At 72.7% G+C, this 52,485-nt stretch carries 64 protein-coding genes, 1 tRNA gene and 1 riboswitch (2 of these 66 cut by a window edge); of the genes, 46 read left to right on the top strand and 19 right to left on the bottom strand.

The window, feature by feature from the left end; all coding sequences use genetic code 11:
• A protein-coding gene (locus ACQSSQ_RS22310) for an MFS transporter (protein WP_431329346.1) crosses the window boundary here: on the bottom strand, positions 1-884 show its 5' portion. It extends 547 nt beyond the left edge of the window; 884 of the gene's 1,431 nt are visible here — the first part of the coding sequence; it begins with the start codon at positions 882-884; its stop codon lies beyond the left edge, outside the window.
• Between the two features lie 117 nt (positions 885-1,001).
• Here ACQSSQ_RS22310 and ACQSSQ_RS22305 point away from each other — a divergent pair, with 117 nt between their 5' ends.
• Positions 1,002-1,262, top strand: a complete 261-nt coding sequence (locus ACQSSQ_RS22305; RefSeq protein ID WP_431329345.1) for a DoxX-related protein — start codon at positions 1,002-1,004, stop codon at positions 1,260-1,262.
• A gap of 1 nt (position 1,263) precedes the next feature.
• On the opposite strand, the gene ACQSSQ_RS22300 is transcribed toward ACQSSQ_RS22305, so the two are convergent.
• A complete protein-coding gene (locus ACQSSQ_RS22300) occupies positions 1,264-1,590 on the bottom strand; it encodes a TraR/DksA family transcriptional regulator (protein ID WP_431329344.1) in 327 nt (108 codons plus the stop codon).
• A 103-nt stretch (positions 1,591-1,693) separates the two neighbouring features.
• Between ACQSSQ_RS22300 and poxB the strand changes: the two genes are divergently transcribed.
• Positions 1,694-3,427: a ubiquinone-dependent pyruvate dehydrogenase gene (gene poxB, locus ACQSSQ_RS22295; RefSeq protein ID WP_431329343.1), complete on the top strand. Its 1,734-nt coding sequence runs from the start codon at positions 1,694-1,696 to the stop codon at positions 3,425-3,427.
• Between the two features lie 21 nt (positions 3,428-3,448).
• Here the strand turns inward: poxB and ACQSSQ_RS22290 are convergent, their stop codons facing one another.
• Positions 3,449-4,690 (bottom strand): glycoside hydrolase family 3 N-terminal domain-containing protein, encoded by a 1,242-nt coding sequence (locus tag ACQSSQ_RS22290; protein WP_431329342.1) that lies wholly within the window; start codon positions 4,688-4,690, stop codon positions 3,449-3,451.
• A 150-nt stretch (positions 4,691-4,840) separates the two neighbouring features.
• Here ACQSSQ_RS22290 and ACQSSQ_RS22285 point away from each other — a divergent pair, with 150 nt between their 5' ends.
• The 8 genes from ACQSSQ_RS22285 (at position 4,841) to ACQSSQ_RS22250 (ending at position 14,395) form a co-directional block, all read left to right on the top strand.
• Positions 4,841-6,406: a GGDEF domain-containing protein gene (locus ACQSSQ_RS22285; RefSeq protein WP_431329341.1), complete on the top strand. Its 1,566-nt coding sequence runs from the start codon at positions 4,841-4,843 to the stop codon at positions 6,404-6,406.
• Between the two features lie 199 nt (positions 6,407-6,605).
• Positions 6,606-7,295, top strand: coding sequence for an NUDIX hydrolase (locus ACQSSQ_RS22280; protein ID WP_431329340.1), 690 nt, complete (start codon positions 6,606-6,608; stop codon positions 7,293-7,295).
• 68 nt (positions 7,296-7,363) lie between these two features.
• The gene (nadA, locus tag ACQSSQ_RS22275) at positions 7,364-8,632 is read left to right on the top strand and encodes a quinolinate synthase NadA (protein WP_431329339.1); all 1,269 of its coding nucleotides are present in this window, start codon (positions 7,364-7,366) and stop codon (positions 8,630-8,632) included.
• A complete protein-coding gene (gene nadB / locus ACQSSQ_RS22270; RefSeq protein ID WP_431329338.1) occupies positions 8,629-10,212 on the top strand; it encodes an L-aspartate oxidase in 1,584 nt (527 codons plus the stop codon). The genes nadA and nadB overlap by 4 nt, the downstream gene beginning before the upstream one ends.
• Positions 10,206-11,060 carry a carboxylating nicotinate-nucleotide diphosphorylase gene (nadC, locus tag ACQSSQ_RS22265; RefSeq protein WP_431329337.1) on the top strand — a complete coding sequence of 285 codons (855 nt, stop codon included), beginning with the start codon at positions 10,206-10,208 and terminating at the stop codon, positions 11,058-11,060. Before nadB ends, nadC begins: the two co-directional genes overlap by 7 nt.
• Positions 11,061-12,215, top strand: a complete 1,155-nt coding sequence (locus ACQSSQ_RS22260; RefSeq protein WP_431329336.1) for a cysteine desulfurase family protein — start codon at positions 11,061-11,063, stop codon at positions 12,213-12,215.
• A gap of 344 nt (positions 12,216-12,559) precedes the next feature.
• Positions 12,560-12,723, top strand: a riboswitch (cyclic di-AMP (ydaO/yuaA leader).
• Between the two features lie 6 nt (positions 12,724-12,729).
• On the top strand, positions 12,730-13,287 hold the full coding sequence (locus ACQSSQ_RS22255; RefSeq protein ID WP_431329335.1) for a C40 family peptidase: 558 nt from the start codon (positions 12,730-12,732) through the stop codon (positions 13,285-13,287).
• A 73-nt stretch (positions 13,288-13,360) separates the two neighbouring features.
• Entirely contained in the window at positions 13,361-14,395 is a 1,035-nt protein-coding gene (locus tag ACQSSQ_RS22250; RefSeq protein ID WP_431329334.1) for a DUF3048 domain-containing protein, read from the top strand.
• A 122-nt stretch (positions 14,396-14,517) separates the two neighbouring features.
• On the opposite strand, the gene ACQSSQ_RS22245 is transcribed toward ACQSSQ_RS22250, so the two are convergent.
• Entirely contained in the window at positions 14,518-15,279 is a 762-nt protein-coding gene (locus ACQSSQ_RS22245; RefSeq protein WP_431329333.1) for a MerR family transcriptional regulator, read from the bottom strand.
• A 113-nt stretch (positions 15,280-15,392) separates the two neighbouring features.
• On the opposite strand from ACQSSQ_RS22245, the gene ACQSSQ_RS22240 reads away from it, so the two are divergent.
• The 6 genes from ACQSSQ_RS22240 (at position 15,393) to ACQSSQ_RS22215 (ending at position 21,596) form a co-directional block, all read left to right on the top strand.
• On the top strand, positions 15,393-15,995 hold the full coding sequence (locus ACQSSQ_RS22240) for a YqgE/AlgH family protein (RefSeq protein WP_431329332.1): 603 nt from the start codon (positions 15,393-15,395) through the stop codon (positions 15,993-15,995).
• 40 nt (positions 15,996-16,035) lie between these two features.
• Positions 16,036-16,299 carry a DUF3039 domain-containing protein gene (locus tag ACQSSQ_RS22235; RefSeq protein ID WP_431329331.1) on the top strand — a complete coding sequence of 88 codons (264 nt, stop codon included), beginning with the start codon at positions 16,036-16,038 and terminating at the stop codon, positions 16,297-16,299.
• On the top strand, positions 16,292-17,311 hold the full coding sequence (locus ACQSSQ_RS22230; protein ID WP_431329330.1) for a zinc metalloprotease: 1,020 nt from the start codon (positions 16,292-16,294) through the stop codon (positions 17,309-17,311). Before ACQSSQ_RS22235 ends, ACQSSQ_RS22230 begins: the two co-directional genes overlap by 8 nt.
• Positions 17,311-19,128 (top strand): DEAD/DEAH box helicase, encoded by a 1,818-nt coding sequence (locus ACQSSQ_RS22225; protein WP_431329329.1) that lies wholly within the window; start codon positions 17,311-17,313, stop codon positions 19,126-19,128. The genes ACQSSQ_RS22230 and ACQSSQ_RS22225 overlap by 1 nt, the downstream gene beginning before the upstream one ends.
• A gap of 17 nt (positions 19,129-19,145) precedes the next feature.
• Positions 19,146-20,561 (top strand): M1 family metallopeptidase, encoded by a 1,416-nt coding sequence (locus tag ACQSSQ_RS22220; RefSeq protein ID WP_431329328.1) that lies wholly within the window; start codon positions 19,146-19,148, stop codon positions 20,559-20,561.
• An 87-nt stretch (positions 20,562-20,648) separates the two neighbouring features.
• Positions 20,649-21,596, top strand: a complete 948-nt coding sequence (locus ACQSSQ_RS22215; RefSeq protein ID WP_431329327.1) for an aldo/keto reductase — start codon at positions 20,649-20,651, stop codon at positions 21,594-21,596.
• Here ACQSSQ_RS22215 and ACQSSQ_RS22210 read toward each other — a convergent pair whose 3' ends face one another.
• Positions 21,597-22,070 carry an Lrp/AsnC family transcriptional regulator gene (locus ACQSSQ_RS22210; RefSeq protein WP_431329326.1) on the bottom strand — a complete coding sequence of 158 codons (474 nt, stop codon included), beginning with the start codon at positions 22,068-22,070 and terminating at the stop codon, positions 21,597-21,599.
• Between the two features lie 23 nt (positions 22,071-22,093).
• Between ACQSSQ_RS22210 and ACQSSQ_RS22205 the strand changes: the two genes are divergently transcribed.
• The 3 genes from ACQSSQ_RS22205 (at position 22,094) to ACQSSQ_RS22195 (ending at position 25,059) form a co-directional block, all read left to right on the top strand.
• The gene (locus tag ACQSSQ_RS22205; RefSeq protein WP_431329325.1) at positions 22,094-23,470 is read left to right on the top strand and encodes an FAD-binding oxidoreductase; all 1,377 of its coding nucleotides are present in this window, start codon (positions 22,094-22,096) and stop codon (positions 23,468-23,470) included.
• 10 nt (positions 23,471-23,480) lie between these two features.
• On the top strand, positions 23,481-24,482 hold the full coding sequence (locus tag ACQSSQ_RS22200) for an alpha/beta hydrolase (RefSeq protein ID WP_431329324.1): 1,002 nt from the start codon (positions 23,481-23,483) through the stop codon (positions 24,480-24,482).
• 157 nt (positions 24,483-24,639) lie between these two features.
• Entirely contained in the window at positions 24,640-25,059 is a 420-nt protein-coding gene (locus tag ACQSSQ_RS22195; RefSeq protein ID WP_431329323.1) for a hypothetical protein, read from the top strand.
• Here ACQSSQ_RS22195 and ACQSSQ_RS22190 read toward each other — a convergent pair.
• The gene (locus ACQSSQ_RS22190; RefSeq protein WP_431329322.1) at positions 25,056-25,940 is read right to left on the bottom strand and encodes a hypothetical protein; all 885 of its coding nucleotides are present in this window, start codon (positions 25,938-25,940) and stop codon (positions 25,056-25,058) included. The two genes, ACQSSQ_RS22195 and ACQSSQ_RS22190, sit on opposite strands and share 4 nt — an antisense overlap.
• Positions 25,941-25,992: 52 nt before the next feature.
• Between ACQSSQ_RS22190 and ACQSSQ_RS22185 the strand changes: the two genes are divergently transcribed.
• Genes ACQSSQ_RS22185 through ACQSSQ_RS22175 form a run of 3 tightly spaced genes read left to right on the top strand, consistent with a single transcriptional unit; the run spans position 25,993 to position 28,044 of the window.
• Entirely contained in the window at positions 25,993-26,880 is an 888-nt protein-coding gene (locus tag ACQSSQ_RS22185; protein WP_431329321.1) for an oxygenase MpaB family protein, read from the top strand.
• Positions 26,873-27,463: an acyltransferase gene (locus ACQSSQ_RS22180; protein ID WP_431329320.1), complete on the top strand. Its 591-nt coding sequence runs from the start codon at positions 26,873-26,875 to the stop codon at positions 27,461-27,463. The genes ACQSSQ_RS22185 and ACQSSQ_RS22180 overlap by 8 nt, the downstream gene beginning before the upstream one ends.
• Positions 27,460-28,044, top strand: a complete 585-nt coding sequence (locus ACQSSQ_RS22175) for a 2'-5' RNA ligase family protein (protein ID WP_431329319.1) — start codon at positions 27,460-27,462, stop codon at positions 28,042-28,044. Before ACQSSQ_RS22180 ends, ACQSSQ_RS22175 begins: the two co-directional genes overlap by 4 nt.
• Positions 28,045-28,047: 3 nt before the next feature.
• Here the strand turns inward: ACQSSQ_RS22175 and ACQSSQ_RS22170 are convergent, their stop codons facing one another.
• Positions 28,048-28,599: an isochorismatase family protein gene (locus ACQSSQ_RS22170; RefSeq protein ID WP_431329318.1), complete on the bottom strand. Its 552-nt coding sequence runs from the start codon at positions 28,597-28,599 to the stop codon at positions 28,048-28,050.
• A complete protein-coding gene (locus ACQSSQ_RS22165; RefSeq protein ID WP_431329317.1) occupies positions 28,596-29,936 on the bottom strand; it encodes a nicotinate phosphoribosyltransferase in 1,341 nt (446 codons plus the stop codon). The genes ACQSSQ_RS22170 and ACQSSQ_RS22165 overlap by 4 nt, the downstream gene beginning before the upstream one ends.
• 53 nt (positions 29,937-29,989) lie before the next feature.
• Between ACQSSQ_RS22165 and clpS the strand changes: the two genes are divergently transcribed.
• The 6 genes from clpS (at position 29,990) to ACQSSQ_RS22135 (ending at position 33,197) form a co-directional block, all read left to right on the top strand.
• Entirely contained in the window at positions 29,990-30,295 is a 306-nt protein-coding gene (gene clpS / locus ACQSSQ_RS22160) for an ATP-dependent Clp protease adapter ClpS (protein ID WP_431329316.1), read from the top strand.
• Positions 30,296-30,314: 19 nt separating this feature from the next.
• Positions 30,315-30,896: a DUF2017 domain-containing protein gene (locus ACQSSQ_RS22155; protein ID WP_431329315.1), complete on the top strand. Its 582-nt coding sequence runs from the start codon at positions 30,315-30,317 to the stop codon at positions 30,894-30,896.
• A 9-nt stretch (positions 30,897-30,905) separates the two neighbouring features.
• Complete coding sequence (locus ACQSSQ_RS22150) at positions 30,906-31,364, top strand: 2'-5' RNA ligase family protein (protein WP_431329314.1); 459 nt, start codon at positions 30,906-30,908, stop codon at positions 31,362-31,364.
• A 96-nt stretch (positions 31,365-31,460) separates the two neighbouring features.
• Positions 31,461-31,892, top strand: a complete 432-nt coding sequence (locus tag ACQSSQ_RS22145) for a M67 family metallopeptidase (protein WP_431329313.1) — start codon at positions 31,461-31,463, stop codon at positions 31,890-31,892.
• A 50-nt stretch (positions 31,893-31,942) separates the two neighbouring features.
• Positions 31,943-32,221 carry a MoaD family protein gene (locus tag ACQSSQ_RS22140; RefSeq protein ID WP_431329312.1) on the top strand — a complete coding sequence of 93 codons (279 nt, stop codon included), beginning with the start codon at positions 31,943-31,945 and terminating at the stop codon, positions 32,219-32,221.
• 28 nt (positions 32,222-32,249) lie between these two features.
• The gene (locus ACQSSQ_RS22135; RefSeq protein WP_431329311.1) at positions 32,250-33,197 is read left to right on the top strand and encodes a PLP-dependent cysteine synthase family protein; all 948 of its coding nucleotides are present in this window, start codon (positions 32,250-32,252) and stop codon (positions 33,195-33,197) included.
• 13 nt (positions 33,198-33,210) lie between these two features.
• On the opposite strand, the gene ACQSSQ_RS22130 is transcribed toward ACQSSQ_RS22135, so the two are convergent.
• The 3 genes from ACQSSQ_RS22130 to ACQSSQ_RS22120 are packed head-to-tail and all read right to left on the bottom strand — an operon-like array spanning position 33,211 to position 35,573.
• Positions 33,211-34,449 (bottom strand): glycosyltransferase, encoded by a 1,239-nt coding sequence (locus ACQSSQ_RS22130; RefSeq protein ID WP_431329310.1) that lies wholly within the window; start codon positions 34,447-34,449, stop codon positions 33,211-33,213.
• A complete protein-coding gene (locus ACQSSQ_RS22125) occupies positions 34,449-35,048 on the bottom strand; it encodes a TetR/AcrR family transcriptional regulator (protein WP_431329309.1) in 600 nt (199 codons plus the stop codon). The genes ACQSSQ_RS22130 and ACQSSQ_RS22125 overlap by 1 nt, the downstream gene beginning before the upstream one ends.
• A 21-nt stretch (positions 35,049-35,069) precedes the next feature.
• Entirely contained in the window at positions 35,070-35,573 is a 504-nt protein-coding gene (locus tag ACQSSQ_RS22120; RefSeq protein ID WP_431329308.1) for a DinB family protein, read from the bottom strand.
• Between the two features lie 107 nt (positions 35,574-35,680).
• Between ACQSSQ_RS22120 and murI the strand changes: the two genes are divergently transcribed.
• Genes murI through ACQSSQ_RS22095 form a run of 5 tightly spaced genes read left to right on the top strand, consistent with a single transcriptional unit; the run spans position 35,681 to position 38,999 of the window.
• Positions 35,681-36,484, top strand: a complete 804-nt coding sequence (gene murI, locus ACQSSQ_RS22115) for a glutamate racemase (protein ID WP_431329307.1) — start codon at positions 35,681-35,683, stop codon at positions 36,482-36,484.
• The gene (locus ACQSSQ_RS22110) at positions 36,481-37,242 is read left to right on the top strand and encodes an MBL fold metallo-hydrolase (RefSeq protein ID WP_431329306.1); all 762 of its coding nucleotides are present in this window, start codon (positions 36,481-36,483) and stop codon (positions 37,240-37,242) included. Before murI ends, ACQSSQ_RS22110 begins: the two co-directional genes overlap by 4 nt.
• Before the next feature lie 19 nt (positions 37,243-37,261).
• Positions 37,262-37,999: a ribonuclease PH gene (rph, locus tag ACQSSQ_RS22105; protein WP_431329305.1), complete on the top strand. Its 738-nt coding sequence runs from the start codon at positions 37,262-37,264 to the stop codon at positions 37,997-37,999.
• Entirely contained in the window at positions 37,996-38,604 is a 609-nt protein-coding gene (gene rdgB, locus ACQSSQ_RS22100; protein ID WP_431329304.1) for an RdgB/HAM1 family non-canonical purine NTP pyrophosphatase, read from the top strand. Before rph ends, rdgB begins: the two co-directional genes overlap by 4 nt.
• A gap of 5 nt (positions 38,605-38,609) precedes the next feature.
• Positions 38,610-38,999, top strand: coding sequence for a hypothetical protein (locus tag ACQSSQ_RS22095; RefSeq protein ID WP_431329303.1), 390 nt, complete (start codon positions 38,610-38,612; stop codon positions 38,997-38,999).
• Here the strand turns inward: ACQSSQ_RS22095 and ACQSSQ_RS22090 are convergent.
• Positions 38,981-39,445, bottom strand: coding sequence for a tRNA (cytidine(34)-2'-O)-methyltransferase (locus ACQSSQ_RS22090; RefSeq protein ID WP_431329302.1), 465 nt, complete (start codon positions 39,443-39,445; stop codon positions 38,981-38,983). The two genes, ACQSSQ_RS22095 and ACQSSQ_RS22090, sit on opposite strands and share 19 nt — an antisense overlap.
• Positions 39,446-39,498: 53 nt before the next feature.
• Between ACQSSQ_RS22090 and ACQSSQ_RS22085 the strand changes: the two genes are divergently transcribed.
• Entirely contained in the window at positions 39,499-40,374 is an 876-nt protein-coding gene (locus ACQSSQ_RS22085; protein ID WP_431329301.1) for a helix-turn-helix domain-containing protein, read from the top strand.
• Positions 40,375-40,379: 5 nt separating this feature from the next.
• On the top strand, positions 40,380-40,835 hold the full coding sequence (locus ACQSSQ_RS22080) for a VOC family protein (protein WP_431329300.1): 456 nt from the start codon (positions 40,380-40,382) through the stop codon (positions 40,833-40,835).
• Between the two features lie 85 nt (positions 40,836-40,920).
• Here the strand turns inward: ACQSSQ_RS22080 and ACQSSQ_RS22075 are convergent.
• Together ACQSSQ_RS22075 and bcp are read right to left on the bottom strand one after the other, a co-directional pair.
• Positions 40,921-41,002 (bottom strand) — tRNA-Leu (locus ACQSSQ_RS22075).
• Positions 41,003-41,068: 66 nt separating this feature from the next.
• The gene (gene bcp, locus ACQSSQ_RS22070) at positions 41,069-41,539 is read right to left on the bottom strand and encodes a thioredoxin-dependent thiol peroxidase (protein ID WP_431329299.1); all 471 of its coding nucleotides are present in this window, start codon (positions 41,537-41,539) and stop codon (positions 41,069-41,071) included.
• A gap of 65 nt (positions 41,540-41,604) precedes the next feature.
• On the opposite strand from bcp, the gene ACQSSQ_RS22065 reads away from it, so the two are divergent.
• From ACQSSQ_RS22065 to ACQSSQ_RS22055, 3 genes are read left to right on the top strand one after another with little or no spacing between them, the layout of a single operon-like run.
• Complete coding sequence (locus tag ACQSSQ_RS22065) at positions 41,605-41,889, top strand: DUF3618 domain-containing protein (protein WP_431329298.1); 285 nt, start codon at positions 41,605-41,607, stop codon at positions 41,887-41,889.
• Positions 41,890-42,210, top strand: a complete 321-nt coding sequence (locus tag ACQSSQ_RS22060; protein WP_431329297.1) for a GroES family chaperonin — start codon at positions 41,890-41,892, stop codon at positions 42,208-42,210.
• Between the two features lie 50 nt (positions 42,211-42,260).
• Positions 42,261-43,394, top strand: a complete 1,134-nt coding sequence (locus ACQSSQ_RS22055; RefSeq protein ID WP_431329296.1) for an FUSC family protein — start codon at positions 42,261-42,263, stop codon at positions 43,392-43,394.
• A 21-nt stretch (positions 43,395-43,415) separates the two neighbouring features.
• Here the strand turns inward: ACQSSQ_RS22055 and ACQSSQ_RS22050 are convergent, their stop codons facing one another.
• A complete protein-coding gene (locus ACQSSQ_RS22050; RefSeq protein ID WP_431329295.1) occupies positions 43,416-44,384 on the bottom strand; it encodes an L-lactate dehydrogenase in 969 nt (322 codons plus the stop codon).
• A gap of 71 nt (positions 44,385-44,455) precedes the next feature.
• Here ACQSSQ_RS22050 and ACQSSQ_RS22045 point away from each other — a divergent pair, with 71 nt between their 5' ends.
• A complete protein-coding gene (locus ACQSSQ_RS22045) occupies positions 44,456-44,674 on the top strand; it encodes a hypothetical protein (RefSeq protein WP_431329294.1) in 219 nt (72 codons plus the stop codon).
• On the opposite strand, the gene ACQSSQ_RS22040 is transcribed toward ACQSSQ_RS22045, so the two are convergent.
• Together ACQSSQ_RS22040 and ACQSSQ_RS22035 are read right to left on the bottom strand one after the other, a co-directional pair.
• Positions 44,671-44,958 (bottom strand): hypothetical protein, encoded by a 288-nt coding sequence (locus ACQSSQ_RS22040; protein ID WP_431329293.1) that lies wholly within the window; start codon positions 44,956-44,958, stop codon positions 44,671-44,673. The two genes, ACQSSQ_RS22045 and ACQSSQ_RS22040, sit on opposite strands and share 4 nt — an antisense overlap.
• A 27-nt stretch (positions 44,959-44,985) precedes the next feature.
• Positions 44,986-45,684: a CatB-related O-acetyltransferase gene (locus ACQSSQ_RS22035; protein WP_431329292.1), complete on the bottom strand. Its 699-nt coding sequence runs from the start codon at positions 45,682-45,684 to the stop codon at positions 44,986-44,988.
• A gap of 145 nt (positions 45,685-45,829) precedes the next feature.
• Between ACQSSQ_RS22035 and ACQSSQ_RS22030 the strand changes: the two genes are divergently transcribed.
• The 6 genes from ACQSSQ_RS22030 (at position 45,830) to ACQSSQ_RS22005 (ending at position 50,258) form a co-directional block, all read left to right on the top strand.
• Complete coding sequence (locus ACQSSQ_RS22030) at positions 45,830-46,354, top strand: winged helix-turn-helix transcriptional regulator (protein WP_431329291.1); 525 nt, start codon at positions 45,830-45,832, stop codon at positions 46,352-46,354.
• A complete protein-coding gene (locus ACQSSQ_RS22025; RefSeq protein ID WP_431329290.1) occupies positions 46,351-46,878 on the top strand; it encodes a PaaI family thioesterase in 528 nt (175 codons plus the stop codon). The genes ACQSSQ_RS22030 and ACQSSQ_RS22025 overlap by 4 nt, the downstream gene beginning before the upstream one ends.
• Before the next feature lie 2 nt (positions 46,879-46,880).
• Positions 46,881-48,149, top strand: coding sequence for an MFS transporter (locus tag ACQSSQ_RS22020; protein WP_431329289.1), 1,269 nt, complete (start codon positions 46,881-46,883; stop codon positions 48,147-48,149).
• A gap of 72 nt (positions 48,150-48,221) precedes the next feature.
• Entirely contained in the window at positions 48,222-48,581 is a 360-nt protein-coding gene (locus ACQSSQ_RS22015; RefSeq protein ID WP_431329288.1) for a hypothetical protein, read from the top strand.
• Positions 48,578-49,702, top strand: coding sequence for a YihY/virulence factor BrkB family protein (locus ACQSSQ_RS22010; protein WP_431329287.1), 1,125 nt, complete (start codon positions 48,578-48,580; stop codon positions 49,700-49,702). The genes ACQSSQ_RS22015 and ACQSSQ_RS22010 overlap by 4 nt, the downstream gene beginning before the upstream one ends.
• A gap of 13 nt (positions 49,703-49,715) precedes the next feature.
• Positions 49,716-50,258 carry a nucleosidase gene (locus ACQSSQ_RS22005; protein ID WP_431329286.1) on the top strand — a complete coding sequence of 181 codons (543 nt, stop codon included), beginning with the start codon at positions 49,716-49,718 and terminating at the stop codon, positions 50,256-50,258.
• Between the two features lie 25 nt (positions 50,259-50,283).
• Here the strand turns inward: ACQSSQ_RS22005 and ACQSSQ_RS22000 are convergent, their stop codons facing one another.
• Positions 50,284-50,961, bottom strand: coding sequence for a winged helix-turn-helix transcriptional regulator (locus ACQSSQ_RS22000; protein WP_431329285.1), 678 nt, complete (start codon positions 50,959-50,961; stop codon positions 50,284-50,286).
• Between the two features lie 109 nt (positions 50,962-51,070).
• Between ACQSSQ_RS22000 and ACQSSQ_RS21995 the strand changes: the two genes are divergently transcribed.
• Complete coding sequence (locus ACQSSQ_RS21995) at positions 51,071-51,910, top strand: class I SAM-dependent methyltransferase (RefSeq protein ID WP_431329284.1); 840 nt, start codon at positions 51,071-51,073, stop codon at positions 51,908-51,910.
• Positions 51,911-51,917: 7 nt separating this feature from the next.
• Here the strand turns inward: ACQSSQ_RS21995 and ACQSSQ_RS21990 are convergent, their stop codons facing one another.
• Positions 51,918-52,485 carry the 3' portion of an endonuclease/exonuclease/phosphatase family protein gene (locus tag ACQSSQ_RS21990; RefSeq protein WP_431329283.1) on the bottom strand. It continues 557 nt past the right edge of the window, so only the last 568 of its 1,125 coding nucleotides appear in the window; the start codon falls outside the window, past its right edge; it ends in the stop codon at positions 51,918-51,920.

The following is a 52,485-nucleotide window of genomic DNA, read 5'->3' as shown; positions in this document are numbered from 1 at the left end:
CCTGCGCCGGCGAACGCGGCGGCCTGGAGCCCTCGGCTGGCGACCACGGCAGGGACGCCGGCGGCGAACCGGACCGTCCCGCGCGGCAGCACCCGCCGAGCGCCGATCCCGACGAGCACGAGGCCCGCCGCGACCGCGAGAGCCCCGGTCACCGCCGCCGGCCCGCCGCCCGCGAGGCTCGGACCACCGAGGGCCAGAGCGGCGAGGCCCACGGCCACCAGCGACGCCGCGACGACGACCGACCGCGCGCGATCCGGCGTACCGTCCGCCTCTTCTCCGGCGCCCTGCGCGCGGAGGGCGCGTAGGGACGGACGCAGCGCGAGGGCGGCCGGGACCATGAGGACGACGGCGACGAGGAACACCGAGCGCCACCCGACGGTCTCGGCGATCGCGCCGGCGATCGGCGGGCCGACGAGCGAGGGGACGACCCAGGCTGTCGCGAACGCGGCGAACATCTTGGGCCGCAGCGCGACGGGGAGGACACGGGCGACCAGCACCGTCAGGGCGACGTCGAGGAGACCCTCCGCGACGCCGGCGCCGATCCGTCCCACGATCAGCACCGCCATCGCAGGCGCGAGCCCCATCGCGAGCTGCGAGACGGCGAAGACCGCCATCCCGACCGTGAGCGCCGGGACGGGACCCCGTCGATCGCACCACAGCCCGGCGACGACCGTCGCGACCACCGAGGAGATGAGGGGTGCCGCGGCCGCCGCGCCGAAGAGGGCGATCCCGTCGAGCTCGCCGGCGACGGTCGGCAGGATCGCGAGGGTGGCGCGGTTCTCGAACGCGCCGAGCGTGACGAGCGCGAGGGCGCCGACGACGAAGGGGAGATGGCGCGGGTCGCGGAGCGTCGCGGCGGGTGCGGAGCCGAGGGAGGTGGGCACGCCGGAGATCCTCACACCTCAAGTTCGCTCGAGGTCAAGGCGCTGCGCCGGAGGGTGCCCTTGTCAGCGCAATGTGCCATCGGTACTGTCACGTCGTCCCCTACCTGAGGAGAGAGCATGTCGAAGCTCGCCCCGATCGCCGGAACCGTCGTCGCTGCCACGGGCGCGGCCCACTTCGTCGCCCCGCAGGCGTTCGCCTCGATCAACCAGGCCGCCTTCCCGCAGAACACCGGCGAGTGGATCAAGCGCAACGGCGCCACCGAGCTCGCGCTGGGGCTGGGCCTGCTGTCGCGCCGTACCCGCAAGCTCGCGGCCGTCGGCCTCGTCGCCTACTCCGCGTTCCTCGGCAGCCGCGTCGCCGCCAACCGCAAGGGCTGACTCAGCCGCACCCGACGCACGTGCGCGCGGCCGGTCGTACGGCGAGCCGTTCGGCCGGGATCGGCCGCCCGCAGCGTTCGCACACCCCGTAGCTCCCGTCCTCGGCGCGCGTCAGCGCCGCGGTGAGCTGCTCCCGCTCCGCCTCGTGGCGGGCGATCAGCGACGCGACCTGCTCGCGCTCCCAGGCGATCGTCGCTCCCTCGGGATCGTGCTCGTCGTCGGCGTTGGACGACTCCGACGCCGCCACGATCGCCGCGTGGTCGCGGCGCAAGGCGGCGAGCAGCTCCTCTACGCGCTCGAGGCGCGCAGTGATCGGTGCGGTGTCCACGTCGGCGTCAACGCGCACGGCGGGGCCGCTGATTCCTGCCCGGCCGTGCGAGGGGTGTGACGATGGCGGGAGACCGAGCAGTCCGCCGACCCGGGGAGCGACGATGCCGAGCACAGCCGAGGTGATGATCGAGACGATCAAGGCGGCGGGCGCCAGACGGGTGTACGGACTGCCCGGTGACTCGCTCAACGCGTTCACCGAAGCGCTGCGCAAGGACGGCACGCTCGACTGGGTGCACGTGCGGCACGAGGAGGTCGCCGCCTTCGCCGCCGCCGCCGATGCGCACCTCACCGGGGAGGTCGCGGTCGTGGCGGCGAGCTGCGGACCGGGCAACCTCCACCTCATCAACGGGCTCTTCGACGCCCAGCGCAGCCGGGTGCCGGTCGTCGCGATCGCCTCGCACATCCCCAGCAGCGAGATCGGCACGGGCTACTTCCAGGAGACCCACCCGCAGGACCTGTTCCGGGAGTGCTCGGTCTACTGCGAGATGGCCGGCCTCCCCGAGCAGCTGCCGAGGATCCTCGAGATCGCGTTCCGTACGGCGGTGGCCGAGCGAGGCGTCGCGGTGGTCGTCGTGCCCGGCGACGTCATGCAGGCGGAGGCAGCGGGACGCCGTCCGCCGAAGGCGATCGAGCGGAGCCGCCCCCTCGTCGTACCGGCGAACACCGACCTCCTGCGTGCCGCGGCGATCCTCGACGGCGCCGAGCGCGTCACGATCCTCGCCGGTGCGGGGTGCGCCGGAGCGCACGACGAGCTGGTCACGGTGGCCGAGACGCTGAAGGCTCCGATCGTGCACGCGATGCGGGGGAAGGAGTACGTCGAGTACGACAACCCGTACGACGTGGGGATGACGGGGCTCCTCGGCTTCTCCTCGGGCTACCGCGCGATGGAGGCGTGCGACGTCCTGCTCATGCTCGGCACGGACTTCCCGTACCCGCAGTTCTTCCCCGAGGACGCGACGGTGATCCAGGTCGACCTGCGCGGCGAGCAGCTCGGACGGCGTACGCCGATCGACCTCGGGCTCGTCGGTGACGTCCGGGAGACGCTGCGCGCGCTGACGCCGCTGCTCGACCCCCGCAGCGACGACGCGCACCTGCGGAAGATGCTCGACCACTACGCCAAGACGCGGGCGGAGCTCGACGACCTCGCCGGACCGGGCAAGGACGGCCCGCTCCACCCGCAGTACGTCGCCCGCACCGTCTCGGACGCCGCGACCGCCGACGCGGTGTTCACGTGCGACGTGGGCACGCCGGTGATCTGGACCGCGCGCTACGTCGCGATGAACGGACGTCGCTCGATCGTCGGGTCCTTCACCCACGGGACCATGGCCAACGCGCTCGGCCACGCGATCGGGGCGCAGGCCGCCTACCCGGACCGGCAGGTGGTCGCGCTCTGCGGCGACGGCGGGCTGTCGATGCTGCTCGGGGACATGATCACGCTGGTCCAGCAGCAGCTCCCGGTGAAGATCGTGGTGTTCAACAACTCCGCCCTCGCCTTCGTCGAGCTCGAGATGAAGGCGGCGGGGATCGTGAACTTCGGCACCGGGCTCACCAACCCGAGCTTCGCGGCGATCGCTCGTGCGATGGGCATGCACGGGGAGCGGGTGGACCGTCCCGACCGGCTCCCGCACGCGATCTCGGAGGCCTTCGCCGCACCGGGGCCCGCCGTCGTCGAGGTGGTGGTCGCACGGCAGGAGCTGTCCATCCCGCCGACGGTGACGGCGGCGCAGGCCAAGGGCTTCACGCTGTACGCCCTCAAGACGGTGCTGTCAGGGCGCGGCGACGAGGTTCTCGACCTCGCCCGGACGAACGTGTTCCGGCGGTTGCGGGACCGCTGACGGCTCGGCGGGCTCGGCGGCTCAGCCGGCGGCGTGGTCGCGCTTGAGGGCGACCACGCGCGCGGCGGCCTCCTGCACCCGCGCCGCGAACGCCGGGTCCTTGCGCGCCTCGGCGACGACCGCCGCCGTCATCTCCGGCATCTGCGCCGGGTCGATCGCGAGGACGAGGTCGCCCCCGGCGCGCAGGAAGTCGACCGCGCGCTCCGCCGGCGAGCGGTCCTTGACCTGCTGGGCGGCAGACAGGTCGTCGGACATCACGACACCGTCGAACCCCATCCGGTCGCGGAGCAGGCCGGTGACGATCGGGCGGGAGAACGCCGCCGGCTCGCGCGGGTCGATGCGGTCGTACGTCGCCGTCGCCATCATCACCACGCGTGCTCCGGCGGCGATCGCGTCCGCGAACGGCTGGAGGTACGGGTCGGTGGACGTCGTCCGCGTGTCGTGCACGTCGTCGCTGGTGTCGGTGTTGGCGGTGACGCGGCCCAGCCCGGGGAAGTGCTTCACGGTGGCGACGACGCCCGCGTCCTCCATCCCGCCGAAGAACGCGAGCCCCTTGCTCGACACGACCTGCGGCGTGAAGCCGTACTGACGGTCGTACGCGCCGATCGGGGCGTTGCGCGGGGCGAACGCGGGGCTCGGGACCGTGTCGAGCACCGGTGCGAGGTTGAGGTCGACCCCGGCGGCGCGCAGCCGGCGCCCCCAGGTCGCCGCGCGGCTGCGCACGGTCGCGACGGACCACCTGCCCTGGGTGAGGGCGCTCGGGATGTCGCTGAACCCGCGGCCGCGCAGCACCTGCACCGCCCCGCCCTCCTGGTCCGTCGCGACGAGGAGCGGGATCGACCCGGTCGCGTCGTCGCTCACCGCGCCGCGGAGCGTGCGGACCACCCGGGCCGTCGTCGCGACGCCGTCGTCGCTGCGCCCGCGGAGCATGACGTTGCCCACGTGCTGCTCGCGGATCGACGCGAGCGTGGCGTCCTCCGCCGACGACGGGGAGGTCCCGGTCATGAACACCTGGCCGACGACCTGGGGGAGGGTGAGTCCGGCGAGTGCCGTGGGGGTGGCTGCGGACGGCGTCGCGGGGGGCGCGCTCGGGGTCCCGGTCGAGGCGCTCGGCGTGCTCGCGGAGCCGGTCGACGGCGACGCGCTCGACGTCTGCTCGCTCGTCCCCGCGCCGGGACGGGGCGAGGTGTCGGAGCAGCCGGTGATGACGAACGCGGCCGAGAGACCGAGCGCGAGACGGCGCGCCACTCGTGTGCTGCTCATCCGGCTCAGGCTAGTTGCTGCCGCTCGGGAGGTCGGTGGCGGCTTCGTGCAACCGGACCCCGCTGTGACCCTGGCATGCCGTTCTCTGAAAGCGGCCCTTGAAACGGACGATTGCGGCCATACTGACGGTGTGCTCGGGGAAGGAGTGCGATGACCTCAACCATCACGTCGTCGCATGCCGCACGTCTGACCACCGCGATGGCGGCGATCCGCGCGGGAGACGGTGACTCCGCCGTCGCCGCGATGAAGAACGTCCTCCGCGACGTCGGCCGTGATCCGTCGGAGCTGCGCGCCGCCGCCGAGTACGTCCTCGCCGTCGCCGCTGTCCAGGCCGGCACCATCGGGCAGGCGTCGCGCGCCGCGGCCGCCTGCCAGGCCGTGGGTCTCGCGCTGGACGAGCCCGGATGGGTCGCGATCGGGTGCGCCACCCGTGCGATCGCGGTGCTGCACGACAACCGTCCCGCCGATGCGGTCCAGGACCTGGTGCGTGCGGAGTACGAGCTGCGAGACGCCCACCAGGACGGCCTGCGCGGATGGGCGCACACGCACCTCGGCCAGGCGTACGAGAAGTTCGGGCTGTTCGAGCTCGCGGTCCCGCACTACGAGGCGGCGATGGGCATCGAGGAGCGCAAGCTCGACCTCGCCGGCTCCCGGGCGATCGACGCACGCAACCTGGCGACGGTGAACTACCACTGGGCCAAGGAGCTCGACATGCTGATGGAGCCCGACCTCCAGGAGGAGGTCGAGACCCGTCGGGCGGAGGTCGTGCGGTGGGCCGAGCGCTCGCTCGCGCTGGCCGACTCCGAGCACGTGGAGGGTGCGGTCTTCCCGCTCGCGCGCTACCTGCGGGCCGCCGCGGCGTGGCCGGCCGATCCTGCGCGCTGGATCGGTGAGCTTCACGTGTGCCGCAGCAACCTCGGCGCCACCCACGCCGGCTTCGAGATGGAGGCGACCGCCCTGCTCGCGGTGGCCTACGTGGAGGTCGGCGAGATCGCCGAGGCGCAGCGCGAGGCCCGCCGGGCGCTGATCCGGCTCGACGGGGTCGACGACCTCAACGTGCAGCGGTACGTGCGGTGGGCGACGCTGCGGGTCGCCGACGCGATGGGCTACCCGTCGGCGGGTGCCGGGCTCGGCTACGGGCGGAGCATCTCCTGGGCGTGGCGCCAGCAGCACCACAGCGACCTCGAGATGATGCGCGCCGCGATCGCCGGCTACGAGCGCTCGCGGGCGCACGACGCAGCGGTCCGCGCCGCCCGCGAGGACGCCCTCACGGGGCTGGGCAACCGCCGCGCCTTCGACGAGTGGATCGCCGACGCGGCCGCCTCGGAGTCCGACGTCAGCGTGGTCCTCGTCGACGTCGACCGGCTCAAGAAGCTGAACGACACCCACGGCCACGCGGTCGGTGACGACGCGCTCAAGGCGGTCGCCGACCTGATCCGCGGCAACATCCGCCGCGGCGACCGGGCGGCGCGGGTCGGTGGCGACGAGTTCGCGATCGTGCTCGCGTCGTCGGAGCCGGTCGAGGCGCAGCTGGTGATGGACCGCCTGCAGCTGGCCGCGCAGGTCGCCTCGCTGCAGCCGACGGTGAAGGCCGGGATCGGGCTCAGCATGGGGCTCGCCTCGTCGAGCGAGGGGCTGACGCCCGACGCGCTGTACGCGGTGGCGGACGCGCGGATGTACGAGGACAAGCGTCGCCGTTCCGGCGCGGTCGCCTGAGTCGTTCCGGCGCGGTCGCCTGAGTCGTTCCGGCGCGGTGGCCTGAGCCGTTCCGGCGCGGTCGCCTGAGCCGTACGCACCCTCCTCCTGTCTCACTCCCTGGACATCGGCATGCCGCTGTCGCGAGTAAGGGTGCTGGTGACTATTATGTGTTCAGGTCAAAGCGACCTTTACTGAGCCGCCTCGGAGGGAGGGGTCGATGTCCGGGATCGAGATCGCGGTCTCCACGGTGATCTTCGCGCTGCGCCACGACACCAGCACCGACCGCACGTCCTTGTGGATGCCCCTCGTCCGCCGGGTCCGCGAGCCGTACGAGGGCAGCTGGGCGCTGCCGGGCGGGCCGGTCCGCGAGGACGAGGACCTCTCCGACACCGCCCGCCGGACCCTCTCCGAGACGACGGCGCTCAGCCCGACGTACCTCGAGCAGCTCTACACCTTCGGTCACGTGGCCCGCGCCCCGCAGCCGGTGCCCGGCCCGCGCGTCATCTCCGTCGTCTACTGGGCGCTGGTGCGCCCGGAGGAGGCCGAGCGCAGCATCGAGGACGAGAACGTGGCCTGGCGTGCGGCAGACGACCCGCCCGCACTGGCCTTCGACCACTCGACGATCGTCGAGTACGCACTGTGGCGGCTGCGCACCAAGATGGAGTACTCACGGATCGCCCAGGCGTTCCTCGGCGAGACGTTCACCCTCGCCCAGCTGCGCCAGGTCTACGAGGTCGTGCTCCAGCGCACCCTCGATCCCGCCAACTTCCGTCGCCAGGTCGAGGCGAGCGGCGCCGTGGAGCCGACGGGGGACTACCTCGTGGGCGGCCGGCACCGGCCTCCGAAGCTCTACCGACATCGCGAGGCGAGCGACCTTGCGGACAACGGACCCCTCACGCGGCTGTGACCACCCGCGTCCTCCGCGGGTCCGCACCTCGCCGGCTCCCGCCGGCACCCTCCAGGAAGGCAACGAACATGACCTCTGTCGACACCGTCGTCCGCAGCGCGCCCGGCGCCACCTGCGCCCCGGACCTCGCCGACGGCCCCTGGACCTTCGACCTCGCCCCGCCGTCGTACGGACCCGGCGCCTCGATGGCCGACGCGATCCCCGCCGCCGCGCCCCGCCAAGGTGCGCTGCCCGCGGCGTACACGCAGATGTCCACCGAGGAGCTCGACGCGCGCATCCGTGCGGCGAAGGAGACGCTCGGCGACCGGCTCGTCATCCTCGGCCACTTCTACCAGCGCGACGAGGTCGTCAAGCACGCCGACTTCGTGGGCGACTCCTTCCAGCTCGCGAACGCGGCGCTGACCCGTCCCGACGCCGAGGCGATCGTCTTCTGCGGTGTCCACTTCATGGCCGAGACCGCCGACATCCTGTCGGGCCCGGAGCAGTCGGTGATCCTCCCGAACCTCGCGGCGGGCTGCTCGATGGCCGACATGGCCGACATCGACTCCGTGGAGCACGCCTGGGCCGAGCTCGAGGCGGTGTACGGGACGGAGCCGGACGCGGACGGGAAGGTGCCGGTGATCCCGGTGACCTACATGAACTCGTCGGCCGCGCTCAAGGGGTTCTGCGGAGACCACGGCGGCATCGTGTGCACCTCCTCGAACGCCGAGACCGTCCTGCGCTGGGCGTTCGAGCGGGCGCAGCGGGTCCTGTTCTTCCCCGACCAGCACCTCGGCCGCAACACCGCCAAGGCCATGGGCGTCAGCCTCGACGCGATGCCGATGTGGAACCCGCGCAAGCCGCTCGGCGGGAACGACGAGCAGAGCCTCCGCGACGCGAAGGTGCTGCTCTGGCACGGCTTCTGCTCGGTGCACAAGCGGTTCACCGTGGCGCAGATCGAGCAGGCACGTGCCGAGCACCCGGGAGTGCGCGTCATCGTCCACCCGGAGTGCCCGATGCCGGTGGTCGACGCCGCGGACGAGGCGGGCTCGACCGACTACATCCGCAAGGCCGTCGAAGCCGCGCCGGCCGGGACGACGTTCGCGATCGGCACCGAGATCAACCTCGTCCAGCGGCTCGCCGCGGAGCACCCCGAGCACACGATCTTCTGCCTCGACCCGGTGGTGTGCCCGTGCTCGACGATGTACCGGATCCACCCGGGCTACCTCGCCTGGGTGCTCGACGGCCTGCTCGACGGACGCGTCGAGAACAGGATCCAGGTGGACGCCCACGTCGCCGACGGTGCGCGCGTCGCGCTCGAGCGGATGCTCGCCGCCCGTCCTCCGGAGCGGGCATGACCGGCGGCGGCGGGTCGCGGCGCCTGCGCGTCGTCGTGGTCGGCAGCGGCATCGCCGGGATGACCGCGGCGGTCGAGGCGAGCGCGCACCACGAGGTCGTCCTCGTGACGAAGGGCGTGCTCGGCGAGGCCACCACACGGTACGCCCAGGGCGGCATCGCCGTCGTCCTCGACCCGGTGGCGCGTCCGGGGGTCGAGGACTCCGTCGCCGCGCACGTCGCGGACACGGTGACCGCCGGCGCGGGGCTCGTGGACCGCACCTCGGCGGAGGCCGTCTGCGGCGAGGGCCCTGAGGCGGTCGCCGCCCTGATGCGCTGGGGGACCCGCTTCGACCGGGTGGACGGCCGGCTCGCGCTCGGCCTGGAGGCGGCGCACTCCGCCCCCCGGATCCTGCACGCCGACGGGGACGCCACCGGCGCCGAGATCGTGCGCGCGCTGGCGGCGAAGGTCCGTGCGGGGGCGCTCATCGTGCGCGAGCACACGCTGGTCACGGACCTGACCCTCGACGGTGGCGCGGTCACGGGCGTCACGTGCGTCGGGGTCCCGAGCGGCCGTCCCTGGACCCTCGAGGCCGATGCCGTCATCCTCGCGACCGGTGGCGCGGGGCAGCTCTACGCCCACACCACCAACCCGGCCGTGGCGACCGGTGACGGGCTCGCCCTCGCGCTGCGGGCGGGAGCGGTGGTCACCGACGTCGAGATGTACCAGTTCCACCCGACCCGCCTGGCGGTCCCCGGAGGTGGGCTGATCTCCGAGGCCGTCCGTGGCGAGGGCGCCGTGCTGCGCGACCGCACGGGCCGGCGCTTCATGCGCGACGTCCACCCCGACGCCGAGCTGGCGCCGCGCGACGTCGTGGCCCGCGAGATCGCCCGCGTCATGCTCGAGCAGGACGGGGAGCCGGTGCTCCTCGACGCGACGCACCTGGGCGCGGACTTCCTCGCCGGCCGCTTCCCGGGGCTCGACGCCCGGTGCCGGGCCCACGGCCTGCGCTGGGGCGAGCAGCCGATCCCCGTCACGCCCGCGGCGCACTACTTCATGGGCGGGGTCCGGACCGACCTCGACGGGCGGTCCAGCGTTCCCGGCCTGTACGCCGTCGGCGAGGCGGCGTGCACCGGGCTGCACGGCGCCAACCGACTGGCGTCGAACTCGCTGCTCGAGGGGGCCGTGACCGCTCGCCGGTGCGCGGCGGCCCTCGGGGCGCCCGGGGTCGCCGTCTGGGACGGCGAGCCCACGCCGTACGCCGCGGAGCCGGTCGCGGGTACGGGCCAGGCCGCAGGCGACGCTCAGCCGATGGAGCGCCGCGAGCTGCAGGAGACCCTGTGGGTCGCCGCCGGCCTCGTCCGCGACGGCGCGACCCTGCAGGCGGCGGCCGACACCCTTGCCGGGTGGACCGCCGCCGTCGACGGCACGACCGCGGCGTACGAGGACGCCAACCTGCTCGAGGTCGCCCGCGTCGTGGTCATGGCGGCGCTCGCCCGCGAGGAGTCACGCGGCGCCCACTTCCGCAGCGACCACCCCGACCGTGACCCCGCCTTCGACCGCCACCTCTCGTGGGTGCGGAAGGGAGACCCCGCATGCTGACCGACGCGCTCATCACCGCCGCGGTGGAGGCGGCGCTCCAGGAGGACGCGCCGTGGGGGGACGTGACAGGCGAGGTCCTGGTGCCCGCCGACGCCGTGGCGACCGCACGGATGGTGTCGCGACAGGCGGGCGTCCTCGCCGGCGCAGCGGTCGTGGCCGCGACGTTCGCCGCGGTCGACCCTCGGATCGCGGTCCGGGTCGAGCGTGCCGACGGCGACGTCCTCGAGCCGGGGACCGTCGTCGCGACCGTCGTAGGCCCCGCCCGCGGGGTCCTGCGGGGGGAGCGGGTCGCCCTCAACTTCGCCCAGCGGATGTCAGGCATCGCGACCCAGACCCGGGCGTACGTCGACGCCGTCGCCGGCACCGGCGCGCGCATCGTCGACACCCGCAAGACGACGCCGGGGCTGCGCGCGTTCGAGAAGTACGCCGTGCGGTGCGGAGGGGGCCACAACCACCGCTTCTCGCTCTCGGACGCCGTGATGGCCAAGGACAACCACCTGGCGCTCCTCGGTGACGACCCCGAGCGCATCACCGCTGCGCTCCGTGCGGCTCGTGCGGCGCTGCCGCACACCGTGCACCTCGAGGTCGAGGTCGACCGGCTGGACCAGCTCGACGCCGTCCTCGCCGCCGACGTCGACACCGTGCTGCTGGACAACTTCTCGGTCGAGGATCTGCGCACCGGCGTCGAGAAGGTCGCCGGACGGGCGCTCGTGGAGGCCAGCGGCGGGATCACGCTCCCGGGGATCCGGGAGGTCGCGCTCACCGGCGTCGACCTCATCGCGGTCGGTGCGCTCACCCACAGCGTGACCGCCCTCGACCTCGGGCTGGACGTCGCGGTGGCGGTCTGAGTGCGCTACCTCGACGCGGCTGCGACGACGCCCGTGCGGCGGGAGGTGCTCGAGGCGATGTGGCCGTACCTGACCGGGGAGTTCGGCAACCCGTCGAGCCACCACGGGCTGGGTGACGCCGCGGCGCGTGCGCTCGAAGGCGCGCGTGCCGACGTCGCGGCGGCGCTGGGTGCCCGCCCGGCGGAGATCGTGTGGACCTCCGGCGGCACCGAGGCGGACAACCTCGCCGTCAAGGGGCTGGCGCTGGCCCGGCCGCGGGACCGGCACGTCGTCACGACGCGGATCGAGCACCCCGCTGTGCTCGAGGCGTGCGACCACCTGGTGCGGCTGCACGGGTTCAGGGTCGACCTGCTCGACGTGGACGCGGACGGCGTCGTCGACCTCGCTCAGGCCGAGCGGGTGATCGGTCCCGGCACGACCCTCGTGTCGGTGATGCTGGCCAACAACGAGATCGGCACCGTGCAGCCGGTCGCCGAGGTCGCGGCGCTGGCGCGGCGGCACGGCGCGCTCGTGCACACCGACGCCGTGCAGGCCGTCGGCTCGGTGGTCGTCGACCCGCAGCGCCTCGGCGTCGACGCGCTCACCGTGAGCGGTCACAAGCTCGGAGCACCGAAGGGGAGCGGTGCGCTCTGGGTACGGCGTGGGCTGGCGCTCGAGCCGCTGGTGCACGGCGGTGGCCAGGAACGCGGCCGCCGGTCCGGGACCGAGAACGTCGCGGCCGCGGTCGGTCTCGCGACCGCGCTCCGCCTGGCGGTGACGACGACGCCGGACGGCCCGCGCCCGAGCGGGCCCGTCGCGGAGCTCGCCGCCGCGCGGGACGCGTTCGTCCGCGAGGTTCTCGCCGGTGCCGACGGCGCCGTGCTCACCGGGCACCCGACCGAGCGGCTGCCCGGTCATGCGTCCTTCTGCTTCCCCGGGACCTCGGGGGAGGTTGTGCTGCTCGGGCTGGAGCAGGACCACGGCATCGTCTGCTCGAGCGGGTCGGCGTGCGCCGCGGGGTCGGACGAGCCGTCGGAGGTGCTCCTCGCGCTGGGCGTCGTGCCGGAGGTGGCGCGGACCGCCGTGCGCTTCACGGCGGCGTCTCCGGCCGACTTCGAGGGTGTCGCCGGCGCCGTCGTGGACGCGGTCCGTCGGGTGCGCGCCCTGGCCGGCTGAGGGCCCGCGGACCGGTCGGCGCGCGTGCTCACGCCGCACGATCGGGGCCCGATCGTCGCAAGGATCGTGATGTGCCCGTGATGGACTTCGGACAAACTGTGACGAGGGTCACATTCCACCCATGTAACCCCTGCGATACCAGGCGAGGCGACCTGGACAGGTGACCAAGGTCTCCGCGTGGTGAGTTCGGGCGATTTGTGGGGTTACGGGACTGTGCCTATGGTGGCTCGCGGTCCGACCCGGGCCATCACAACCTCATAACGGGCCCGACCGGGACGCGACCTGGTCAGGGCCGGACAACTGAACATCGTGTGTGGGTAACGCCCAGTCCTGCCCGCCTGCACACGCCCCCATCACCGACACCACCGACGGGCAGGAGCGGAGGAACCAACTCTGCACGAAGACCTTGGCGGTCATGCGTGCTCGGGGTGAATCCCTCACGAGGGAGGGGCCATTCCTTTCGGCCCTAATCCGACAGCTCACTTCGTAGGCGTGGAAGGGAACCACGTCCAACATGCTCGCGTCCCCCCGGAAGCAGCGTCTTTTCGCGCTGCCGATCGCTCTGTCCGCTGCCGCTGCGATGGTCGTCACGACCGCGCCGCAGGCCAGCGCCACCACCTCCACCACCACGAGCACCACCGCCGCCAAGACCACGGCGGCAGCGAAGCTCTCGACGGCCAAGGCGAAGCGGCTCGCCGCGAAGAAGCGTCGCGCCGGCCGCATCGTGAAGGCCACGCGCGTCGCCGCGCGCCAGAAGGGCGACCCGTACCGCTACGGCGCGTCGGGCCCCGGCTCGTTCGACTGCTCGGGCCTGACGTCGTACTCGTTCCGCAAGGCCGGCGTGCGGCTGCCCCGCACGGCGAACGCGCAGTACCACCGCGTCCGCCACATCAAGAAGAAGAACATCCGCAAGGGCGACCTCGTCTTCTTCGGTGGATCCCGCAAGTACCACGTGGGCATCTACTGGGGGAAGGGCCGCATCCTTCACTCGCCGTACTCCGGCAGCCGTGTGAAGGTCGAGCGGATCTGGACCCGCGGCTGGTCGGCCGGCACGCTGCGCCTGCGCGCCTGACCTGACCGACACGCATCACGAAACAGCAGGGCCGGTGCCTCGAGGGGTGCCGGCCCTGCTCCACCATGGAAGCATGCCCGTGAGCCTTCACCCCCGTACCGCGGTCCGTGCGACTCTCGTCGCGGCCGCCCTCGTCCTCGCGACCGCCTGCTCGGGCGGCGAGGAGCCGAAGACCCCCGAGACGCCGTCCCCCACGACCGCCGACGCCGCCCGCAAGGCCGCCACGCTGGTCCGCGCCAACCCGTTCACGGGGCAGGCCGCGGCCAAGGGCCTGCCCGAGCACCCGGCCTTCCTCGTGAAGATCGAGAACACCGACGCGGGCGCGCCGCAGTACGGCCTGTCGCAGGCCGACCTGGTGTTCGAGGAGCTGGTCGAGGGAGGGCTGACGCGCCTCGCGGCGTTCTTCTACACCGAGACCCCGACCAAGGTCGGTCACGTCCGCTCGACCCGCACGACCGACATCGCGATCGTGAAGCCGACCGGCGGTCAGCTGATCGCCTCCGGCGGCGCCGGCGTGGCGGTCCGCAAGATCAAGGCTGCCGGCGTCGACTTCCACAGCGAGGACACGGGCAACCTGACGCTGTCGCGCGACCCGGGCAAGCGCGCGCCGTACGACCGGCTGCTGAACCTGGACGCGTACGCGCAGAAGCAGAGCTCGGCGAAGGCCGCGGTGCCGCCGCCGTACCTGCCGTTCAGCGCGACCCCGACCGCGGGCACCGCCAAGGCGACCTCCTTCGACGTCCGCTTCTCGCGCGGCTCGGCGACACGCTGGCAGTACGCGTCGGGCGCGTACAAGCGGGTCAACGGGCACGCGCAGAAGGGCAAGGACTTCACTCCGAGCACCGTCCTGGTCCTCTTCACGCGCCAGGCCGACGCGGGCTACCGCGACCCGGCCGGCAACCCGGTCCCGGAGACCGTGTTCACCGGGGGCGGCAAGGCCGTCGTCCTCAGCGGCGGCAAGGTCCTCAACGCGCGCTGGAGCAAGAAGAACGCGGCGGCACCGATCCGGCTCGCGGCCGGCGGCAAGCCCGTGACGCTCAAGCCGGGCAAGGTCTTCGTCGAGCTGGTGCCGCAGGGCGCCGGCGGCGTCACCGTGCGGTCGCGCTGACGCGAGGAAGGTCACACGTCGCTGCCCTCCGGTGCGGAGAGCGGCTCGCCTAGCATCGACAGCAGAGCTTCGGCCCCACCTGACGGTCCCTCCCTCCAGCGTCGGGTGGGGCCGATCTCTGTCTAGGGCGTCTGCTTCTCGTCGCCGAGCGCGGCGAGCTCCTCGCCGAGGGCGTCGTCGATCGCGTGCGCGAGCTCGTCGCGGAACACCGCGACCACGGCCTGCGCCGCGACGGGCAGCAGGTTGGCGATCGAGGTGACGACCTCCTGCCACTGGTCGTCGGGCATGCCCTTGTGGACGAACGGCTGCCAGATGTCGTGACGCACGCGGCCGACCAGGTCGTCGGCGACGGCCCGCAGCGGCGTGGACAGCGAGGGGAGGAGCTCGAGGACGGTCTCCGGCTCCAGGCCGAGCGAGATGGCGGCGACGCCGGCGCGGACGACGTCGGGGCGGCTGACCTCGAGGGTGTCCTCGTCGACGATGCGGGCGAGGCCGCGGTCGACGAGCTTCTGGGCCAGATCTGCGTCGCGGGCGATGCCGGCCATCGCCGTCAGCCGGTCGCGCGACATGAGCTCGCTCTCGGGCTCGCGCGCGAGGGGCGAGTCGAGCACCGTGATGAGGTCGAGCGCGTAGTCGGCCGTCGTGGACGTCTTGTCCTGCAGCGCCTTCTCGACCGCCTGCAGCGTGTAGCCGCGGTCGAGGAGGCTGCGCACGAGCTGGAGCTGGTTGACGTGGGACTGCGTGTAGTAGCCGGTGCGACCCTCGAGGCGCGGCGGCGCGAGCAGTCCCCGGCTGGCGTACGCCCGGACGTTGCGCACGGTCATCCCGACCCGTGACGCGAGCTCGTCGACGGTGAGCTCCTCCTCGTGTTCGGTGTCGGCCATCTCGTCCTCTGTGTCGCTGTGCAGGTTCGGTCATCCTACGGCCTGGGCAGCCACGGATCCGGCTGCCACGGCGTACGCTGAGACGGGGGTCGGGCACGACGCGAGGAGGGGCGATGACCGAGCAAGAACCCGCCGAGTCGTCCGACGAGATCTCGCCGAGGCACAGGTCGTACCGGGGCCGCCTCCTGGTCGCCACACCGCTGCTCGGCGGCGGTCCGTTCTACCGCTCCGTCGTCGTCGTGCTGGACCACGACGCCGGGGGAGCGCTCGGGGTGATCCTCAACCAGCCGCTCGACGCGACGGTCGCCGAGGTGCTGCCGGAGTGGTCGACGCTGGTCTCGAGCCCGACGGCCGTCTTCTCCGGCGGACCCGTCTCGACCGACTCCGCGCTCGCGGTCGGCGTGCTCCGCGACGGCGACGACCCGCCGGCCGGCTGGCGCGAGATGTACGACCGGGTGGGCCTGGTCGATCTCGACCTGCCGTCGCGCGCCGTGGAGGCGGGGCTGCGCGGTGTGCGGGTGTTCGCCGGGTATGCCGGGTGGAGCCCGGGGCAGCTCGAGAGCGAGATCGCCGAGGGCTCGTGGGTGGTCGTCGACTCCTTCGACGAGGACCTCCTCTCCCCGAATCCAGAGGCCCTGTGGCGGCAGGTCCTTCGCCGTCAGGGCGGCGATCTGGCGATGCTGTCCACCTATCCCGACGATCCCCAGCTGAACTGACCGGCTGGGGGGACGAGCGCTTCTGGCATAGACTGCCGGGGTGTCGACCACCTTCAGTCCCGGAGCCCAGACGTCCTCGGACGTCCGTACGCAACCGCGCCTCGACGACGGCGACCACGAGCGCTTCTCGCACTACGTGCCGAAGGACAAGCTCACCGAGGCCATGATCGAGGGCACCCCTGTGGTCGCGCTCTGCGGGAAGGTGTGGGTGCCCAGCAGGGACCCGCAGCGGTTCCCGGTCTGCCCGGAGTGCAAGGAGATCTGGGAGTCCCTGAAGTCGGGCGACTCCGGTGACGATGACTGACCCGCAGCGACGTCTGCCGCGCGTGCGGGGCCGGGGGGCGGTGCTGGTCGGCGCCGCCCTCGTCGCGGGCCTGACCGCTGCGACGCAGACGCAGCCGGCGGTCGCCGACGTCTCGACCGCGCGGGTCGCGGCTGCTCCCGCGCTCGACTGCGCGCCGACCGAGACGCTGGCGGCCCGGACGCTCAAGGGGCTCGACGGCGTCGTCCGCGCGCCCGAGCCGTCCGAGGCGACGGTGGTGGCGTACGAGCGCGACCTCAAGACCCGCCTCGCGCGGCTCGACGCGGCTCGCGCCACGCCCGGTGCCCGCGGGGACGGCCCCCGGGTCATCACCGTCGGCGTCTACGCGCACGTCCTCAAGCCGTCGAGCGGCAGCAAGGCCGTCAGCCGTGCCAAGGTGCGCCGCCAGGTCAAGGTGATGAACCGCGCCTACGCCGGCAAGCAGTGGAGCCAGGCGCGGAGCACGCGCATCCGCTTCAAGCTCAAGGACATCGACTACACGGTCAACAAGGCGTGGTACTACGCGTCGCTCGGCTCGAGCGAGTCCCGCGCGATGCGCAAGGCGCTGCACCGCGGCAAGAAGCGCAGCCTCAACCTCTACATCGCGGCACCCACCGAGCGGGGCGACCTGCAGGTGCTCGGCTACGCGACGTTCCCGCAGCGGCCCAAGAGCAAGCTCAAGACCGACGGCGTCGTGATCCACAAGGACTCCATGCCGGGCGGCCGCTTCCGGGGCTACAACAAGGGCGACACCGCCGTGCACGAGACCGGCCACTGGCTCGGGCTCTACCACACGTTCCAGGGCGGCTGCAGCAAGAAGAACGACCGCGTGGCCGACACGCCGCGCGAGCGGATCCCGAGCTTCGAGTGCCCGCGCGGGCGCGACACCTGTCCTGCTCCGGGGGAGGACCCGATCCACAACTTCATGGACTACTCCTACGACCGGTGCATGCACCACTTCACGCCCGGTCAGATCGAACGCATGCGCAAGCTCTGGCGGGTGTACCGCCGCTGATGACCGGGGCCGCGCATCTCCCACCGGCCTATCCCGATCGCGCAGCATGGGGCACCGCCCCCAAGCTGCGTGCGTGGCAGGCCGACGCACTCTCCCTGTACGCCGAGCGCAACCCGCGTGACTTCCTCGCGGTCGCGACGCCCGGGGCCGGCAAGACGACGTTCGCGCTCACCGTCGCGGCGCAGCTGCTCGAGCGCCGCGTCGTCGAGCGGGTCGTGGTGGTGGCGCCGACCGACCACCTCAAGACCCAGTGGGCCGAGGCCGGCGCCCGTGCCGGCATCCCGCTCGACCCGTCGTTCAGCGGCCGCAGCGGCGCGATGGCGTCGGACTTCCGCGGCTTCGCGCTCACCTACGCCGGTGTCGCGACCAACCCCACCGCGTACCGTCTGCGCACCGAGCGCTTCCGCACGCTGGTGATCCTCGACGAGGTGCACCACGCCGGCGACGCGCTCTCGTGGGGCGACGCGGTCCGCGAGGCGTTCGAGCCGGCCACGCGGCGGCTCGCCCTCACCGGCACCCCGTTCCGGTCCGACACCAACCCCATCCCGTTCGTCACCTACGCGCCGGGCGACGACGGCATCGGGCGCAGCGTCGCGGACTACTCGTACGGCTACGCCGAGGCGCTCGCCGACAGCGTCGTCCGTCCTGTCCTCTTCATGGCCTACTCCGGCGACCTGCGCTGGCGCACCCGCGCCGGTGACGAGGTCGCGGCCCGGATGGGCGAGCCGATGACGAAGGACCTCACCGCGCAGGCGCTCCGTACGGCGCTGGACCCGTCGGGCTCCTGGATCCCGTCGGTCCTCGCCGCCGCCGACAAGCGCCTCTCCGAGGTGCGCCGCCACGTCCCCGACGCGGGCGGTCTCGTGATCGCGAGCGACCAGAACGCGGCGCGTGCGTACGCCAAGATCCTCCGCGAGGTCACCGGGACCGGGCCGACCGTCGTGCTGTCGGACGAGAAGGAGGCGAGCGCGCGGATCAGCGCGTTCGCCGAGTCGCACGACCGGTGGATGGTCGCCGTCCGCATGGTCAGCGAGGGCGTCGACGTGCCGCGGCTGGCGGTCGGCGTCTACGCGACGACGACGTCGACGCCGCTGTTCTTCGCCCAGGCCGTCGGCCGCTTCGTGCGGGCCCGCAAGCGCGGTGAGACCGCGACCGTCTTCGTCCCCAGCGTGCCGCGGGTGCTCGGGCTGGCCTCGGAGCTGGAGCTGGAGCGCGACCACGTGCTCGGCCGCAGCGGCGGCGACAGCGACGACCCGCTCGCGCTCGAGGACGAGCTGATCGCGGCGGCGCAGGCGACGGAGTCCACCGCCGACCTCGAGCCGTTCGAGTTCCAGGCGCTCGGGAGCGAGGCGTCCTTCGACCGCGTGCTGTACGACGGGGGCGAGTTCGGCCACGAGGGCGAGGTCGCCGTCGGGTCGGAGGAGGAGATGGACTTCCTCGGGATCCCCGGGCTGCTCGAGCCCGACCAGGTGCGCGAGCTGCTGCGCCACGCGCGCTCCCGGCGGGCCCAGCGCGGAGCGGGCGGGCCGGCCGCTGACGCGGGGGACGAGGATGCCGACGCGGCGGAGGTCGGCGCGGCGGCCGGTGCCGCCCAGCGTCCGGACGAGCCGAGCACCCACGAGATGCGTGCCCTGCTGCGGCGTGAGCTCAACGGGCTGGTCGGCGCGTGGCACCACCGGACGGGGCAGCCGCACGGGGTCGTGCACAACCGGCTGCGCGAGGAGTGCGGCGGACCGACCGCCGCGAGCGCCTCGGTCGAGGACCTGCGGGCCCGGATCGACAAGATCCGTGAGTGGGCCAGCCGGCCGAGCTCCTGACGTCGTAGGGTCTCGGCATGCGCGTCGCCGTCGCCGCTGCCTCGATCGCCCTGCTCGCCGGGCTGCTCCCGGGCGCCTCGGCGAGCGCGGCCACGAGCGCCGTCGCGCCGGGCGCCGGAGCGCCCGGAGCCGGCGACCCCTACTTCCCGCGCCACGGCAACGGCGGCTACGACGTGCGCCACTACCGGATCACGGCCTCGTACCAGCCGGCCACCGAGCGGCTGACCGGCCGCACCCGCCTGCGGGCCGTCGCGACGCAGCGTCTGCGGACCTTCGACCTCGACCTGCTGCTCGACGTGTCGTCGGTGCGGGTGGACGGCCGACCCGCCCGGTTCCGCCAGCACGGTCGCGAGCTCGTCGTCACCCCGCGGCACGCGATCGCGAGGGGCACCCGCTTCGTGGTGTCCGTCGCGTACGCCGGCCGGCCCGCGGAGGTGTCGACCCAGGGTCTGCGCCCGTTCGTCACGACGCGGTCCGGTGCACTCGTCGTGGGGCAGCCGGAGGCGGCTCCGTGGTGGTTCGCCAGCAACGACCACCCGAGCGACAAGGCGACGTACGACATCCGGCTGCGGGTGCCGCGCGGCCGTGAGGCGATCAGCGTCGGCCGGCTCGCCGGTCGGACGCGGGTCGGCGACCTCGTGCAGTGGCGATGGGTGATGCGACGCCCGATGGCGACCTATCTCGCGTTCGCCGCGTGGGGCGACTTCGCCGTGGTGCGCGGTCGGGCCGACGGTGTCCGCTACCTGTACGCGTACGACCGCGCGCTGAGCGCCGGGCTGCGCAAGCGGGCGGCACGGTCGCTGCGTCGTACGCCGCAGGTCACGCGCTTCCTCGCCCGGCACCTCGGCCCGTACCCGTACGCCGACCTCGGCGGCGTCGTGACGAGCGCAGACCTCGGGTTCGCCCTGGAGACGCAGGCGCGTCCGGTCTACGACGCCAACTTCTTCCGGCGCGGCGCCAGTCTGGAGCGCGACCGCAACACGTCGGTCGTGGCGCACGAGGTCGCGCACCAGTGGTTCGGCAACGCGGTGTCGCTGCGGAGGTGGCGCGACATCTGGCTCAACGAGGGTCTCGCCACCTACATGGAGTGGATGTGGGACGAGTCGCAAGGGCTCGGGTCGGTCCAGAGCGTCTTCGACGACTGGTACCGCTACGCCGGCGGGCGGTTCTGGCGGCTGCCGATCGACGACCCTGGACGTGACCGGATCTTCGCGCAGCAGGTCTACGTCCGCGGGGCGATGACGGCCCACGTGCTGCGGCGCGAGATCGGTGACGCGGCGTTCTTCACGCTGCTGAAGCGCTGGGTCCGTGAACGCCGTGACGGCAACGGCACCACCGCGCAGTTCGTCCGGCTGGCCGAGGACGTCAGCGGCCGGCAGCTGGACCGCCTGTTCGACGCCTGGCTCTCGCAGCGCTCGCGACCCTCGCTGTAGGAGGCGGGCCACGCCGCTCCGGACGCGCCCTGAACGACATTCCGGGCGCCGGGAATCAGCACCGGTCCGGTCGGGTTCGGGGTAGCCATGACCCTCGCACCCGTCGGAACCTCCGACCTCCTCGTCTCCCCCCTCAACCTCGGCGGCAACGTCTTCGGCTGGACCGCCGACGAAGCGACGTCGTTCGCGGTCCTCGACGCCTACGTCGCCGGCGGCGGCAACTTCGTCGACACCGCCGACGCGTACTCGGCATGGGCGCCCGGGCACTCCGGGGGCGAGTCCGAGGAGGTCATCGGACGGTGGCTGGCCGCGCGCGGCAACCGCGACGACGTCGTGGTGGCCACCAAGGTCGGCAGCCACCCCGCCTTCAAGGGCCTGAGCGCCGACACCATCAAGGCCGCGGCCGAGGCGTCGCTCACGCGCCTGGGCACCGACCGCATCGACCTCTACTACACGCACTTCGACGACGAGTCGGTCGAGGTCGAGGAGATCATCGGCGCGCTCGACGCCCTCGTGCGGGAGGGCAAGGTGCGCCAGATCGGCGTCTCCAACATCTCCGTCGAGCGGCTGCGCGCCTCCCTCGAGCTGTCCGACCGCGAGGGCCTCGCGAAGTACGTGGCGATCCAGCCGCACTACAACCTCGTCAGCCGTGACACCTACGAGGGCGAGCGCGCCGCGCTCGCCGCCGAGCACGGGCTGTCGGCCATGCCGTACTGGGGCCTCGCGGCCGGGTTCCTCACCGGCAAGTACCGCCCCGGCGGTCCCGCCGTCGCGAGCCAGCGCGCGGCGGGCGCCGCGAAGCTGCTCGAGGACCCGCGCGCCCTGCGCGTCCTGGCCGCGCTCGACACGATCGCCGCCGCGCACGGGACCGAGCAGGCCTCCGTCGCGCTCGCGTGGCTGGCCGCGCAGCCGACCGTGCTCGCGCCGATCGCCAGCGCCCGCACGGTCGACCAGCTGGCGCCGCTGCTGGCGTTCGAGCAGCTCGCGCTGACCGATGCCGAGCTGGCCATGCTCACCGAGGCGTCGGCCGGCTGATCACGCGTCGCGCGACGCCTCGACCAGCGGCGCGACCCGCGGTGCCAGCTCGGTCTGGAGCGCGATCACGGTGGCCACCCGGACGATCCCCGGTGCGGTGACGACCGCGTCCAGGACGCGCTGGAGGTCGGCGTTGGAGCGGGCCACGACGCGGCACCAGAGGTCACCGGCGCCGGTGATCGTGCAGGCCTCGAGGACCTCGGGGATGGACGCGAGGTGGTCGGCGACGGGGGTGCGGCCGTCACCCTGGACCACTTCGAGCGTCAGGAAGGCGGTGACCGGGTAGCCGAGCGCGGCGGGGGAGACCGTGGGCGACCACGAGGCGATCACCCCGCGCTCGGCGAGCCGGTCGAGCCTGGTCTGGACGGTGGCGCGGGCGACGCCGAGGCGACGCGACGCCTCCAGCACCCCGATCTTGGGCTCCGCGAGGAACAGCCGGACGATCTGGGAATCGAGGTCGTCGATCGCTGCCATCCGGTCAGCATAGGGTGAGGGACATGCGCAACGCCGCGTTCGTCACCGCCCTGCTCGACGCCCTCGGAGCCGACGTCGTCCTCACCGACCCTGACCGGCTGGCCTCCTACCGGACCGACCGGGCGATGTTCTGCGACGCCGGCACGCCGTGCGCGGTCGTCCTCGCCCGGGCGACCGCCGACGTCTCGACCGCGATGCGGCTGGCGTCCGAGCACGGCGTCCCCGTCGTCGCCCAGGGCGCCCGCAGCGGCCTGTCCGGAGCCGCGAACGCGATCGACGACGGCCTGGTGATCGCGCTCGAGCGGATGAACCAGGTGCTGGAGGTCGACGTCGACGAGCGCCTCGTCGTCACCCAGCCCGGGGTCTTCAACGCGGACCTGTCGCGCGCGGTCGCCGAGCACGGGCTGTTCTACCCGCCGGACCCGAGCTCGTGGGAGTTCTGCACGATCGGTGGCAACCTCGCGACGAACTCCGGCGGGCTCTGCTGCGTGAAGTACGGCGTGACGACGGACTACGTGCTCGCGCTCGAGGTCGTCCTCGCCGACGGCGAGGTCCTGCGGACGGGACGGCGTACGGTCAAGGGCGTCGCCGGCTACGACCTCGTGCGGCTGTTCGTCGGGTCGGAGGGGACGCTCGGCATCATCACCGAGGCGACGTTGCGGCTGCGGCCGGCGGCACACCGGCCCCGGACGCTGGCAGCGACGTTCGGCACCGTGCACGCGGCCGCGGAGGGGATCGCGGCGATCACCCGCTCGAGCGTCGTCCCCAACCTCCTCGAGCTGATGGACGGGACCAGCCTGCACGCGGTCAACGACGCGTACCGGCTCGGCTTCGACGACAACGTCGGTGCGCTCGTCCTCGCCCAGTCCGACGCGCCGGGCGTGGCGGGCGAGGAGGAGATCGCGGCGATCGCGCACCACCTGCGCGACGCGGGAGCGTACGACGTGGTGCTCGCCGCGGACGACGCGGAGGCTGCGCTGCTGCTGACCGCGCGACGCGAGGTCCTGACCGCGTTCGAGGCGATGGGCACCACGATGGTCGACGACGTCTGCGTGCCCCGCTCGCGGATCGCCGACCTGGTCGACGGGGTCGCCGCCATCGCCGAGAAGCGGGGGGTCGTGATCGGCGTCGTCGGTCACGCCGGTGACGGCAACTTCCATCCCTGCGTGATCTTCGACGGTGCGAACCCCGAGGAGGCCGAGCGGGCGCACGCGGCGTTCGACGACGTCATGCTGCTCGGGCTCGACCTGGGCGGGACCATCACCGGCGAGCACGGCATCGGGGTGCTCAAGAGGACGCTGCTCGAGCGCGAGCTCGGCCCGGCGGGCCTGCGGGTCCAGCGGGCGATCAAGGAGGCGTTGGACCCCGACGGCCTGCTCAACCCTGGGAAGGTCCTCTAGTCTGGCGGCCATGGCTGCCCCCTTGCCGATCCGCACCCGGCTCTTCGCCGTGGTCGAGCGTCTCCTCAGCACCCCCATCGACCAGGTCTCCCGCGAGGAGATCCCCGCACGCAGGACCCAGCGCGCCAAGCTGCTGGGCTCCCCGCTGGGCCAGAAGGTGTCCGGGAAGCCCCACCCCGACGTCCAGGTCGCCGACCGTCTGGTCGAGCTGGAGCCCGTCACGGTCCCCGGGGTCGAGCCGGAGACGGAGCCGGTCACGCTGCGGATGCGCGTCTACCAGCCGCCGAGCCCCGGCGCCGCGCCGCTCCCGGTCGTCGTGCTCTACCACGGCGGGGGCTGGGTCCTCGGCGATCCCGAGCAGGACGAGTGGTGGGCGAGCCACCTCGCCGTCGAGACGCCGTGCGTCGTGGTGTCCGTCGCGTACCGGCTCGCCCCCGAGCACCCGTATCCCGCGGCGGTCCTCGACACGTGGGCGGCGCTCGGCTGGGTCGTCGCGCACGCCGAGGAGCTCGGCGGCGACCCGACGCGCGTCGTCGTCGCGGGCGACAGCGCCGGCGGCAACCTCGCGGCCGTCGTCGCGGACCTGGCCGGACAGGCCGGTTCGCCCGCGCTCGCCGGGCAGGTGCTCGTCTACCCGGCGGCCGAGATGGAGGAGGTCTTCCCGTCCGAGCGCGAGCACGCGAACGCGCCGGTGCTGACCTCGCGCAACATGCGAGCGTTCTCCCGCCTGTACCTCGACGGCGCGGACCCGTACGCGCCGACCGCTGCACCCCTGCACGGCACGCTGTCCGGCGCCAAGGTGCCGGCCCTGATCCAGGTGGCGGGCCACGACCCGCTGCGCGACAACGGCGTCTACTACGCCGAGGCGCTGCGGGGCAACGGCGGCGACGTGGTGCTCACCGAGTACGCCGACGCGATCCACGGCTACATCAGCCTGCCGGGAGTGTCGCCGTCGGCGCCGCGCGCGCTGGCCGAGATCGTCGCGTTCGTGCGACGGGTCACGGCGCGGTAGTCCCGGCGCCGGTGAGCCGGATGAGGTGGTGTCGACGAGGCGCCGGTTTCGTACACCCGGCGCCGGGTATCGGCGTCGCTCGGTGCACACAACCGGTGCATCGTACGGCGCCTGCCGCGGACATCGCCGCGCGTACGCTGGTGCGGGGGTGATCGGCATGACCGACGACGGTGAGCCGCCGTACGTCGACGAGCACGCCCTCACGATCGCCGCGCCGCGAGCCGCGGTGTGGGCGACGCTCGCGCGGTACGTGGACACCGACCTCACCGCGGCTGCGGGCCCGGTCGTCTCGCGCCTCCTCGGGACCCGGCCGCCCGGCGGCTTCGCCGTCGCCCAGCGGGCCGCGGGGGAGCGGGTCGAGCTGGTCGGCCGGCACCACTTCTCGCGCTACCGCCTCGTCTTCGCGGTCGAGGACACCGACCGGGACGCGACGCGGCTGAGCGCACGGACGTACGCCGCCTTCCCCGGACCGCACGGTGCCGTCTACCGCCTGCTGGTCATCCGGAGCCGGTTCCACGTGCTCGCGACCCGCCGGATGCTCCGCCAGGTCCGGAGGCGGAGCCTCGGAGGTGGCTAGCCCGGCAGCAGGCCCAGGGCCCGCAGGTCGGCGAGCGACGCGTCGACGTCCTCGGACCCGATTCCGGTGAACCAGCGCCGTGCCGACGCCAGCGACGTCTCGCCGATCGTCTCCAGGTCGGCGACGACGCGGTCGGTGGCGGCGAGGTCGAGGCGCTCGGCCACGGTGCCGAGATCGTCGCCGTCGAGGCTGGCGCGGGTGGCGAGCAGGAGGTTGAGGAACCCGTGGCGGACGCGGTCCGTCCCGGGCTCGTGCCACGCGACCGCGTGGGCGAGGTCGCCGGCGCACGAGAACGCGACCTCGCGGTCGAGCGCGTCGCCGATCGCCCCGGCCAGCGTCTCCGACGACGGGACGTCGTCGAGGTCCGCGCCGCCGGTCCGCAGCACCAGGCGCAGGTCCTCGATCGCGAGGGTATCCAGCGCGTGCTGCCACCGCGACGATCCCTCCGTCCGCGCGTACAGGGGCAGCGCCACCTGCACGTCCACGTCGTCCAGCAGGCCCTCGGCCGCGAGCTGCGAGACCATCGCCGCGACGCGGTGCGCGCCGCGCGTGAGGTCGTCGAGGTCGCGCACGGTCGTCGTCAGCCCCACCAGGCGGATCCCGGACTGCCGGGTCGCCCAGCGGACAGCCGGCTCGATGGCCCCGGCGCCTCCGGTGACCGTCACGACGACGTCGAGCGTCGCGGCCCCCAGCAACTTCACCGTGCCCTGGACCTGCGGCAGCTCGGTGTCGGGGACGACGAGCGGGCCGAGCACGTCCGCTGCGTCACCGCTCGCGGCGGGTCGCGCGGCGTACGCCTCGACCCGCTCGCGCAGCCCCGGCGCGGTCGGAGCGTCGTACGTGGTGTCGGCGACGAGGTCACGCAGGAACGGGGCGGTCATCCTCATGAATGTAGTGCAGACGTCGGCCCCCGTAGCCGGTAGCGTCCCCTCCATGACCCGGAGCCTGCCCACGCCGCCCCGCGGCCGGGACCGCTGGCGTCGCGACGCCTGGCAGCGCGTGATCGCCCGGCTGGACCCCGAGACGGAGTACGAGACGATCTCGGCGGTCAACACCCGGTTCGAGTTCCCGTGGGACATCCAGCAGGCGCTCAGCTTCGCGCTGTTCCGGACGTTCGCGGTGCCGTCGATCGGTGTGCTGCTGCACGAGACGCACGAGTTCACCGAGCGCACCCAGAAGCGCCACGACGACACGGTCCTCGTCCTCGACGCGATCGTGGAGGACGGGCTCGAGTCGACGCAGGGGCGCGCGGCGGTGCGCCGGATGAACCGGATGCACGGCGCGTACCCGATCAGCAACGACGACATGCGCTACGTCCTCTCGACGTTCGTCGTGACCCCCGTGCGGTGGCTCGACGACTTCGGCTGGCGGGCGCTGAGCCGTCGCGAGATCGACGCGGCCACCCGGTCGTACCAGCGCATGGGCGAGCTCATGGGCATCAAGGACATCCCGGCGACGTACGAGGAGTTCGAGGAGCTCCTCGACACCTACGAGCGCAAGAACTTCGCGTACGATCCACGCTCGCGGGAGGTCGCCGACGCCACGCTCGAGCTGCTCTGCTCGTACTACCCGAAGGCGCTGCGCCCGGCGGTCGAGGTCTTCTCGCGGGCGATCATGGACCCGCACGTGCGCGACGCCTTCGCGTACGTGACGCCGCCGCGCGTCGTCGTGGCGCTGTCGCGCGGTCTGCTCAAGCTGCGGGCCAGGGCGCTGCGGTTCGCGCCGCCGCGGGTGAGGCCGTCGCGTCCGGAGGACCGCGGGACCATCCGGACCTACCTTCCCGGCGGGTACCGGATCGAGGACCTCGGCACGCATGTCTGACGGGAGCGTCGGCCCGGCGCTCGAGTGGTGGCGCAAGCACCGCTGGTACGGGCGCGCGTACCGTCCGCTGAACCGCGCGCGACTCACGGTCGAGCTCGCCCGGCGGCGCGCGTACGCCCGGGGTGCCGTCCACGGCGAGGTGCTGGAGATGCTGCGCGACGGGCGTCTCGAGATCGGTCCGCAGGTGTTCCTGGAGCCCGGAGTGTGGATCACCGGCGGCCCCGAGGCCCGGATCTCGATCGGGGAAGGGACCTTCCTCAACCTCGGCGTGATGGTGGCGGCGTCGCAGCGGGTCGAGATCGGCGCCCACTGCATGCTGGCCAACGGCTGCCTGGTGACGGACTCCGCCCATCGGTTCGACGACCCCGACGTCCCGGTCCCGTGGCAGGGCTTCAGGTCGAAGGGGCCGACCCGCATCGGCGACGACTGCTGGCTCGGCGCCAACGTCGTCGTCACCAGCGGCGTGACGATCGGGGAGCGGTGCGTGATCGGGGCGAACTCCGTCGTGACGCGGGACGTGCCGGCGTTCTCGGTCGCCGCGGGGGCTCCCGCGCGGGTCGTGCGGGAGGTGACGTACGGGTGAGCGTCCAGGGGTCCGTGACGTCCACGGCCACGGAGTCGGCGGTGATCGTCCCCGTCCCCCAGGCGGAGGCTGCGGTGTCCGACCATCGGCGACGACTCGACGTGGCCGCGTCCTGGGGCGTCCCCGCTCACGTCACGGTGGTGTACCCGTTCGTCCCGCCCGCGGACATCGACGCGCGTGTCGTCGCACGGCTGGCTGCTGTGCTCGCCGCCGCGTCACCGTTCGACTGCACGTTCGACCGGTGCCGCTGGTTCGGCGAGGACGTCCTGTGGCTGGCACCGCGGGTGGACCGGGAGTTCCGGGTCCTCACCGACGCGGTGGTCGCGGAGTTTCCCGACCACCCGCCGTACGGAGGTGTCCACGACGACGTCGTCCCTCACCTGACCGTCGGCGAGGCGTCGGGAGCGTCGCTCGACCAGCTCGAGGCGGCCGAGGTCGAGGTCGCTCGTGCGCTGCCGATCACGGCACACCTCGACCGCGCCCTGCTCATCGCCGGCACCGCTCGGCGGGACTCGTGGCGCACCCTCGTCCAGCTGCCGTTCGGCCGCCCCGCGGTCGCACCCGGCGAGCCGGGACCGTGAGCGTCAGGCCACGGTGACGCCGGCGGCGTCGAAGTCCGCGCGGGTCTTGTCGAGGTTCGCCTCGGAGACCGGCGCCGTGAGGTCCATGAGCACGCGCGTCGCGAAGCCGTTGGCGGCGGCGTCGAGCGCCGTCGCGCGGACGCAGTAGTCGGTCGCGATGCCCACCACGTCGACGGTGTCCACGCCCTGCTCGCGCAGCCACGCGTCGAGCGCGTCGCCGGAGGAGGCCTTGCCCTCGAAGCCGGAGTAGGCGGCGTCGAACTGGCCCTTCTCGAACACGGCCGCGAACATGTCCTCGGTCAGCGGCTCGTGGAGCTCGTTGCCCTCGGTGCCGACGACGCAGTGCGGCGGCCACGAGTCGACGAAGTCCGGCTGCTCGCTGAAGTGCGTGCCCGGGTCGATGTGGTGGTCCTTGGTCGCGACGACCACGTCGTAGTCGCCCTCGTCGACCAGGCGCGCCACCCGCTCGGCGACCGAGGCCCCTCCGGCCACGGCCAGGGAGCCGCCCTCGCAGAAGTCGTTCTGCACGTCCACCACGACCAGTGCCCTGCTCATCGTGCTCCTTCGCTCGCCTTGCCCTCGAAGACGGTCGGGATCGCGGGCTCGCCCCGCGACAGCTGCCGCGCCTGCAAGGGTAGCTCGGCGAGCGAGCTGCGGAGCCGGTCGCGCGCCACGTCGAGCGTCTCGTCGTAGACGCGCTCGCCGCCCTCGACCAGCGGGACCAGGAGCGGCCGGTCGTTGTCGTCGCCGCGGGGCGGCTCGCCGATGCCCAGGACCTCGGCGGTCGCGGTGCCCTGGGCGTCGAGACGACGCAGCGCGTACTTGCGGCCGCCGATCGAGATCTTGTCCTTGCTGGCCTTCGCGACGGAGATCATCGTCGCGTCGTCGTCGAGCCCGTCCGCGCGGGCGACGAGCTTGTAGACGAACCCGCAGGTCGGGTGGCCGGAGCCGGTCACGAGCGAGGTGCCGACGCCGTAGCCGTCGACGGGCGCCGCCGCGAGGCCCGCGATCGCGTACTCGTCGAGGTCGCTGGTGACGACGATCTTGGTCCCGGTCGCGCCGAGCTCGTCGAGCTGACGGCGCACCTGCTTGGCGAGCAGCGGCAGGTCGCCGGAGTCGAGACGGACCGCGCCGAGGCTGGTCCCGGCGACCTCGATGCCGACGCGGACCGCCTCGGCGACGTCGTAGGTGTCCACCAGCAGCGTGGTCCCGACGCCGAGCGACTCGACCTGCGCGGTGAAGGCGTCGCGCTCGGTGTCGTGCAGCAGCGTGAAGGAGTGTGCGGACGTGCCGGCGGTCGGGATGCCGTACCGGCGACCGGCCTCGAGGTTGGAGGTCGTGGCGAACCCCGCGACGTACGCCGCCCGGGCCGAGGCGACGGCGGCCATCTCGTGCGTGCGGCGCGACCCCATCTCGATGCACGGTCGCTCGCCCGCGGCGGCGGTCATGCGTGCCGCCGCCGAGGCGATCGCCGAGTCGTGGTTGAGGATCGACAGCAGCAGCGTCTCGAGCAGGACCGCCTCGCCGAAGGTGCCCTCGACGACGAGGATCGGCGACTGGGGGAAGTAGGCCTCGCCCTCCGGGTAGCCCCAGACGTTGCCGCGGAAGCGGTAGTCGGCGAGCCAGTCCAGGGTGGGCCCGTCGACGACCTTCCGCTCGCGGAGGAACGCGAGGTCCTCGTCGGTGAAGCGGAACTGCGCGATCGCGTCGAGGACGCGGCCGATCCCGGCGACCACGCCGAAGCGGCGTCCGTCGGGCAGGCGACGCGCGAACAGCTCGAACACCGAGCGCCGGTCGGCGGTGCCGTCCGGGAGCGACGCCTGCAGCATCGTGAGCTCGTAATGGTCTGTGAGCAGCGCGGTGTGGTCCGTGAGCAGCGCGGTGGAGGTCACGGCGTCAGCGTAGTGCGGTGCGCCCTCCGGGGCGGGTTTGCGCGTGCGCCACAATGGGCCGGGTGAGCACGCCAGCGCCGATCGAGGTCGACGAGCCGGAGACCGACGAGGTCACCGAGCTCGACCGACCCTGGGTGACCATCGTCTGGAACGACCCGGTCAACCTCATGTCGTACGTCGCGTACGTGTTCAAGGCCTACTTCGGCTACGGCGACGCCAAGGCGCACGAGCTGATGATGAAGGTGCACAACGACGGCAAGGCCGTGGTCTCGACCGGGCCCCGCGAGGAGATGGAGCGCCACGTGCAGGCGATGCACGAGTACGGGCTGTGGGCGACGCTGCAGCGGGCGGACGCGTGAGGCGCGAGGGAGGCACGGCGTGAAGGCGTTCGAGCGGCGCAAGCGGGACCGGGTCCGGGCCGAGTTCGAGCCGGCCGAGTGCGAGCTCCTGGTCAACCTGCTGAGTCAGGTCATCGAGCTGCTCCGGGACCGCAACGGGCCCGAGGAGTCCGCGCCGGACCCGTTGTTCGGCCAGCTCGGCACGACGGCGTCGGCGCTTCCGCCGGAGGATCCGGTCCTGCGTCGGCTGCTTCCCGACGCCTACCGCGACGACGACGAGTCGGCGGCCGACTTCCGCCGGTTCACCGAGCGCAGCCTGTCGACCGCGAAGGTCGAGAACGCACAGGCCGTGGTGGCGTCGCTGGCGGCCGGCGGGTTCGACCTTGACGACCCGGAGCAGTCGGAGAACCCGATCGAGGTCGAGCTCGGCGAGCGGGCGGTCCAGGCGTGGCTGCGCTCGCTCACCGACGTCCGGCTGGCGCTCGCGGTCCGGCTCGGGATCGAGTCCGAGGAGGACGCGGAGGCCGCCGCCGAGAGCGACGACGAGGCCGTGGCGGTGGTCGTCGACATCTACGACTGGCTCGGCTTCGTCCAGGAGTCCCTGGTCCAGGCGCTGGACTGAGGTGTCCCCATGCGCCTGAGGTGCTGTCTCGTCACCTTCGTCGAGCGGGCGCCTGAGGAGTTCGGCCGCGAGGCGTGGCCGCTGCACCTGACCTGGGTGCCGCCCTTCGACGTGGCCGTCGAGCCCGACCTCAGCCAGGTGCTCGCCCCGCACGCCCCCGTCGACACGGAGGTGGTCGGTGAGGCGTGGTTCGGCGCCCGGCACGACGTCCGGGTCGCCGAGCTCGCACGCACCGAGGCGATCGACACCCTGCACCGCGACCTCCTCGCCGCGCTCGCGGAGGACGGCGTCGACGTCGTCCGGATGCGCCACGTGCGGGACGAGTTCCGCCCGCACGTGTCCGTCCAGCGCGGGCGGAGCCTTGACGCAGGTGCGCCGCTCCACCTCGACGCCGTCGCGCTGGTGGACATGCGACCGGAGGGCGATCCGCGCCGCCGGAGAGTGGTGCGAACCTGGCCGCTGTCCTGACGGCGGGTGCCGCACCCTGTGGCCTGGGGCACAGCGGGCGGTCCCGGATGACGGACGACGGCTGTCCGCCATGCGGGACCGCGTACCCTGTGAGCCGTGCTGACCATCGACCAGGCGACGTACGACGCGATCATCGCCCACGCCCGACGGGACCACCCCGACGAGGCCTGCGGGATCGTCGCGGGACCCGTGGGCTCCGACCTGCCGGCGCGCTTCGTCCCGATGGTCAACGCCGCTATGTCGCCGACGTTCTACGAGTTCGACTCGACCGACCTGCTGCGGCTCTACCAGGAGATGGACGCTCAGGACGAGGAGCCGGTCGTCGTCTACCACTCGCACACCGCGACCGAGGCGTACCCGTCGCGCACCGACGTGAACCTCGCCAGCGAGCCCAACGCCCACTACGTCCTCGTCTCGACCCGCGACGGCGCCCACGAGTCCGGCCCGGTGGACTTCCGGTCGTTCCGGATCGTCGACGGCGAGGTCACCGAGGAAGAAGTCACGGTCGTCGAGAGTTACGACCAGTAGAGCGCTCGCGCTCTCCAGCCCTACCGACACACTGACGAGGAAGCATCGCCATGGCCATCGAGGTCCGAGTCCCCACCATCCTCCGCACGTACACCGACGGCGAGAAGAACGTCTCCGCCGCCGGTGACTCGGTCAACGCCCTGATCGAGGACCTGGAGACGAACCACTCCGGCATCAAGGACCGGCTGGTCGAGGACGGGCAGCCGCGCCGCTTCGTCAACATCTACGTCAACGACGAGGACATCCGCTTCTCCGGCGGGCTCGAGACGCCGCTGTCCGACGGCGACGTCGTCGTGATCCTGCCCGCGGTCGCGGGCGGGGCGCGCTGACGCCTCGTCGGAGGCAGCCGGTTCGCGCATGCGCTACGACAACCTGATCGACTCCGTCGGCAGCACCCCTCTCGTGGGGCTGCCGCGCCTGTCCCCGAGCCCGGACGTCCGGCTGTGGGCCAAGCTCGAGGACCGCAACCCGACGGGGTCGATCAAGGACCGCGCCGCGCTCGCCATGATCGAGCGGGCCGAGGCCGAGGGCGTGCTGCGGCCGGGCTGCACCATCCTCGAGCCGACGTCGGGCAACACCGGGATCTCGCTGGCGATGGTCGCCAAGCTGCGGGGTTACCGGATGGTCTGCGTGATGCCGGAGAACACCTCGGAGGAGCGGCGCCAGCTGCTGCGGATGTGGGGCGCGGAGATCGTGTCCTCGCCTGCCGCGGGTGGCTCCAACGAGGCCGTGCGGGTCGCGAAGCGGGTCGCGGAGGAGCACCCCGACTGGGTGATGCTCTACCAGTACGGCAACGCCGCCAACGCCGACGCGCACTACCGGGGGACCGGCCCCGAGATCCTGGCAGACTTGCCCGAGGTGACGCACTTCGTCGGCGGGCTCGGCACGACGGGCACCCTGATGGGCGTCGGGCGGTTCTTCCGCGAGGCGAGGCCCGAGGTGCGCATCGTCGCCGCCGAGCCGCGCTACGGCGAGCTCGTGTACGGGTTGCGCAACCTCGACGAGGGGTTCGTCCCCGAGCTGTACGACCCGCAGTACATCGACGCCCGCTTCTCCGTGGGGCCGCGCGACGCGGTGCGACGGGTGCGCGAGCTGCTCGAGGCCGAGGGCATCTTCGCCGGCATCTCGACCGGCGCGATCCTGCATGCGGCGCTCGCCCAGGCGGCGAAGGCGGTGAAGGCGGGGGAGTCGGCCGACATCGCGTTCGTCGTCGCCGACGGCGGCTGGAAGTACCTCTCGACCGGCGCGTACGAGGGCACGATCGACGAGGCCGAGGAGCGCCTCGAGGGCCAGCTCTGGGCCTGAGGCCGCGGCGACGCTAGTCGCGTGACCGGTCTGCGACGACGAGCCGCTCGACCGCGTCGGCCGCACGCTCCGCGCCGCCGGCGGCCGCGAACCCGTCGCGGACCCCCGCCGCGCCCGCGGTCATCGTCCGCGCCGCGCGCACCGCGTCGCGGAGCCGCTGGGCGTCCAGCCGCTTCGCTGGGAGCCGCACGCCCGATCCGGACAGCACGACCCGCTGGGCCACCTCGAACTGGTCGCGCCCCCACGGCACGGCGACCACCGGCACCCCGCAGGACAGGGCCTTCTGGGTAGCCCCCATCCCGCCGTGCGTGACGGCGCAGACCGCCCGGTCGAGGACGGCGCCGTGCGGCACGAACTCGACGACGTGGGCGTTGGGCGGGACGTCGTACCGGCGACGCACGCCCGCGGGGCAGGTGGCGACCACGTGCACCTGCTCGTCGGCCAGGGCCTCGAGCGCGACCTGGACGAGGTCCTCGTCGCCCTGGTACTCCGACGACGTCGTCACGAGCACCATCGGGTCATGGACGTCGTCGAGCCACGCGGGCGGCTCTGCGGTCGGCTCCCAGTCGAGCGGGCCGACCAGCGAGACCTGCTCCGGCCAGTCGCTCCGTGGGTACTCGAACGGCTCCGCCGTCGTCACGAGGACCAGTGGCGCCCGGGTGTACAGGTCGTCGGCGTCGTGGACCGGGGCGAGGCCGGCGCTCGCGCGGAGCTCGTTGAGCGGGGGGAGCGCCACCCGCTCGGCGGTCCCGATCACGAGGGGACGCAGTGCCCGGTCGCGCAGCCGGCCGAGCGGCCCGCGCGCGGGGGCGAGGCCGAGCCCGAACGGGGGGACGTCCTTCGAGCCGATCGCAGGGGTGTACGGGCTGAACGTCGCCCACGGCAGCCCGCTCGCCTCCGCGGCGACCATGGCGCCCCACGCGTTGATGTCGGCGATCACGACGTCGGGCGCCAGCTCGTCGACCAGCGCGGTGACGTGCGGTGCCTCGTACCGGGCGCGGGTGGCGAAGGTCCGCACCGAGCTGCGCAACGCCGCACGTTGGTTCGGCGCGAGGTAGTCGTCGGCCTCGACGGTGCTGGTCGCGGGGTGGAGCCCGTCGGCGTGCAGGCCGAGGGCGCAAAGCTCCGGGACGAGCGCGTCGAGGGTCCGGACGTGCACGTCGTGCCCGCGGTCGCGCAGCGTGAGCAGGACGGGAACGAGCGGGAAGAGGTGGCCCTTCGCGGGCGAGGTGTAGGCGAGGACGGTCGACATCAGGACTCCTGCAGCAGCGGTCGGAGCAGCTCGACGAGAGCCCGGGTCGTCTCGTCGCGGGAGAGCCCCTGGTCACGGCGCAGGAGCTTCCATGTGAAGACGTCGCAGACGGCGACGACCTGGGCGAGCCGGCGGGGGCGGTCCGCCTCCGGGGTGTGCGCGAGACCACCGGCGAAGACCCGTGCGCACCACTCCCGGTGGTATGCGCGCCCCTGGTCGGCGACCACCGACAGGGCCGGGTTGCGGGTCTCCTCGGCGAGCATGCGGACGACGCCGTCGCCGAGCTCCTCGTAGTGGGCCACGAGGTTCTCGACGGCGCCGGTGAGGTCGCCGACGGGCGCGCGGTCGCGCTGGTCGCCGATGCGTCCGGCGGTGTACGCGGCGGCGGCCGCGACGAGTCCGTCCTTGCTCTCGAAGTGCCGGAGCACGGTCTGGACGCTCACGCCCGCCCGCTCGGCGACGGTCCGCAGCGGGACGTCGAGCGTCGGCGCGTCGAAGAACGTCGCGAGCGTGGCGGCCAGGATGCGCTCCCGGGTCGCGGCCGTGGACCGCGCGCGGACGTCCATGCGGTACGCCCTGGTGCCCCCGTCCGAATTCATGTGAACGAGGTTAACACCAAATCAGGTCGGATAACCCTCGAACGGACCGGTCGCCCCGTCGATCAGCTCACGGAGGATGTCCGCATGGCCGGCATGACGGGCGTACTCCTCGACCATGTGGATGAGCACCCACCGGAGCGTCACCGTGGGGCCGTACCAGGCGGTGCCCGTGTCGGTGACGTCGAGCTCGTCGATCACCGCGTCGGAGGCCGCCCGCGCCATGGCGAAGTAGTCGAGGACGCCTTGAGTCGTCTCCCACGGCTCGATCCGCCAGTCGGAGTCCCAGTCGTCCTCGGAGTACGGCACCTCCAGCGACTCGCGCCCGAAGGTGGCGCAGAACCAGCTGTACTCGACGGAGGCCAGGTGCTTGACCATGCCGAGCAGCGTCGTGCCCGAGGGGACCATGGGCCGCCGCAGGTCCTCGTCGGAGAGCCCGCCGATCTTCCAGAGGATCGCATCGCGGTGCCGGTCGAGCGCGACGTACAGGCATTCTTTCTCGTCACCGGTGAACGGAACGCGTCTCATGGAGCGAATCTAGGTGACGCCGGGGCCACCGCTCCGTGACGCGACGCACCTGTGGCCTCGACCGCATTGTGTTTCGTGCGTGTGAATCGCCCACTAGGCTCGCTCGGGTGAACGACGCGCCCATCGGCATCTTCGACTCCGGCTTCGGCGGTCTCACCGTCGCCCGTGCCGTCATCGACCAGCTGCCGAACGAGGCCGTCCTCTACCTCGGGGACACCGCCCGTCAGCCGTACGGCCCGCAGCCGATCGGTGACGTCCGCGAGTACGCGCTGGAGTGCCTCGACCACCTCGTCGCCCGCGGGGTGAAGGCCCTCGTCATCGCCTGCAACTCCGCCAGCGCCGCGGTGCTGCGCGACGCCCGTGAGCGCTACGACGTCCCGGTGGTCGAGGTGATCGTCCCGGCGACCCGACGTGCGGTCGCGGCCACCCGCAACCACCATGTGGGCGTGATCTGCACGCGCGCGACCAAGGCGTCGATGGCGTACGAGGACGCGTTCGCCGCGAACCCCTCGGTCGCCCTCACCGTCGCGGCGTGCCCGCGCTTCGTCGAGTTCGTCGAGGCCGGGGTCACCGCCGGCCCGGAGCTCCTGGAGGTCGCGCGCGACTATCTCGCGCCCCTGCAGGCGAGCGGCATCGACACCCTGGTGCTCGGCTGCACGCACTACCCCCTGCTCACCGGCGTCATCTCCTACGTCATGGGCGACGAGGTGACCCTGGTCTCCAGCGCCGACGAGACCGCCAAGGACGTCTACGCGCTGCTCGTGCGCCACGGCCTCGAGCGCACGGCCGCCACCGCGCCGGAGCACCACTTCCTGACGACGGGCCAGCCCGAGGAGTTCCGGACGCTCGGCCGTCGCTTCCTCGGCCCGGAGATCGACAAGGTCGACCAGTTCGCGTGGGTGGGTGTATGAGGCTCACCGTCGTCGGCTGCGCCGGCTCCTACCCCGGCCCGGACTCCGCCGCCAGCTGCTACCTCGTGGAGGCGCCGTACGAGAGCCGCACCTACCGGCTCGTCGTCGACCTCGGCAACGGCGCGCTCGGCGAGCTCCAGAAGTACGTCGACCTGGCCGACGTCGACGCGATCGCCGTCTCCCACCTGCACCCGGACCACTACATGGACATCTGCGGGATGTACGTCTACCGCAAGTACGTCCCCGGCGGGCCCCTGCCCCGAATCCCGCTGTGGGGCCCGACCGGGAGCGCCGACCGGTTCGCGGAGGCGTACGGGCTCCCGATCGAGCCCGGGATGACCGAGGAGCTCGCGGTGGAGACGTGGGTCGACCGGGCGCCCGTGACGCTCGGCCCGTTCACTGTCACGCCCCGGCTCGTCGACCACCCCGTGCAGGCGTACGCGCTGCGGATCGAGGCCGAGGGCAAGGTCCTCACCTACTCGGGCGACACCGGACCGACGGCGGCGCTCGTCGAGGTCGCCGAGGGGGCCGACCTGTTCCTGTGCGAGGCGTCATTCACCGACGCCCCCGACAACCCGCCCAACCTCCACCTCACGGGCACCGACGCGGGCGAGGCCGCGACGGCGGCGGGTGTGGGGCGGCTGCTCCTGACCCACGTCCCGACCTGGACCGACCACGACGTCGTCGCGTCCGAGGCCAAGGCCGCGTTCGCCGGTCCGAGCGAGCTGGTCGAGGCGGGCGGCGTCTACGAGGTCTGAGGCCGTTAGGCTCGTCGGCATGTCCACCACCCGAGCCGACGGCCGTGCGCCCGACGCGCTGCGCCCCGTCACGATCACCCGCCGATGGCTCGACCACGCCGAGGGATCGGTCCTGGTCGAGTTCGGCCGTACCCGCGTCCTCTGCGCGGCGAGCGTCACCGAGGGCGTCCCGCGCTGGCGCCGCGACTCCGGCCTGGGGTGGGTGACGGCTGAGTACGCGATGCTGCCGCGCGCGACCCACACCCGCTCCGACCGCGAGTCGGTCAAGGGCCGCATCGGCGGCCGTACGCACGAGATCTCGCGCCTGATCGGCCGCTCGCTGCGCGCGATCATCGACTACAAGGCGCTCGGCGAGAACACGATCGTCATCGACTGCGACGTGCTGCAGGCCGACGGCGGGACACGGACCGCGGCGATCACCGGGGCGTACGTGGCCCTGGCTGACGCCGTCTCCTACCTGCGCGACCGCGGGTCGCTGGTCTCCGAGCCGCTGACCGGCTCCGTCGCCGCCGTCTCCGTCGGCATCATCGACGGCACGCCGATGCTCGACCTCCCGTACGACGAGGACGTCCGAGCCGAGACCGACATGAACGTCGTGATGACCGGCAGCGGGTCCTTCGTCGAGGTGCAGGGCACCGCGGAGGGGGCGCCGTTCGACCGTTCCGAGCTCGACGCCCTCCTCGCGCTCGCCGAGAAGGGCTGTGCCGACCTGACGGCGATCCAGGCCGCCGCGCTCGGCGAGGGGACCCCCGCATGAGCGGACGCACGGTCGTCCTCGCCAGCCACAACAAGGGCAAGCTGGCCGAGCTGCGGCGCATCCTCGAGCCTGACCTGCCCGGCATCGAAGTGCTGGGTCTCGACGACATCGGCGACTTCGAGGAGCCGGTCGAGGACCAGCCGACGTTCGAGGGCAACGCGCTGCTCAAGGCCCGCGCCGCCGCCAAGGCCACCGACCTGCCGTCGCTGGCCGACGACTCCGGCATCTGCGTCGACGCGCTCAACGGGATGCCCGGCGTGCTGTCGGCGCGGTGGGGCGGCCGCCCCAAGTCGGACGCCCGCAACAACACGCTGCTGCTCGACCAGCTCGCCGACGTGCCCGACGAGCGCCGCGGGGCGGAGTTCCGCTGCGCGATGGCGCTGGTGCTGCCGAGCGGCACCGAGGTCGTCGAGCACGGCATCATGCGCGGGCGGATCCAGTGGGAACCCACCGGCGACGGCGGGTTCGGCTACGACCCGTTGTTCGCCGCGGACGGCTACGACGTCTCGACCGCCGAGCTGACGCCGGCGGACAAGGACGCGATCAGCCACCGGGGGAAGGCGCTGCGGGCGATGGTCCCGCACCTCGTCGCGCTGCTGGCCTGACGACCATGCGTACGCTGCTGCCGCTGCTGCGGATCGTGGCGCTGGTGGCCTTCGGCGTCGCCTTCGTCGCGACCTGGCGAGGGATGAGCTCCACCGGCATGCCGAACCCGGAGGGGATGAGCGCGGACGTCCTCTGGTGGTACACGCACCAGGACGACATCCGTCAGGTCGGCCTCGTCGTCCTCCTGGTCGGGCTGGTGACGATGTTCGTGCCGGCGATGCTGGTCACGCTCGGCGGGGCGTTCATGGTGGCGGCGTACGCGTACGTCGTGGACGCGTCGTCACGGCTCGGGATCGACCAGCCCGGCGCGTGGTGGATCTTCGCGGCGGCGCTGGTCGCGATCGCGGTGGCGCGGCGGGTGCTGCGGCCACGCGTTCAGGTGCCGCCGGCGTAGCCCTGCTGGCGCCACGCCTCGTACACGACGATCGCGGTCGAGTTCGCGAGGTTCAGGGAGCGGCGTGCGGGCAGCATGGGGATGCGCAGCCGCTCGGTGATGCGGCGGTCGGCGAGCACGTGCTCGGGAAGCCCCGTCGGCTCCGGCCCGAACAGGAAGACGTCGCCCGGCTCGTAGGCGATGTCGGCGTACGACGTGGTCGCGCGCGTGGTGAACGCGAACACCCGCACCGGGTCGAGGGCCTTGAACGCGGCCTCGAGATCGGTGTGGACCGAGACGTCCGCGAGGTCGTGGTAGTCGAGCCCGGCCCGGCGGAGCTGGGCGTCGGAGAGGTCGAATCCCAGCGGCTCCACCAGGTGGAGCTGGGCCCCCGTCGCGGCGGACAGCCTGATCGCGTTGCCCGTGTTGGGCGGGATGCGCGGCTCGTAGTACAGGATCCGGAACATCGTCCGAGGTTATCGCTGATGCCGACCGGCCTCGATCGGCGGATACTCGGGACGTGACGTCGACGACCGAGACGACGATGGACTTCGTGCGGGCGGATCCGCGCGGGCCGTACGCCGGAGCCGTGGCGTCGATGGTCGGCTACCGCCAGCGCCACGTCCGTCAGCGCCTGCACCGCGGGCTCCCCTCGCCGTACCTCACGTTCGTGGTCGCGCTCGACACCCCGGTGGTCGTGGGGGAGCGGGAGGACGATCCGGACCCGGTGTCGGCCTACGGGATGCTGGGGCCGCTGGCGACGCGCCCGGCGTACATCGACCAGCCGCCCGCCCAGGAGGGCGTCCAGCTCGCGGTCCACCCGTTCGCGGCGCGCTGGCTCTTCGGTGCACCGGCGAGCCGCCTGCCAGGGCTCGCGCTCGACGTGCGGGACGTGCTCGGCGCACCCGCGGACGCGTTGCGGGCCCGGATCGGGGACAGCGACGACTGGGCGTCGCGGTTCGACGCGGTGCGGGCGCTGCTCGCCGAGCGGGCGCGGACGGCCTCGGGCGCTGCGGCGACGCGGCCACGGCGCGAGGTGGTCGAGGGGTGGCGGTGGATCGTGGCCCGGGGCGGCAACGGAAGGATCGACGACCTCGCGGCGCACGTCGCGCTCAGCCCGCGGCGCCTCCGTACGGTGTTCGTGGACGAGATCGGGTTCGGGCCCAAGGCGCTGAGCCGGCTCGTGCGCTTCGAGCGAGCGGTCGCGATGGTGCGCGACCAGGCGCTGGAGCCGGAGAGCGGGTCGCTGAGCGACGTCGCGGCACGGGCGGGGTACGCCGACCACGCGCACCTCGTGCACGACTTCCGGGCGCTGTCCGGGACGACGCCCACGGGCTGGGTCGACGAGGAGCGCCGAAACCTCCAAGCCGGCGGGCACCGCAACGGGGCAGCGTGAACCCCATGAGCACTAAGCAGACGCAGACCACGCAGAGCCAGACCACGCAGAGCCAGACGACGCAGACCACAACGCCGGCGCCGACCGTCTGGCCGGCGCTCGCCGCCCGCGACGGCCTGGCGATGATCGACTTCCTCGAGCGGGCGTTCGGCTTCCGCCGGGTCGTCGTGATCGCCGACGACGACGGGTTCGTCCACCATGCGGAGCTCGCCTGGCCCGAGGGCGGCGGGATCATGATGGGTTCGGAGAAGCACGAGGGCCACTGGCAGCAGAAGGCGGGCACCTTCGGGGCGTACGTCGTGTGCTCCGACCCCGACGCGCTGTACGAGCGGGCCAAGGCGGCCGGCGCCACGATCACGATGGAGCTCACGACGACCGACTACGGGAGCCGCGACTTCATCGCCGCCGACCCGGAGGGCAACTCCTGGTCGTTCGGGACCTACCGCGGGGAGCCGCACTGATCGGGTGCCGGTGACCACAACGGGGAGGTTTCGAGCCACCTGGTGGCTCAGGACTTCCCCGTTGTGCGATCGAGGCGAGCTCGGGTGCCGGTGACAGGACTCGAACCTGCACGTCTCGCGACACAGGAACCTAAATCCTGCGTGTCTACCAGTTCCACCACACCGGCCCGCGGTCATTCTAGAGCGCACCCGCGTCGTACCCGCGGCGCGGCGTCGTGGGCGCGGGAGGGTCGTCAGGCGAGGTCGAGCTGGCGGATCAGGCGCTCGACGTGCCCGGTGGCCTTGATGTTGTACTGCGCGACCTCGATCGTGCCGTCGGCGTCCACGACGAACGTGGAGCGGATGACGCCCTCGATGACCTTGCCGTAGAGCTTCTTCTCGCCGTAGGCGCCCCAGGCGCGGAGCACCTCCTTGTCCGGGTCGGAGAGGAGCGTGATCTCGAGCCCCTCCTTCTCGCGGAAGGTGGCCAGCTTGTCCGTGTTGTCCGGCGAGATGCCGAGGACCGTGTAGCCCGACGCGTCGAACGTCTCGCGCTCCGCGGTGAAGTCGCACGCCTCGCGCGTGCACCCCGGCGTCATCGCCGCGGGGTAGAAGTAGACGATGACCTTGCCGCCCCGCAGGTCGGAGAGCGTGACCTCCTTGCCGTGGTCGTCCACAAGCGTGAAGTCCGGGGCCTGATCACCTGGCTGCAGTCGCGTGGTCATGGTCCTATCCTTGCGTATCGGTAACGTGGTCTCGACAGGTGACCGACGCGGAGCGAGGAGACGACGTGACGAACGATTTCAGGCCGGATGTCCCGACCACCATCACGGGGACGCCGGACCAGCTCGTCACCCAGATCGACGAGGTGCGCAACCGCCTCGCGTCCAACGTCGACCAGCTCGTCTACCGCGCCAACCCCAAGACGGTGGCGCGTCGCGGTCTCGCCGACGTCAAGGCCAAGTTCGTGACGCCCTCGGGCGAGCCTCGGATGGAGACGATCCTTCCCGTCGTGGGAGGGGTGGCGGCCGTGATCGGCCTCGTCGTCCTCATCCGCAAGATCGTGAGCGACTGAATGGCCGACGGGCTCCCCATCCGGATGCTCCACGACCGTCTCCTCGTCTCGATCGACCCGGACGGCGGCGACCGCCGCTCGACCGGCGGCATCGTGATCCCGGCGACCGCGCAGCTCGGGCGCCGCCTGTCGTGGGCGCGCGTCGAGGCGGTCGGGAGCAGCGTCCGCACGGTCCAGGTCGGCGACCGCGTGCTCTTCGACCCCGACGAGCGGGCCGAGGTGGAGGTGCGGGGCAAGGACTTCATCCTGCTGCGCGAGCGCGACCTGCACGCCGTCGCCGCCGAGCGCATCGACGACGACCAGACCGGGCTCTACCTGTAGGCGACGGACTGTCGCGACGGACCCGACGGAGCGCGGCTGGGGGAGGGCTGATGGCGCACGAGCAGGGGTTCCTGGAGCGCATCGGCAACGGCGTCGACGTCCGTGGCGGCCGGGTGCCGGTCTCGCTGCGCACCCGCCTCCAGTGGGTCCGCGGTCAGCTCACCGCGATCGCGCAGATCTCGATCGGCGCTGCCGTCGCGTGGGTCATCGCCCACGACGTGATCGGCCACCAGCAGCCGTTCTTCGCGCCCATCGCGGCGATCCTGGTGATCTTCGCCGGCTCCGGCGGGCACCGGCGCATCACGCTCGAGCTCTTCGCCGGGGTCGCGCTCGGCGTCCTGGTCGGGGAGGGCCTGATCAGCGTGATCGGCCGCGGGTGGTGGCAGATCGGCGTCATCGTCGCGCTCGCCGCGATCGCCGCGACCCTCATCGGGCTGCGCGGTCTGGCGCGGACCCAGGCGGCGACCTCCGCGAGCCTCCTCGCCGCCATCGCGCCGGTGATGTCCGGCAACCCCGCGGTCGTGCGCTTCGTCGACGCGGTCGTCGGTGGGCTCGTCGGGCTGGCGATGGCGCTGCTCATCCCGGGCAACCCGGCGCGCCGCGCCAACAAGGAGATGCAGGGCGTGCTGCGCACGCTCGACCAGGCGCTCCGCAACATCGAGCTGGCCCTCCGGCTCGACGACGCGGGGCCGGCGTGGACTGCACTGCAGCAGGTGCGCGGGCTGCAGCCCGCGATCGACAACCTCGCGACCACGGTGTCGGCGGCTGACGAGATCGTCCGCTACTCGCCGCTGCGCTGGCGACAGCGGAGCCACGTCGAGCGCTATGTCGTGGCGATCCGCGACGTCGACAACGCGATCCGCGACACGCGGGTGCTGGCGAGGCGCGCGCACACGATGCTGCGCCGAGGCGAGCACTCCTTCACCGGGATGCCGGAGGCCGTGCGCCTGCTGCAGGAGGCGGTCGGGACCTTCGCCGACGACATCGCCGAGGAGGACGCGTACGACGAGGCGCGCCAGCGCTTGATCGAGGCCGCCAAGCTGGCGACGGCCGCGCTGCCGGAGGCGGCGACGATCAACGACGCGGCGATCGTGGCGCAGGTCCGGTCGATCGCGTCCGACCTGCTGTACGCGACGGGCTGGACGGTCGCGCAGGTGGACCGGGCCCTCGGCTCCGGACGCTGACGGCCCGGCGTCGCCGTCGGGTCAGCGTGGCGGCGACCCGAGCCCGAGCTGGTCGATCTGGGACCGCAGCGTGGCCGCCGACGACCGGAGCCCGGCCAGGTCGGTCTCGTCCAGCGGCAGCACGGCGGGTCCGGCCACCCCGGCGGCACTGACCACGCACGGCGCCGAGAGGCACACGTCGTCGATGCCGTACTGGCCGGTGAAGAGCGTCGAGACGGGAAGGAACCGGTGCTCGTCGCGCAGGACGGCCGACATGATGTCCGCCGTCGCCAGCCCGATCGCGTAGTTGGTCGCGCCCTTGCCCTCGATGACCTTGTAGGCGGAGTTGGCGACGGTCTCGCGGATCGCTGCGTACTCCGACGGGTCGATGGAGCGCCCCTCGACGTCGTACTCGGCGATCGGGACTCCGCCGATGTTGGCCGACGACCACAGGACGATCTCGGAGTCGCCGTGCTCGCCGGCGACGAGGGCGTGCACGCTCCGCGTGGACACCTCGAGGCGGCGCGACAGGAGGTAGCGCAGCCGGGCGGTGTCGAGCACCGTGCCCGAGCCGAACACCCGTCCGGGCGGCAGGTCGAGGAAGCTGATCGCCGCGTAGGTCAGCACGTCGCACGGGTTCGTGATCACGAGGTAGATCGCGTCGGGCGCCACCTCGCGGACCGCGCCGAGCACGCTGCGGTTGATCTCGACGTTGACCTCCGCCAGGTCGAGACGCGTCTGCCCGGGCTTCTGACGCGCGCCTGCCGTCATCACGACCAGGTCGGCGCCGGCGCACGCCGCGGGGTCGTCGCTGCCGACGATCGTGGTCGGCGGTGCGAACGCGGCGCCGTCGTTGAGGTCCACGGCCTGCGCCTCGACCAGGTTCGTCGCGATGTCATACAGCACGATCTCGCCCGCGAGCCCTCGCAGCAGTGCGGCGTACGCGACGGTGCTCCCTACCGACCCGGCCCCGCAGACGGCAATCTTGGCACCACGTCGCGCATCGGCCATGTCCGTCAGTCTGGCATCGCAGCGACGGCTCCGCAGAGCGCGTACGGCGGTGCGGTACTACTGTCGCGAGCATGGCGATGGTGGTGACGTTCGGTGGGCCGTTGGAGTACGCCAACCAGGTGTGGAACGACGTGGAGCCAGATGCGGACGGCTACGTGCTGATCCTCGGGGGAGCGACGGTCGGACCCGAGGCTTGGTACAAGGTCGACCCCGACTCGGAGACGATCCCGACCGAGCAGGGCGACGCGCTGCCGGCGGAGTACGCCGGCGAGACGAAGCCGGGCACCTAGTCCGTCATCGAGAGCGCCACGCACGCGAGGTAGCCGAGCACGAGGGCGGCCCCCGCGCGCTCGCCGCGCTTGGGCCACCGGGTGTGCGGCCAGCGGAAGTGGCCGTACGCGTAGAGGGCGAAGAATCCGGCGAACGTCGCGCGCCGCCCCAGTGCGAGCCAGTCGGTGTGGACCGCCGCAGGGGCGCAGCCCGCGAGCGATGCCAGCGCCACCAGCGCGAACACGACACCGAGCCACGTCCGGCGCGGAAGCGTCGGTGCAGGGTCGGCGGTCTCGGAGCTCACGATCCCCGATCCTACGAAGCGCCCGGCTCAGGTGTGTACGGGCTCCACCTCGTACGGGGGCTCGCCGTCGGCACGGATCTTCTCGATCGCGTCGAGCGCCGCCCCGACATCCTTGACCGGGACGTCCTTCAGCTGGTTCGGGCTGAGCTCCCACCAGCGTGACGCGAGCAGCCGATCGACCGTCTCGTCGTCGAAGCGCCGGCGGATCGGGCGGGCCGGCACACCGCCGACGATCGTGTACGGCGCCACGTCCTTCGTCACGACCGCGCCCGCGGCGACGATCGCGCCGTCGCCGATCGTCACGCCGCGCAGGATCGTGACGTTCACGCCGATCCACACGTCGTTGCCGATCCGGAACCGTCCGCCGCGGAACGACTTCCCGTCGGGGCCGGCGGTCGGCGCCGGAGGGAAGCCGTCGGCGGACGGGTGCCAGCCGAACCGTTTGGCGTTGTACTGGAACGGCGACGTGCTGAGCCAGTCGAGCGGGTGCTCCGGCTGCCCGATCGAGACGTGCGGGCCGATCGAGCAGTAGCGGCCGATGCTGCCCGACGACTTGATCGTGCCGGTGGTCAGGTAGGTGAAGGCGCCGACCGTGACCGGGCTCGTCACGCGGATCCGCCCCGCGATCTGGACGGGAGGCTCGCAGGTCAGATTGCCGCGCGAGATGCGGGGGAGCTTCGCGAGGCCGTCGACCTCGGGGGAGCGGCGCAAGGACGGCAGACGCACGGAGTGCCTTTCTGTCGGGGACCGCGCCACGGTAGGCGACGATCCCTTGCGCCCGGCGTCCTGCTCACGTGGCGGGCGGGTTCTGTGGGGTTTCGCTCACACGGTCTACTATCGTCATAGTAGTGACTGACGGAGGGGGAGGCGCGTGCGGCGAGTGGACCTGAGCGGCGCCGAGTGCCCGATCGCCCGCGGGGCGGACGAGCTCGGCGACTGGTGGAACCTGCTGATCCTGCGCAACGCGCTCGACGGCATGCGACGCTTCGACGACTTCGCCGAGGATCTGCCGATCTCCCCGGCGGTGCTGACGAGCCGGCTGCGCCTGCTGGTGGAGCGCGGCCTCATGGAGCGACGTCGCTACCGCGAGCGCCCCGAGCGCTACGAGTACGTCCTCACCCCGCGTGGTCGCGACGCGCAGGGAGTCGTGCTGTCCCTGCTGGCCTGGGGCAACCGCGGCCTCGCCCCCGACGAGCGCGCCGTCGTCCTCACCGACCGCGACACCGGCCGCGAGGTCGAGCCGGTGCTCGTCGACGCGGCCACCGGCACGCCGCTGTCGCAGATGCGGCTCGCGGCCGCCCCCGGACCTGCGGCCAGCGCGACGATGCGCGGCCGCTTCGCCACCCTCGACGAACGACGTGTCCGGCGCCGCCGGACCGAAGGAGCCTCATCATGACCGCAACGACCGCCCGGACCGCGACCGGCTCCACCCGCGAGCGCACCCACACCTGGGACGACCCGATGAGCACGGTGCGTGCCGCGGCCGGCCGCAGCGGGCTGGAGATCATGCGCGACGTCCGCGACGGTGTCGTGCCCGGGGCCCCGATCGCGAGCCTCGTCGGGTTCGAGCTGGCCGTGGTCGAGGAGGGGAACGTGGAGTTCCGCCTCGTCCCCGCGGAGTACATGTACAACCCGATCGGCTCGGTGCACGGCGGCGTCTACGCGACGCTGCTCGACTCCGCCGCAGGGTGCGCCGTCCACACCACGCTGCCGGCCGGGGTCGGCTACACGAGCCAGGACCTCAACGTGAAGTTCCTGCGCCGTCTCACGGTGGAGACCGGTCCGGTCCGCTGCGTGGGTCGCGTGAAGCACCGCGGGCGGACCACCGCGCTCGCGGAGGCCGAGCTGCTCGACGACCACGGCCGGCTCCTCGCCCACGCCACGAGCAGCTGCCTGATCCTGTCCGGCGCGGCGGGGTGAGCGTGGCGGCTCGACAGTGGCGCGTCCACCCCGCGTGGGGCGTCGCCGCCGTCGCGTTCGTCGCCTTGATCGGTGCCGCGGGATTCCGTGCGGCACCCGGCCCGCTGATGGTGCCGCTGCACCACGAGCTGGGCTGGTCGACGAGCGTCATGTCGCTCGCCGTGAGCGTCAACCTCGTGCTGTTCGGCCTCACCGCCCCGTTCGCGGCGGCGCTGATGGACCGGTTCGGCATCCGCGCGGTCACCGCGACCGCGCTGGTGCTGGTCGCGCTCGGTGCCGGGCTCTCGGTTCTCGCGACGGCCTCGTGGCAGCTGCTGCTCACCTGGGGCCTCCTGATCGGCCTCGGCACGGGTTCGATGGCCCTGGTGTTCGCGGCCACGATCGCGAACCGCTGGTTCGTCCGCAGACGAGGCCTGGTGATGGGCATCCTCACCGCGGGGTCGGCGACGGGTCAGCTGATCTTCCTGCCGCTGGTCGCGTGGCTCGCCGAGACCGTCGGCTGGCAGGCCGCGTCGCTCGCGATCGCCGCGGGAGCGCTCGCCGTGGTGCCGCTGGTCGTCCTGCTCCTGCGCGACTTCCCGCACGACCTCGGAGCTGCCCCGTACGGCGCCACCGCCGACGACGTCCCGCCGACCCGCGACGCCGGCGGTGCCGCGCGACGGGCGGTCCGGGCGCTCCGTACGGCGTCCCGCGTGCCGGCGTTCTGGGCGCTCGCCGGCGCGTTCGCGATCTGCGGCGCGACCACGAACGGGCTCGTCGGCATCCACTTCGTCCCCTCGGCGCACGACCACGGGATGGCGACGACCACGGCCGCCGGCCTCCTCGCGGTCGTCGGGATCTTCGACATCGTGGGGACGATCGCGTCCGGCTACCTCACCGACCGGTTCGACCCGCGGATCCTCCTGGCCGCGTACTACTTCTTCCGCGGCGTGGGGCTGGCGCTGCTCCCGGCGCTGCTGGCCGACAGCGTCCACCCGAGCATGGTGGCGTTCGTGGTGATCTACGGTCTCGACTGGGTGGCGACGGTGCCGCCGACGTCGGCACTGTGTCGCGAGATCTTCGGCGACCAGGGCACGATCGTCTTCGGCTGGGTCTTCGCCTCCCACCAGCTCGGGGCCGCCGCGGCGGCCTTCGGCGCGGGCGTCGTGCGGGACACGGTGGGCAGCTACACCTACGCGTGGTTGGCCGGCGGAGCCCTCTGCGTGGTCGCGGCCGTGCTGTCGTGGGTGGTCCGCCGGGCGGAGCCGGCCACGGTCGCGGCGACCCGCTGACGACGGGGTGGTTGAAGCAGCCCCGCCCGGGTACCCGAGGGTCGACCGCAACTCGACCGAAGGAGAACCACGGTGAAGGGAAAGATCGCCCTGCTCAGCGGACTGGCAGTCGGATACGTCCTCGGGACGCGTGACGGTCGCGAGCGCTTCGAGCAGATCAAGGGCAAGACGCGGAGCCTGTGGAACGACCCGACTGTGCAGCAGAAGGTGAGCGACGCCCAGGACTTCGCCAAGGAGAAGGCACCCGAGGTCCAGGACAAGGTCGTCCAGACCGCCAAGGACACCGTCGGCAAGGTGACGCACCGCGGTGACAACGGGGGCGAGCACGCCGCCACGACCTCCGGGTCGACCAGCGGCACGGGGTCGACCAGCGGCACCGCGGCCACCTCCGGATCGCCCGCCTCGAGCCGCCCCACGGGACAGATCGGATGACGATGGCCCGCCGCGAGCGGGCGCCCCACCCGGACGACCCGGCCAAGCCGGACTCGCCGACCGACATCACGAAGCCGTCATGGACCTACGTGGCACGCAAGGCGTTCCGCGAGTTCTCCGAGGACGAGTGCCTCGACCTCGCGGCCGCCCTGACGTACTACTCGGTCCTGGCGCTGTTCCCGATGATGATCGCTCTGCTGTCGCTGGTCGGGTTGTTCGGGCAGGGACGCGAGACCGTCGACACCCTCCTCGGCGTCCTCCGCGACGTCGGGGCGACCTCGGCGGCCGACACGGTCGAGCCGACGCTCGTTCAGCTCAGCGAGGGCCGCGGTGCAGGGCTCGCGTTCATCGTGGGCCTCGCGATCGCGCTGTGGTCGGCCTCCGGCTACGTCGGGGCGTTCGGCCGCGCGATGAACCGCGTGTACGAGATCGACGAGGGTCGGCCGATCTGGAAGCTGCGTCCGGTCATGCTGCTCGTCACGCTCGTGACGGTGGTGCTCTGCGCGCTCATCGCCCTCGCGCTCGTCCTGACCGGGCCCGCCGCCCAGGCCGTCGGTGACGCCGTCGGGCTGGGGGACACCGCGGTGACCGTCTGGAACATCGCGAAGTGGCCGGTGATGATCCTCGCCGTCGTGCTGGTGGTGGCGATCCTCTACTACGCCACGCCGAACGTGCGGCAGCCGAAGTTCCGGTGGCTGAGCGTCGGCGCGGTGGTCGCGATCCTCACGTGGATCGTCGCCTCGGCGGCCTTCGGCTTCTACGTCGCGAACTTCTCCAGCTACGACAAGACGTACGGCTCGCTGGCCGGCGTCGTCGTCTTCCTGCTGTGGCTGTGGATCACGAACCTCGCGCTGCTGTTCGGCGCGGAGCTCGACGCCGAGCTGGAGCGAGGCCGCGAGCTGCAGGCCGGGATCCCCGCGGAGGACACCCTGCAGCTCCCGCCGCGCGACACGTCCAAGAGCGACAAGGCCAGCGCGAAGCGCGAGAAGGACGTCGAGCGCGGACGGCGGCTGCGGGAGAGCCGGGGACGCACCTCGAGCCTCGAGGACGACGCAGACCGGGCCGAGGGCGACGCCGACCGGCCCGAGGGCGACCGCGACCGGTCGCAGCGAGGCGTGTGACTACGCTCGGCCCATGGCCGCCGCAGAACCACTCGTCGTCGCCGCGACCGCCGCAGAGGCCGCGCACGTCCCCGACGGACTCCGGCTGGTCCTGACCGGGATCGGCAAGGTCCAGGCGACCCTCGTGACCGCCCTCGCCGTCGCCGAGCTGCGCCCGTCGGTCCTGCTCAACGTCGGGACCGCGGGCGCGCTCGACGGCAGCACGGGGCTGCACCTGCCGTCTCGCGTCGTGAACCACGACATCAGCGCGGTCGAGCTCGCGGCGCTCGGCTACCCGGTCGTGGACGAGATCACGATCCCCGGCGGCGACGGGAGCGTGCTCGCCAGCGGCGACACGTTCGTCAGCGACCCCGCCGTACGCGACCGGCTGGCGGAGCGGGCCCGCCTCGTCGACATGGAGGGCTTCGCCGTCGCCGCGGTGGCGGCGCACGTCGGGGTGCCCGTGCGGCTCGTCAAGCACGTCAGCGACCAGGCTGACGCCTCGGCGATGGACTGGCCACAGCTCGTCGACGCGAGCGCGCGCGTGCTGGGGGAGTGGCTGCGCGAGAACGCCTGAGGGACCCGCGCCGTGGCGGCTGGCCTCAGGCCGGGCGTACGACGCGGGCGAAGTCGGTCGGCGGGAACCACGCCGGCACCGCACGCCGGAGTGCGGACGGGCCGTCGAGGCGTACCGCACCGGTACGCAGCGCCTGGGCCCAGGTCGTGTCGCCCCGCCAGATCTCGGTCAGCGTGCGCAGCCCCGACGTCACCGTGACGGACACGGGGCGCTCGGGGTCCACGTCGCAGACGTCGGCGTCGTCCCGCTCGATCACGATCCACCACCGGCGGGCAGCGCCGCGCACGTCGTCGAAGACGAAGCTCACGACCTCGGGCGGCTGGTCCACGGCGGTGTGGTCGATGTTGCGGTGCATGTCCCACATCAGCAGCTTCGGGTCGAGGTCCTCGTCGCCGAGGTTGCCGATCCACCGGACGCCCCACATGCCGACGGACTCGACGACCACGCGGAGCTCCTCCCCGGCGGGCGTCAGGACGTAGCGCACGTCGTTGCCGTCGACCTGCTTGTCGACGATCCCGGCCCGGACGAGCTGGCCGAGGCGTTTGGAGAGCAACGTCGGGGACATGCGGGGAAGGCCGCGCCGCAGGTCGTTGAAGTGCTGGCTGCCGATCACCAGCTCGCGGACGAGCAGCAGGGTCCACCGCTCGTCGAGCAGCTCCATGGCTTTCGCGACCGGGCAGAACTGGTGGTACGGCGCCCCCACCCGTGCAGCGTACGACCAGTACAGATCTGGTACTAGGCCGTTTGCGCCGGCCTCCGTAGCGTCGTGGAGGCCGGGCGACGGACGTCCGGCGAGAAGGGGGACTCTCGACATGACGAGCGAGACGACTGCCGTCCAGGACGCCTCGGCGGACACGGCACTGAAGGCCAAGCACCGCGCGATGTGGGCGCTCGGCGACTACCCGGCGGTGGCGACGGAGGTGATCGCGAGCCTCGGACCGACGCTGGTCCAGGCCTGCCACGTGGGACCGTCCGACCGTGTGCTCGACGTCGGTGCGGGGTCGGGCAACGCCGCGATCCCGGCCGCGCGGACCGGGGCCAGCGTCGTCGCCAGCGACCTCACGCCCGACCTGCTCGCGGTCGGGGCGGACGAGGCCAAGGCCGAGGGCGTGACCCTGGAGTGGGAGGTGGGCGACGCCGAGCACCTCCCGTACGACGACGGGGCGTTCGACGTGGTGCTGTCGTGCGTGGGCGTCATGTTCGCGCCGCACCACCAGGAGGCAGCCGACGAGATGGTGCGTGTGACGCGCGAAGGGGGCCGCATCGCGAACCTGAGCTGGACGCCGCAGGGCTTCATCGGTCAGATGTTCGCGACGATGAAGCCGTACGCCCCGCCGCCGCCCCCGGGAGCGCAGCCGCCCCCGCTCTGGGGCGACGAGGAGCACGTGCGCGCGCTCTTCGGGGATCGGGTGCGTGACCTGACCGCCCAGCGGCAGGCGCTGATCGTGGACCGGTTCCGGTCGGGCGAGGAGTTCCGGGACTTCTTCAAGGCGACGTACGGCCCGACGATCGCGGTCTACAAGGCGATCGCGGACGAGCCGGGGCGGGTCGCGACGCTCGACGCCGAGCTGGCCGAGCTCGGTCGGGCGTTCGGTGCCGACGAGGGTCGGATGGAGTGGGAGTACCTGCTGGTGACGGGCCACAAGGCCTGACGCAGGCTCACACGCCGGCGAGGTCGGCGTACAGGGCGGCGTGGTCGGAGGCTTCCTCGACCTTCGCCGTGAGGGTCGGGAAGATCTCCCACGGGTCCTTCGTCCGCGGCCCGCGCCACACGCCCTTGCGGAAGACGCCGCCGCCCTGGACGCGGGCGAACAACCCGTCGGACATCAGGATGTAGTCGATCTTGTCCTTCTCGTTGCCCGAGCCGTACGTGCCGCGGCGATGGTTCCAGTCGAAGGCGGGGTGCTCGCTGACGTCGGTCAAGACGCCGTCGTCGAGGAGGGGGGCGAGCGCCTCGCTCGCCGGGTCGTCGTTGAGGTCCCCGGTCACGGCGATCAGGTCGAGGCCCTCGTCGCGCAGCGATCGTACGATCCGGGCGACGCGCGTCGCCTGCCGGCGGCGGCGCTTGCTGCCGACCGGGTCGCCGGGAGAGCTGTACCCCTTCGACTTGAAGTGGTTCGCGAGGACGACGACGCGGTTCCCGAGCGGGGTCTCGAGGTGGTACTCGCAGCAGTCGCGCGAGAAGACGGTCCCGGACCCGTCGGTGTCGAAGATGTGGGTGCGCATC

This window comes from Mumia spirodelae (assembly GCF_050632745.1).
Lineage (GTDB): Bacteria > Actinomycetota > Actinomycetes > Propionibacteriales > Nocardioidaceae > Mumia.
The sequence above is the reverse complement of the archived record's forward strand: the minus strand, read 5'-3'. Positions and strand labels throughout refer to the sequence as shown.

Bases quoted from the DNA above. Each gene is read 5' to 3' on its own strand.
- ACQSSQ_RS22305 (WP_431329345.1), top strand. From the start codon at position 1,002: ATGTCGAAGCTCGCCCCGATCGCCGGAACCGTCGTCGCTGCCACGGGC.
- poxB (WP_431329343.1), top strand. From the start codon at position 1,694: ATGCCGAGCACAGCCGAGGTGATGATCGAGACGATCAAGGCGGCGGGC.
- ACQSSQ_RS22290 (WP_431329342.1), bottom strand. From the start codon at position 4,690: ATGAGCAGCACACGAGTGGCGCGCCGTCTCGCGCTCGGTCTCTCGGCC.
- ACQSSQ_RS22285 (WP_431329341.1), top strand. From the start codon at position 4,841: ATGACCTCAACCATCACGTCGTCGCATGCCGCACGTCTGACCACCGCG.
- ACQSSQ_RS22280 (WP_431329340.1), top strand. From the start codon at position 6,606: ATGTCCGGGATCGAGATCGCGGTCTCCACGGTGATCTTCGCGCTGCGC.
- nadA (WP_431329339.1), top strand. From the start codon at position 7,364: ATGACCTCTGTCGACACCGTCGTCCGCAGCGCGCCCGGCGCCACCTGC.
- nadB (WP_431329338.1), top strand. From the start codon at position 8,629: ATGACCGGCGGCGGCGGGTCGCGGCGCCTGCGCGTCGTCGTGGTCGGC.
- nadC (WP_431329337.1), top strand. From the start codon at position 10,206: ATGCTGACCGACGCGCTCATCACCGCCGCGGTGGAGGCGGCGCTCCAG.
- ACQSSQ_RS22255 (WP_431329335.1), top strand. From the start codon at position 12,730: ATGCTCGCGTCCCCCCGGAAGCAGCGTCTTTTCGCGCTGCCGATCGCT.
- ACQSSQ_RS22250 (WP_431329334.1), top strand. From the start codon at position 13,361: ATGCCCGTGAGCCTTCACCCCCGTACCGCGGTCCGTGCGACTCTCGTC.
- ACQSSQ_RS22245 (WP_431329333.1), bottom strand. From the start codon at position 15,279: ATGGCCGACACCGAACACGAGGAGGAGCTCACCGTCGACGAGCTCGCG.
- ACQSSQ_RS22240 (WP_431329332.1), top strand. From the start codon at position 15,393: ATGACCGAGCAAGAACCCGCCGAGTCGTCCGACGAGATCTCGCCGAGG.
- ACQSSQ_RS22230 (WP_431329330.1), top strand. From the start codon at position 16,292: ATGACTGACCCGCAGCGACGTCTGCCGCGCGTGCGGGGCCGGGGGGCG.
- ACQSSQ_RS22225 (WP_431329329.1), top strand. From the start codon at position 17,311: ATGACCGGGGCCGCGCATCTCCCACCGGCCTATCCCGATCGCGCAGCA.
- ACQSSQ_RS22220 (WP_431329328.1), top strand. From the start codon at position 19,146: ATGCGCGTCGCCGTCGCCGCTGCCTCGATCGCCCTGCTCGCCGGGCTG.
- ACQSSQ_RS22215 (WP_431329327.1), top strand. From the start codon at position 20,649: ATGACCCTCGCACCCGTCGGAACCTCCGACCTCCTCGTCTCCCCCCTC.
- ACQSSQ_RS22210 (WP_431329326.1), bottom strand. From the start codon at position 22,070: ATGGCAGCGATCGACGACCTCGATTCCCAGATCGTCCGGCTGTTCCTC.
- ACQSSQ_RS22205 (WP_431329325.1), top strand. From the start codon at position 22,094: ATGCGCAACGCCGCGTTCGTCACCGCCCTGCTCGACGCCCTCGGAGCC.
- ACQSSQ_RS22200 (WP_431329324.1), top strand. From the start codon at position 23,481: ATGGCTGCCCCCTTGCCGATCCGCACCCGGCTCTTCGCCGTGGTCGAG.
- ACQSSQ_RS22195 (WP_431329323.1), top strand. From the start codon at position 24,640: ATGACCGACGACGGTGAGCCGCCGTACGTCGACGAGCACGCCCTCACG.
- ACQSSQ_RS22190 (WP_431329322.1), bottom strand. From the start codon at position 25,940: ATGACCGCCCCGTTCCTGCGTGACCTCGTCGCCGACACCACGTACGAC.
- ACQSSQ_RS22185 (WP_431329321.1), top strand. From the start codon at position 25,993: ATGACCCGGAGCCTGCCCACGCCGCCCCGCGGCCGGGACCGCTGGCGT.
- ACQSSQ_RS22180 (WP_431329320.1), top strand. From the start codon at position 26,873: ATGTCTGACGGGAGCGTCGGCCCGGCGCTCGAGTGGTGGCGCAAGCAC.
- ACQSSQ_RS22170 (WP_431329318.1), bottom strand. From the start codon at position 28,599: ATGAGCAGGGCACTGGTCGTGGTGGACGTGCAGAACGACTTCTGCGAG.
- clpS (WP_431329316.1), top strand. From the start codon at position 29,990: ATGGGCCGGGTGAGCACGCCAGCGCCGATCGAGGTCGACGAGCCGGAG.
- ACQSSQ_RS22150 (WP_431329314.1), top strand. From the start codon at position 30,906: ATGCGCCTGAGGTGCTGTCTCGTCACCTTCGTCGAGCGGGCGCCTGAG.
- ACQSSQ_RS22140 (WP_431329312.1), top strand. From the start codon at position 31,943: ATGGCCATCGAGGTCCGAGTCCCCACCATCCTCCGCACGTACACCGAC.
- ACQSSQ_RS22135 (WP_431329311.1), top strand. From the start codon at position 32,250: ATGCGCTACGACAACCTGATCGACTCCGTCGGCAGCACCCCTCTCGTG.
- ACQSSQ_RS22130 (WP_431329310.1), bottom strand. From the start codon at position 34,449: ATGTCGACCGTCCTCGCCTACACCTCGCCCGCGAAGGGCCACCTCTTC.
- ACQSSQ_RS22125 (WP_431329309.1), bottom strand. From the start codon at position 35,048: ATGAATTCGGACGGGGGCACCAGGGCGTACCGCATGGACGTCCGCGCG.
- ACQSSQ_RS22120 (WP_431329308.1), bottom strand. From the start codon at position 35,573: ATGAGACGCGTTCCGTTCACCGGTGACGAGAAAGAATGCCTGTACGTC.
- ACQSSQ_RS22110 (WP_431329306.1), top strand. From the start codon at position 36,481: ATGAGGCTCACCGTCGTCGGCTGCGCCGGCTCCTACCCCGGCCCGGAC.
- rph (WP_431329305.1), top strand. From the start codon at position 37,262: ATGTCCACCACCCGAGCCGACGGCCGTGCGCCCGACGCGCTGCGCCCC.
- rdgB (WP_431329304.1), top strand. From the start codon at position 37,996: ATGAGCGGACGCACGGTCGTCCTCGCCAGCCACAACAAGGGCAAGCTG.
- ACQSSQ_RS22095 (WP_431329303.1), top strand. From the start codon at position 38,610: ATGCGTACGCTGCTGCCGCTGCTGCGGATCGTGGCGCTGGTGGCCTTC.
- ACQSSQ_RS22090 (WP_431329302.1), bottom strand. From the start codon at position 39,445: ATGTTCCGGATCCTGTACTACGAGCCGCGCATCCCGCCCAACACGGGC.
- ACQSSQ_RS22080 (WP_431329300.1), top strand. From the start codon at position 40,380: ATGAGCACTAAGCAGACGCAGACCACGCAGAGCCAGACCACGCAGAGC.
- bcp (WP_431329299.1), bottom strand. From the start codon at position 41,539: ATGACCACGCGACTGCAGCCAGGTGATCAGGCCCCGGACTTCACGCTT.
- ACQSSQ_RS22060 (WP_431329297.1), top strand. From the start codon at position 41,890: ATGGCCGACGGGCTCCCCATCCGGATGCTCCACGACCGTCTCCTCGTC.
- ACQSSQ_RS22055 (WP_431329296.1), top strand. From the start codon at position 42,261: ATGGCGCACGAGCAGGGGTTCCTGGAGCGCATCGGCAACGGCGTCGAC.
- ACQSSQ_RS22050 (WP_431329295.1), bottom strand. From the start codon at position 44,384: ATGGCCGATGCGCGACGTGGTGCCAAGATTGCCGTCTGCGGGGCCGGG.
- ACQSSQ_RS22045 (WP_431329294.1), top strand. From the start codon at position 44,456: ATGGCGATGGTGGTGACGTTCGGTGGGCCGTTGGAGTACGCCAACCAG.
- ACQSSQ_RS22025 (WP_431329290.1), top strand. From the start codon at position 46,351: ATGACCGCAACGACCGCCCGGACCGCGACCGGCTCCACCCGCGAGCGC.
- ACQSSQ_RS22010 (WP_431329287.1), top strand. From the start codon at position 48,578: ATGACGATGGCCCGCCGCGAGCGGGCGCCCCACCCGGACGACCCGGCC.
- ACQSSQ_RS22005 (WP_431329286.1), top strand. From the start codon at position 49,716: ATGGCCGCCGCAGAACCACTCGTCGTCGCCGCGACCGCCGCAGAGGCC.
- ACQSSQ_RS21995 (WP_431329284.1), top strand. From the start codon at position 51,071: ATGACGAGCGAGACGACTGCCGTCCAGGACGCCTCGGCGGACACGGCA.